49 protein-coding genes and 1 pseudogene are annotated in these 57,671 nt (G+C 72.3%); 7 read left to right on the top strand and 43 right to left on the bottom strand.

Going from position 1 to position 57,671, the window contains the following annotated elements; translation table 11 throughout:
* Nucleotides 1-447: 447 nt before the first annotated feature.
* The 9 genes from ACWDBE_RS31470 to ACWDBE_RS31510 all read right to left on the bottom strand — a co-directional run bounded on the left by ACWDBE_RS31470 (nt 448) and on the right by ACWDBE_RS31510 (nt 10,847).
* Nucleotides 448-1,971 carry a CoA-acylating methylmalonate-semialdehyde dehydrogenase gene (locus ACWDBE_RS31470; protein ID WP_449791342.1) on the bottom strand — a complete coding sequence of 508 codons (1,524 nt, stop codon included), beginning with the start codon at nt 1,969-1,971 and terminating at the stop codon, nt 448-450.
* 219 nt (nt 1,972-2,190) lie between these two features.
* Entirely contained in the window at nt 2,191-2,964 is a 774-nt protein-coding gene (locus tag ACWDBE_RS31475; protein WP_449809675.1) for a nucleotidyl transferase AbiEii/AbiGii toxin family protein, read from the bottom strand.
* A 115-nt stretch (nt 2,965-3,079) separates the two neighbouring features.
* Nucleotides 3,080-3,511 (bottom strand): hypothetical protein, encoded by a 432-nt coding sequence (locus ACWDBE_RS31480; RefSeq protein ID WP_449791340.1) that lies wholly within the window; start codon nt 3,509-3,511, stop codon nt 3,080-3,082.
* A gap of 133 nt (nt 3,512-3,644) precedes the next feature.
* Nucleotides 3,645-5,039: an NAD(P)/FAD-dependent oxidoreductase gene (locus tag ACWDBE_RS31485; protein ID WP_449809676.1), complete on the bottom strand. Its 1,395-nt coding sequence runs from the start codon at nt 5,037-5,039 to the stop codon at nt 3,645-3,647.
* A 63-nt stretch (nt 5,040-5,102) separates the two neighbouring features.
* The gene (locus tag ACWDBE_RS31490; protein WP_224280157.1) at nt 5,103-5,906 is read right to left on the bottom strand and encodes an ABC transporter permease; all 804 of its coding nucleotides are present in this window, start codon (nt 5,904-5,906) and stop codon (nt 5,103-5,105) included.
* Nucleotides 5,906-6,850 carry an ABC transporter permease gene (locus ACWDBE_RS31495; RefSeq protein WP_449791337.1) on the bottom strand — a complete coding sequence of 315 codons (945 nt, stop codon included), beginning with the start codon at nt 6,848-6,850 and terminating at the stop codon, nt 5,906-5,908. Before ACWDBE_RS31495 ends, ACWDBE_RS31490 begins: the two co-directional genes overlap by 1 nt.
* Nucleotides 6,847-7,989 carry an ABC transporter ATP-binding protein gene (locus tag ACWDBE_RS31500; protein ID WP_449791336.1) on the bottom strand — a complete coding sequence of 381 codons (1,143 nt, stop codon included), beginning with the start codon at nt 7,987-7,989 and terminating at the stop codon, nt 6,847-6,849. Before ACWDBE_RS31500 ends, ACWDBE_RS31495 begins: the two co-directional genes overlap by 4 nt.
* Nucleotides 7,990-8,030: 41 nt before the next feature.
* Nucleotides 8,031-9,281 carry a polyamine ABC transporter substrate-binding protein gene (locus ACWDBE_RS31505; RefSeq protein WP_449791335.1) on the bottom strand — a complete coding sequence of 417 codons (1,251 nt, stop codon included), beginning with the start codon at nt 9,279-9,281 and terminating at the stop codon, nt 8,031-8,033.
* A gap of 54 nt (nt 9,282-9,335) precedes the next feature.
* Nucleotides 9,336-10,847, bottom strand: a complete 1,512-nt coding sequence (locus ACWDBE_RS31510; RefSeq protein WP_449791334.1) for a gamma-aminobutyraldehyde dehydrogenase — start codon at nt 10,845-10,847, stop codon at nt 9,336-9,338.
* Between the two features lie 254 nt (nt 10,848-11,101).
* On the opposite strand from ACWDBE_RS31510, the gene ACWDBE_RS31515 reads away from it, so the two are divergent.
* Nucleotides 11,102-12,754, top strand: coding sequence for a PucR family transcriptional regulator (locus ACWDBE_RS31515; protein WP_449791333.1), 1,653 nt, complete (start codon nt 11,102-11,104; stop codon nt 12,752-12,754).
* Between the two features lie 6 nt (nt 12,755-12,760).
* Here the strand turns inward: ACWDBE_RS31515 and ACWDBE_RS31520 are convergent, their stop codons facing one another.
* From ACWDBE_RS31520 to ACWDBE_RS31530, 3 genes are all read right to left on the bottom strand, one after another.
* A complete protein-coding gene (locus ACWDBE_RS31520; RefSeq protein ID WP_449809678.1) occupies nt 12,761-13,963 on the bottom strand; it encodes a polyamine ABC transporter substrate-binding protein in 1,203 nt (400 codons plus the stop codon).
* 86 nt (nt 13,964-14,049) lie between these two features.
* Nucleotides 14,050-15,408, bottom strand: a complete 1,359-nt coding sequence (locus ACWDBE_RS31525; protein WP_449791331.1) for an aminotransferase class III-fold pyridoxal phosphate-dependent enzyme — start codon at nt 15,406-15,408, stop codon at nt 14,050-14,052.
* 145 nt (nt 15,409-15,553) lie between these two features.
* Entirely contained in the window at nt 15,554-16,999 is a 1,446-nt protein-coding gene (locus tag ACWDBE_RS31530) for a gamma-aminobutyraldehyde dehydrogenase (protein WP_449791330.1), read from the bottom strand.
* A 298-nt stretch (nt 17,000-17,297) separates the two neighbouring features.
* Between ACWDBE_RS31530 and ACWDBE_RS31535 the strand changes: the two genes are divergently transcribed.
* From ACWDBE_RS31535 to ACWDBE_RS31550, 4 genes are all read left to right on the top strand, one after another.
* Nucleotides 17,298-17,771: an Lrp/AsnC family transcriptional regulator gene (locus tag ACWDBE_RS31535; protein ID WP_030243538.1), complete on the top strand. Its 474-nt coding sequence runs from the start codon at nt 17,298-17,300 to the stop codon at nt 17,769-17,771.
* Nucleotides 17,768-19,162, top strand: coding sequence for an aspartate aminotransferase family protein (locus tag ACWDBE_RS31540; protein WP_449791329.1), 1,395 nt, complete (start codon nt 17,768-17,770; stop codon nt 19,160-19,162). The genes ACWDBE_RS31535 and ACWDBE_RS31540 overlap by 4 nt, the downstream gene beginning before the upstream one ends.
* A gap of 225 nt (nt 19,163-19,387) precedes the next feature.
* Complete coding sequence (locus ACWDBE_RS31545; RefSeq protein ID WP_449791328.1) at nt 19,388-20,143, top strand: ABC transporter ATP-binding protein; 756 nt, start codon at nt 19,388-19,390, stop codon at nt 20,141-20,143.
* A 55-nt stretch (nt 20,144-20,198) separates the two neighbouring features.
* Nucleotides 20,199-21,350, top strand: coding sequence for a hypothetical protein (locus tag ACWDBE_RS31550; protein WP_449791327.1), 1,152 nt, complete (start codon nt 20,199-20,201; stop codon nt 21,348-21,350).
* A 33-nt stretch (nt 21,351-21,383) separates the two neighbouring features.
* Here ACWDBE_RS31550 and rlmN read toward each other — a convergent pair whose 3' ends face one another.
* From rlmN to rpsB, 6 genes are all read right to left on the bottom strand, one after another.
* Nucleotides 21,384-22,484 carry a 23S rRNA (adenine(2503)-C(2))-methyltransferase RlmN gene (gene rlmN, locus ACWDBE_RS31555; protein ID WP_392883789.1) on the bottom strand — a complete coding sequence of 367 codons (1,101 nt, stop codon included), beginning with the start codon at nt 22,482-22,484 and terminating at the stop codon, nt 21,384-21,386.
* Nucleotides 22,485-22,574: 90 nt separating this feature from the next.
* On the bottom strand, nt 22,575-23,786 hold the full coding sequence (locus tag ACWDBE_RS31560; RefSeq protein ID WP_449791346.1) for a phosphatidate cytidylyltransferase: 1,212 nt from the start codon (nt 23,784-23,786) through the stop codon (nt 22,575-22,577).
* A gap of 281 nt (nt 23,787-24,067) precedes the next feature.
* Nucleotides 24,068-24,625, bottom strand: a complete 558-nt coding sequence (gene frr / locus ACWDBE_RS31565) for a ribosome recycling factor (protein WP_360348875.1) — start codon at nt 24,623-24,625, stop codon at nt 24,068-24,070.
* A gap of 97 nt (nt 24,626-24,722) precedes the next feature.
* Entirely contained in the window at nt 24,723-25,487 is a 765-nt protein-coding gene (pyrH, locus tag ACWDBE_RS31570; RefSeq protein ID WP_329929692.1) for a UMP kinase, read from the bottom strand.
* 261 nt (nt 25,488-25,748) lie between these two features.
* Nucleotides 25,749-26,588: a translation elongation factor Ts gene (gene tsf, locus ACWDBE_RS31575; RefSeq protein WP_449791326.1), complete on the bottom strand. Its 840-nt coding sequence runs from the start codon at nt 26,586-26,588 to the stop codon at nt 25,749-25,751.
* 129 nt (nt 26,589-26,717) lie between these two features.
* Nucleotides 26,718-27,575, bottom strand: coding sequence for a 30S ribosomal protein S2 (rpsB, locus tag ACWDBE_RS31580; RefSeq protein ID WP_355254733.1), 858 nt, complete (start codon nt 27,573-27,575; stop codon nt 26,718-26,720).
* A gap of 688 nt (nt 27,576-28,263) precedes the next feature.
* Between rpsB and ACWDBE_RS31585 the strand changes: the two genes are divergently transcribed.
* A complete protein-coding gene (locus ACWDBE_RS31585; RefSeq protein ID WP_449791324.1) occupies nt 28,264-28,908 on the top strand; it encodes a murein hydrolase activator EnvC family protein in 645 nt (214 codons plus the stop codon).
* Between the two features lie 137 nt (nt 28,909-29,045).
* Here the strand turns inward: ACWDBE_RS31585 and ACWDBE_RS31590 are convergent, their stop codons facing one another.
* The 18 genes and pseudogenes from ACWDBE_RS31590 to proS form a co-directional block, all read right to left on the bottom strand.
* Entirely contained in the window at nt 29,046-29,630 is a 585-nt protein-coding gene (locus ACWDBE_RS31590) for a TetR/AcrR family transcriptional regulator (RefSeq protein ID WP_449809691.1), read from the bottom strand.
* Nucleotides 29,631-29,769: 139 nt separating this feature from the next.
* Nucleotides 29,770-30,554: pseudogene (gene whiG / locus ACWDBE_RS31595) on the bottom strand (RNA polymerase sigma factor WhiG).
* 606 nt (nt 30,555-31,160) lie between these two features.
* Complete coding sequence (gene dprA, locus ACWDBE_RS31600) at nt 31,161-32,339, bottom strand: DNA-processing protein DprA (RefSeq protein WP_449791323.1); 1,179 nt, start codon at nt 32,337-32,339, stop codon at nt 31,161-31,163.
* A complete protein-coding gene (locus tag ACWDBE_RS31605; protein ID WP_449791322.1) occupies nt 32,336-34,051 on the bottom strand; it encodes a YifB family Mg chelatase-like AAA ATPase in 1,716 nt (571 codons plus the stop codon). Before ACWDBE_RS31605 ends, dprA begins: the two co-directional genes overlap by 4 nt.
* 1 nt (nt 34,052) lies before the next feature.
* Entirely contained in the window at nt 34,053-34,574 is a 522-nt protein-coding gene (locus ACWDBE_RS31610) for a YraN family protein (RefSeq protein ID WP_449791321.1), read from the bottom strand.
* Nucleotides 34,575-34,742: 168 nt separating this feature from the next.
* Entirely contained in the window at nt 34,743-35,069 is a 327-nt protein-coding gene (locus ACWDBE_RS31615; RefSeq protein WP_030056781.1) for a DUF2469 domain-containing protein, read from the bottom strand.
* Between the two features lie 55 nt (nt 35,070-35,124).
* Complete coding sequence (locus tag ACWDBE_RS31620) at nt 35,125-35,598, bottom strand: NUDIX hydrolase (protein ID WP_449791320.1); 474 nt, start codon at nt 35,596-35,598, stop codon at nt 35,125-35,127.
* A gap of 112 nt (nt 35,599-35,710) precedes the next feature.
* The gene (gene lepB / locus ACWDBE_RS31625) at nt 35,711-36,463 is read right to left on the bottom strand and encodes a signal peptidase I (protein WP_449809679.1); all 753 of its coding nucleotides are present in this window, start codon (nt 36,461-36,463) and stop codon (nt 35,711-35,713) included.
* Nucleotides 36,464-36,623: 160 nt separating this feature from the next.
* The gene (gene lepB / locus ACWDBE_RS31630; protein WP_449809680.1) at nt 36,624-37,622 is read right to left on the bottom strand and encodes a signal peptidase I; all 999 of its coding nucleotides are present in this window, start codon (nt 37,620-37,622) and stop codon (nt 36,624-36,626) included.
* Between the two features lie 243 nt (nt 37,623-37,865).
* Entirely contained in the window at nt 37,866-38,723 is an 858-nt protein-coding gene (lepB, locus tag ACWDBE_RS31635) for a signal peptidase I (RefSeq protein WP_449809681.1), read from the bottom strand.
* A 115-nt stretch (nt 38,724-38,838) separates the two neighbouring features.
* A complete protein-coding gene (lepB, locus tag ACWDBE_RS31640; protein ID WP_449809682.1) occupies nt 38,839-39,822 on the bottom strand; it encodes a signal peptidase I in 984 nt (327 codons plus the stop codon).
* Nucleotides 39,823-39,900: 78 nt separating this feature from the next.
* Entirely contained in the window at nt 39,901-40,251 is a 351-nt protein-coding gene (rplS, locus tag ACWDBE_RS31645) for a 50S ribosomal protein L19 (RefSeq protein ID WP_030306736.1), read from the bottom strand.
* Between the two features lie 154 nt (nt 40,252-40,405).
* Entirely contained in the window at nt 40,406-41,224 is an 819-nt protein-coding gene (gene trmD, locus ACWDBE_RS31650; RefSeq protein ID WP_449791344.1) for a tRNA (guanosine(37)-N1)-methyltransferase TrmD, read from the bottom strand.
* 161 nt (nt 41,225-41,385) lie between these two features.
* Nucleotides 41,386-41,985, bottom strand: a complete 600-nt coding sequence (rimM, locus tag ACWDBE_RS31655; RefSeq protein ID WP_449791315.1) for a ribosome maturation factor RimM — start codon at nt 41,983-41,985, stop codon at nt 41,386-41,388.
* Nucleotides 41,986-42,167: 182 nt separating this feature from the next.
* Complete coding sequence (locus ACWDBE_RS31660) at nt 42,168-42,407, bottom strand: RNA-binding protein (RefSeq protein WP_030056773.1); 240 nt, start codon at nt 42,405-42,407, stop codon at nt 42,168-42,170.
* A 2-nt stretch (nt 42,408-42,409) separates the two neighbouring features.
* Nucleotides 42,410-42,838: a 30S ribosomal protein S16 gene (gene rpsP, locus ACWDBE_RS31665; RefSeq protein WP_045700219.1), complete on the bottom strand. Its 429-nt coding sequence runs from the start codon at nt 42,836-42,838 to the stop codon at nt 42,410-42,412.
* A gap of 354 nt (nt 42,839-43,192) precedes the next feature.
* Nucleotides 43,193-43,771 (bottom strand): hypothetical protein, encoded by a 579-nt coding sequence (locus tag ACWDBE_RS31670; RefSeq protein ID WP_359822362.1) that lies wholly within the window; start codon nt 43,769-43,771, stop codon nt 43,193-43,195.
* A gap of 422 nt (nt 43,772-44,193) precedes the next feature.
* Nucleotides 44,194-45,606, bottom strand: a complete 1,413-nt coding sequence (gene proS, locus ACWDBE_RS31675; protein ID WP_449791313.1) for a proline--tRNA ligase — start codon at nt 45,604-45,606, stop codon at nt 44,194-44,196.
* A 189-nt stretch (nt 45,607-45,795) separates the two neighbouring features.
* Between proS and ACWDBE_RS31680 the strand changes: the two genes are divergently transcribed.
* Nucleotides 45,796-46,620 (top strand): class I SAM-dependent methyltransferase, encoded by an 825-nt coding sequence (locus ACWDBE_RS31680; RefSeq protein ID WP_449791312.1) that lies wholly within the window; start codon nt 45,796-45,798, stop codon nt 46,618-46,620.
* A 141-nt stretch (nt 46,621-46,761) separates the two neighbouring features.
* Here the strand turns inward: ACWDBE_RS31680 and ftsH are convergent, their stop codons facing one another.
* The 7 genes from ftsH to nsdA all read right to left on the bottom strand — a co-directional run bounded on the left by ftsH (nt 46,762) and on the right by nsdA (nt 57,376).
* Nucleotides 46,762-48,822, bottom strand: a complete 2,061-nt coding sequence (gene ftsH, locus ACWDBE_RS31685) for an ATP-dependent zinc metalloprotease FtsH (protein ID WP_449809683.1) — start codon at nt 48,820-48,822, stop codon at nt 46,762-46,764.
* A 92-nt stretch (nt 48,823-48,914) separates the two neighbouring features.
* A complete protein-coding gene (locus ACWDBE_RS31690; RefSeq protein ID WP_449791310.1) occupies nt 48,915-49,439 on the bottom strand; it encodes a GNAT family N-acetyltransferase in 525 nt (174 codons plus the stop codon).
* Nucleotides 49,440-49,518: 79 nt separating this feature from the next.
* The gene (ffh, locus tag ACWDBE_RS31695) at nt 49,519-51,084 is read right to left on the bottom strand and encodes a signal recognition particle protein (protein WP_449809692.1); all 1,566 of its coding nucleotides are present in this window, start codon (nt 51,082-51,084) and stop codon (nt 49,519-49,521) included.
* A gap of 188 nt (nt 51,085-51,272) precedes the next feature.
* A complete protein-coding gene (locus ACWDBE_RS31700) occupies nt 51,273-53,744 on the bottom strand; it encodes a [protein-PII] uridylyltransferase (protein WP_449809684.1) in 2,472 nt (823 codons plus the stop codon).
* Between the two features lie 157 nt (nt 53,745-53,901).
* Nucleotides 53,902-54,240 (bottom strand): P-II family nitrogen regulator, encoded by a 339-nt coding sequence (locus tag ACWDBE_RS31705; protein ID WP_449791308.1) that lies wholly within the window; start codon nt 54,238-54,240, stop codon nt 53,902-53,904.
* Nucleotides 54,237-55,625 (bottom strand): ammonium transporter, encoded by a 1,389-nt coding sequence (locus ACWDBE_RS31710; protein ID WP_449791307.1) that lies wholly within the window; start codon nt 55,623-55,625, stop codon nt 54,237-54,239. Before ACWDBE_RS31710 ends, ACWDBE_RS31705 begins: the two co-directional genes overlap by 4 nt.
* Nucleotides 55,626-55,921: 296 nt before the next feature.
* Entirely contained in the window at nt 55,922-57,376 is a 1,455-nt protein-coding gene (nsdA, locus tag ACWDBE_RS31715) for a transcriptional repressor NsdA (RefSeq protein ID WP_449791306.1), read from the bottom strand.
* Nucleotides 57,377-57,671 lie beyond the last annotated feature (295 nt).

Raw genomic sequence — 57,671 nt, forward strand, 5'->3', positions numbered from 1 at the left:
AAGGAACGGAGGCTTCCTTCGGGCCGCCTTCCAGCGGACCCTCCGGGCTTCGTTCTTTCGTGTTTCCAGCTTATCAGATGTTTTCCGCTCCGTTTCCGGAGCTTCGTCATCCAACTCGCTGGTGTCTTCCGGGGCTTGACGCCCTGTCCGACGTTTCAAACTCTAGCCGATCTCCGCTCCGAAAAGCGAATCCGGCCGCAACCCGATAAAACGAGCACACCGAATAAGCACCAAGCCGTCACGCGAAAAAGCGAAACGACCGGCACGAGCCGGAAGTGGTGTTTCAGGGGATTGGCCGCCCCGGGACCGTCCGCGCAGTGCGTGTCCGGTGCTCCCTGCCAGGCAGCTCGAAGAACTGTACGCGCTTCCGCACCCGGATGCAAACGTCGTGCAAAGACGGCCGGCCGGACCCCGGGGAGAGGGGTCCGGCCGGTGGAGCCGTGCGGATCAGCTGTTGGTGGGGAAGCCCAGGTTGATGCCGCCGTGCGACGGGTCCAGCCAGCGCTGGGTCACGGCCTTGCCCCGGGTGAAGAACTGGACGCCGTCCTGGCCGTACGCGTGGGCGTCGCCGAACAGGGAGGCCTTCCAGCCGCCGAAGGAGTAGTAGGCGACCGGGACCGGGATCGGCACGTTGATGCCGACCATGCCGACCTCCACCTCGAACTGGAAGCGCCGGGCCGCGCCGCCGTCGTTGGTGAAGAGGGCGGTGCCGTTGCCGTACGGGTTGGCGTTGATCAGCGCCAGGCCCTCCTCGTACGAGGCGACGCGCACGACCGAGAGGACCGGGCCGAAGATCTCGTCGTTGTAGACGGACATGCCGGGCTTCACGTGGTCGAACAGCGTGGGGCCGAGCCAGAAGCCGTCGGCCGTCGGGGAGCCGTTCCTGTCCTCGGCGGTGACCGGGTGCTTGCGGCCGTCCACGGCGAGCTCGGCGCCGTCGGCTACCCCGGACTCCACGTAGGAGGTGACCTTGTCCCGGTGCTGGCCGGTGACCAGCGGGCCCATCTCGGAGTCGCCGTTGCAGCCCGGGCCGACCTTCAGGGTGGCGATCCGCTGCTTGATCTTGTCGACCAGCTCGTCGCCGATCGGGTCGACCGCGACCAGCACGGACACCGCCATGCAGCGCTCGCCCGCCGCGCCGAAGCCGGCGTTGACGGCGGCGTCGGCGGCGAGGTCGAGGTCCGCGTCCGGCAGGACCAGCATGTGGTTCTTGGCGCCGCCCAGGGCCTGCACGCGCTTGCCGTAGCGGGTGCCGGTCTCGTAGACGTAGCGGGCGATCGGGGTGGAGCCGACGAAGCTGACGGACTTGACGTCCGGGTGCTCCAGCAGGCGGTCGACGGCCACCTTGTCGCCGTGCACGACGTTGAAGACGCCGTCCGGCAGGCCGGCCTCCTTCCACAGCTCGGCGAGGAAGTTGGCGGCGGACGGGTCCTTCTCCGAGGGCTTCACCACGACGGTGTTGCCGGCCGCGATGGCGATCGGGAAGAACCACATCGGCACCATGGCCGGGAAGTTGAACGGCGAGATGATCGCGACCGGGCCGAGCGGCTGGCGGATCGAGTAGACGTCGACGCCGGTCGAGGCCTGCTCGGTGAACCCGCCCTTGACCAGCTGCGGGATGCCGCAGGCGTACTCCACGACCTCCAGGCCGCGGGCGATCTCGCCCAGCGCGTCGGAGTGCACCTTGCCGTGCTCCGCCACGATGATCGAGGCCAGCTCGTCGCGGCGGGCGTTCAGCAGCTCGCGGAAGGCGAAGAGCACCGTCGTCCGCTTCGCGATCGAGGCGGTGCGCCATTCGGTGAAGGCCGCGGCGGCGGCGGCCACCGCCTGGTCGACCTCGGCGATCTCGGCGAAGTCGACCTGTCCGGCGACCTGGCCGGTGGCCGGGTCGAAGATCTCACCGCGACGGGGGGCCGCACCGGCGGTGGCGACCGGCTTGCCGCCGATCCAGTGAATGATGTGCTTGCTCAAGGTCCGTCTGCCTCCGAAGTCCCGGGCGGCGTCCTGCCACCGGTCCGGTCTGGCGCCGCCGCGGGTGGGCCGGGCGACGGAAATCACGGGGCTACCGCGCTCGTCTCCCAGTCTGGTGGGCGCTCCGGCCCGGCTCAACGAACAGGCTGACGGGGATCGTGGATTCAGCCTTACAGGTCGTCCGGTCGCTCGGCCGAACGAGTGGACGGCGGCGGGACCTCAGGACTCCCCGTCTTCCGGCTCCTCCAGGTACGGGTCGTGCAGCCCGTCCGCCGCCTCCTGGGTCTCCAGCAGGTCCAGCCGCAGGTCCTGCGCCCAGGCCAGCGCCCATCGCTTGAGCTCGTCCACCTCCCTGGCCGGGACGCCCCGGGCGCGGAACCGCCCGTCCGCCGCCTCGGCGAGCGTCTCCAGCCGTTCGGCGAGCGCCGTGGGCTGGAAGTCCGGGTCCAACTCCCCCGCCAACGCGAGCAGTTCACCCTCCCGGTAGCAGCGGGTGAGGGCGTGCACGTCGATCAGGTCGCGCGGCATGCCCCGGTCCACGAGCAGCACGGTGGTCAGCGCGGCCGCGTCCTCCAGGGCGACGACCGGCAGCACCAGCGGCGGCTCGTCCGGTCCGGGCACACCGAAGTCGAGGCGGACCGGGCGGTGGCCCAGTGGTTCCTTGCGCAGCTCCACCGAGTGCGACCGTCCGCCGAGCGCCAGCCGGACGGTGAGCTGCTCCAGCCGCGGCGTGCCCGGCCGGTCGACGGCCCCGCCGCCCGCCGCCCGGTACGCCTCACCCAGCGCGGCGGCCGCCTCCGGCAGGTCGGCGCCGCCGGTCGCCAGGGTCAGCCCGTCCTGCGGGCAGGCCGCGACACCGTGGGCGCGCAGCGCGTGCCCACCGGCCAGGGCGAGGCCGTACCGGTCGCAGACGGGTGCGACCGCCGCGGCCAGGCGCAGCTGGGCGGCGCCCGGGCGGAGGGGCGCGTCGACGGCGTGCGGGGCGGTGGTCACGCCTCCAGTCTGACGCGGCCGCCCACTCCGCGCGCCGCCACCGGCTCGCGCCCCGGGGTTCCCCCACGCGCCGCCACCGTCGAGCGCCCAGGGATGCCCCCGGACGCCCCGCGGCTCACCAGCCGCCGAGCCTCGCCGCCGCCTCGTGCAGGGCGAGCTCCAGCAGCACCGGGTCGTTGAGCCTCCCGGAGCCGTCGGGCGGGACCAGCCAGCGCACGCCCGGGCTGCTTCGCTCGGGGTGCGGGACGACGATCCAGGTGCCCTCCCCGGCGCCGCGCACGCCGGTGCCGATCCAGTGGGCCGCGGTGCCGACGGGCACCAGGAAGCTGAGGTGTTCACCCCCGAAGTCGGTGAGGACCGGGCCGCGGGTGCGCGGGTCCAGGACCTCCAGGGCCGGGCGGCCGAGCCGCCCGGGGACGGAGAGGACGTCCCAGCGCCGGCCGGCCGGCAGCAGCACCAGGCCGAGCCCGGTGCGCTCCCACTGCTCCCGGAAGGATTCCGGGTCCGGTGCCAGCTGGGCGAGCCAGTGCAGTCCGGTGGTCTCCAAGTCGTGTCCCCGCTTCTCGCCGTTCCTACTGTTCGGAGACGGCGGGAGCAACGAGACCCGCCGTCACCAGGGAGAGGCGGACGGCGGGTCCCGATTACACGACTGGGGGCACCCGACTGCGGGTGCGGGCGCTTCAGCTGTCGAAGCCCAGACCCATCCGGTCGAGGGTGCGCAGCCAGAGGTTGCGGTGGCCGCCGTTGCGGTCCGCCCGCTCCAGCGACCGGGTGGTGATCTCGATCCCGGCCCAGCGCACCGGCTCGGGCGGGAACGGCAGCGGCTTGCTGCGCACCATGTCCAGCGAGGTGCGCTCGGTGCGCTCGCCGGCGAGCAGGTCGAGCATCACCTCGGCGCCGAAGCGGGTCGCGCCGACGCCGAGTCCGGTGTAGCCGACCGCGTACGCGACCTTGCCCCGGTAGCCGGTGTCGAAGAACGCCGAGAACCGGCTGCAGGTGTCGATCGCGCCGCCCCAGGCGTTGGTGAAGCGCAGGCCCTCCAGCTGCGGGAAGCAGCGGAAGAAGTGGTTGGCCAGGGTGCGGAAGGTCTCCGGTCGCTGGTCGTACTCGTGCCGGACGTGGCCGCCGAAGTGGTAGACCGCGTCGTAGCCGCCCCAGAGGATCCGGTTGTCGGCGGAGAGCCGGAAGTAGTGGAACTTGTTGGCGCTGTCGCCGAGGCCCTGCCGCCCGCGCCAGCCGATCGAGGCGAGTTGCTCGTCGCTGAGCGGCTCGGTCATCAGCGCGTAGTCGTACACCGGGACGACGTACGGGCGGACCCGCTTGAGCAGCGACGGGAAGACGTTGGTGCCGAGCGCGACCTTGCGGGCGAAGACCCGGCCGTACGGGGTGCGGACGGCCATGCCGCTGCCGTGCTCCCGCAGGTCGGTGGCCCGGGTGTGCTCGAAGATCCGCACGCCCTGGCCGAGGCAGGCGTCCTTGAGGCCCCAGGCGAGCTTGGCGGGGTGGACCATCGCCACGCCCTCCTTGTCCCAGAGCCCGCCGAGGAAGGTCGGCGAGTTCACCTCGGCGCGCACCTGGTCGGCGTCCAGGACGGTGATGTCGAGGCCGTACCGGGCGACCGCCTCGGCGACCTCGTGGAGCTCCTCGACCTGGTGGGGCTGGGTGGCGACGTCGATCTCGCCGGTGCGCTCCCACTCGGCGTCGATGCCGTAGCGCTTGAGGGTGGCCTCGATGCCGTCGAGGTTGGCGGCACCGAGGCGTTCCAGCTGGGCCAGTTCGGACGGCCAGCGGTCCAGGCCGTTGCCGAAGCCGTGGGTGAGGCTGGCCGCGCAGAATCCGCCGTTGCGCCCGGACGCGGCCCACCCGACCTCGTTGCCCTCGACCAGCACGACGTCCAGCGAGGGGTCGCGCTCCTTGGCGATGAGGGCGGTCCACAGGCCGGAGTAGCCGCCACCGACGACCAGCAGGTCGCAGGTGGTGTCGCCGACCAGGGCGGGCAGCGCCGCCGGCCGGCCGGGATCCTCCAGCCAGAAGGGGGTGGGCCTGGCGTCACTGAGTGCGCGGGCGGAGTCCATGCATTATCAGCCACTTTCTACGGATAGGTGATGGTTGTACGTGCCACCGCTGTCGACCGTACGTCAGGCGGTGGCCTTCCGACGGTTGCCCAGCCACTGGCCGACGACGGTCAGCACGACGGCAGCGAGGAACATCGCGGTGCCGATGACGTTCACCTGCACCGGGATGCCGCGCTGCGAGGCGCCCCAGACGAACATCGGGAAGGTGACCGTGGTCGGCCCCGAGTTGAACTGGGTGATGATGAAGTCGTCGAAGGAGAGCGCGAAGCTGAGCAGCGCGCCCGCCGCGATGCCGGGCGCCGCCAGCGGCAGGGTGACCCTCAGGAAGGTCTGGGTGGGGGTCGCGTAGAGGTCCTGGGCGGCCTGTTCGAGCCTCGGGTCCATGCTCATCACGCGCGCCTTGACCGCCGTCACCACGAAGCTGAGGCAGAACATGATGTGCGCGATGAGGATGGTGGTGAAGCCGAACGGGATGCGCATGTTGAGGAAGAGCGTCCCGAGCGAGGCGGCCATGACCACCTCGGGCATGGCCATCGGCAGGAAGATCATCGCGGTGGTGGCCGAGCGGCCGCGGAAGCGGTAGCGGGCCAGCGCGAAGGCGACCATGGTGCCGAGCACGGTGGCGCCGATGGTGGCGAGCACCGCGATCTGCAGGCTGAGCGAGAGCGACTGGCACATGTCGGCGACGCCGCAGGGGTTGGTCCAGGCGTCGGTGGAGAACTCGTTCCACTCGTAGTTGAACTTGCCCACCGGCTTGTTGAACGAGAAGGCCAGCACGACCAGGTTGGGCAGCACCAGGTAGGCGAGGGCCAGCAGGCCGGCCAGCACCACCAGGTGGGCGCGGATCCACTTGAACATCCGGGACATCAGACCAGATCCTCCGTCCCGGCCTTGCGCATGTAGACCGTCACCATGCCCAGGATCAGGGCCATCAGGATGAAGCTCAGCGCGGCCGCCGTGGGGTAGTCGAGCACGTTCAGGAACTGCTTCTGGATGCCGTTGCCGACCATCTGCTCGCTCGGCGAGCCCAGCAGCTGGGCGTTGATGTAGTCGCCGGAGGCCGGGATGAAGGTCAGCAGGGTGCCCGCGACCACGCCCGGCAGCGAGATCGGGAAGGTGACCTTGCGGAAGGTGGTGAACGGCCGGGCGTAGAGGTCCCCGGCCGCCTCGTGCAGTCGCGGGTCGATCCGCTCCAGCGAGGTGTACAGCGGAAGGATCATGAACGGCAGGAAGTTGTAGGTGAGGCCGCAGACCACCGCGAGCGGCGTGGCCAGCACCCGGTCGCCGTCGGTGAGGCCGAGCAGGTTGGTGACGTCCAGGACGTGCAGCGCGTTCAGCGCGCCGACCACCGGGCCGCCGTCGGACAGGATGGTCTTCCAGGCCAGGGTGCGGATCAGGAAGCTGGTGAAGAACGGCGCGATGACCAGGATCAGGATGACGTTGCGCCAGCGCTTGCTCGCCTTGAAGGCGATCGTGTACGCGAGCGGGTAGCCGACGACCAGGCAGAGCACGGTGGCGACGGCCGCGTAGGAGAACGAGCGCAGGAAGTGCCACTTGTACTCGACCAGGGCGTCCCAGTAGGTCGAGAAGTGCCAGGTGACCTTGAAGCCCTCTTCGAGCGAGCCGGTCTGCAGCGAGGTCGAGCCCTGGTAGAGCATCGGGACGGCGAAGAAGATCAACAGCCAGGCGATGCCGGGCAGCAGCAGCCAGTACGGGGTGAGCTTGCGCCTGGGCTTCGCCCCCGGTTCCGTGCGGGGGCCGCCGTCGGGGGGTATCGCCTGGGGCGGCGCGGCCGGGGCGGTGGCGGTCATGCGGCCTCCTCCGCGGTGCCCGCGTCGATCGCCTGAGCGGCGTCCAGGGCGAAGGAGTGGGCCGGGTTCCAGTGCAGTCGGACGGCGGCGCCGGGGACGATCCGGGCGTCGCGCTCCATGTTCTGCTCGAAGACGGTGACCTCCTGGCCGCCGTCGGTGCGCACCACGTACTGGGTGGAGACGCCGATGAAGCTGGAGTCGAGCACGGTGCCGGTCAGCCGGTTGCGGCCGTCGGCGACCTGCTCCGAGGCGTGGGTGATGGTGATCTTCTCCGGGCGCACGCCCAGGTGGACGCGCTTGGCGTCGGTGGCGCAGCGCGCCTTCGGCACCGTGAGGCGGGCGCCGGCCGCGCTGAGCAGCAGGTCTCCGCCGTCTGCGCCGGTGACCTCGGCGGGCAGCAGGTTGGACTGGCCGAGGAAGTTGGCCACGAAGGTGGTGGCGGGGTTCTCGTACAGCTCGGCGGGGGCGCCCAGCTGCTCGACCCGGCCGCCGTTCATCACCGCGATGGTGTCGGCCATGGTCATGGCCTCCTCCTGGTCGTGGGTGACGTGCACGAAGGTGATGCCGACCTCGGTCTGGATCCGCTTGAGCTCCAGCTGCATCTGGCGGCGGAGCTTGAGGTCGAGCGCGCCGAGCGGCTCGTCCAGGAGCAGCACCTGGGGGTGGTTGATCAGCGCGCGGGCGACCGCGACGCGCTGCTGCTGGCCGCCGGAGAGCTGGTGCGGCTTGCGCCGGGCGTACTGGCCGAGTTCGACCAGCTCCAGCATCTCGTCGACCTGCTTCTTGACGTCCTTCCGGCCGCGCCGGCGCAGGCCGAAGGCGACGTTCTCGAAGATGTCCAGGTGCGGGAAGAGCGCGTAGCTCTGGAAGACGGTGTTCACCGGCCGCTTGTACGGGGGCAGGGCGGTGACGTCCTGGCCGCCGATCAGGACGGTGCCGGTGGTGGGCTCCTCCAGGCCGGCGATCATGCGCAGGGTGGTGGTCTTGCCGCAGCCGGAGGCGCCGAGCAGGGCGAAGAAGGAGCCCTGCGGGACGGTCAGGTCGAGCGGGTGGACGGCGGTGAAGGAGCCGTAGGTCTTGCCGATGCCGGTGAGCCGGACGTCGCCGCCGGCGGCCGCGTCGCGCTGCTGGTCTGTCATGGGGTGGTGTCTTCCTGGGTTTCTCTGCCGGGAGTCGGGGGTCAGGCGCCGATGAGCTTGGAGAACTTCTGCTCGAAGTCGCTCTCCTCGCTCTCGGAGAGCGTGCGGAACACGTGGGCCTTGACCGCCATCTCGGGGGTGGGTACGACCAGCGGGTTGGCCGCGGTCTCCGGGGCGATGCCGGCGAGCTCGTCCTTCATCCCGGTGACGGCGGAGACGAAGCCGATGCCCGCGACCAGCTGCGCCGCGATCTTCGGCTGATAGTAGAAGTCGATCAGCTTTTCCGCGTTCGTCTTGTGCCGGGCCTTGGCCGGGACCAGCATGTTGTCGGTCGAGGCGATGTAGCCCTTCTCCGGGATGACGAACTCGATGTCCGGGTTGTCGGCCCGCAGTTGGATCAGGTCGCCGCCCCAGGCGATGCAGGCCGCGATGTCGCCGGCCGACAGCTCCTGGCCGTAGTCGTTGCCGGTGAACCGGCGGATCTGCTTGCTGTCGACGGCCTTCTGCAGCCGGGCGACCGCGCCGTCGTAGTCGTCGGCGGTGAACTTCGCGCTGTCCTTGCCCTGGTCCAGCAGGACCATCCCGATGCTGTCGCGCATCTCGGAGAGGAAGGTGACCCGGCCCTTGAGGTCGGGGTCGTCCAGCAACTGGGAGACGCTGGTGACCGGCTTCCCCTTGGTCGCCTTCCGGTTGTACGCGACGACGGTCTGGATGCCGGCCCACGGGTAGGAGTAGAGCCGACCCGGGTCCCAGTCGGGGGCGCGGAAGCGCGCGTCGATGTTGGTGATCGCGGTGGTGACGTTCGCCGGGTCGAGCTTCTGCGCCCAGCCCAGCCGGATCAGCCGGGCGGCCATCCAGTCGGTGAGCACCATCAGGTCGCGGCCGGTGTCCTGGCCGGAGGCGAGCTGCGGCTTGACCTTCCCGAAGAACTCGACGTTGTCGTTGACGTCCTCGTTGTACTTGACCCTGATGCCGGTGGCCTCGGTGAAGGCGTCCAGGGTGCCGTGCTTCTCCTTGTCCTTCTCGTCCGTGTCGATGTACAGCGGCCAGTTGGAGAAGTCGACCTCCTTCTGCGTCTCGGAGAGGTCCTTGGCGGCGTTCGCGGTCGAGTCGCCGGTCGCCCGCGGGGCCGCCGGGATGCCGCAGGCGGCCAGGGTGCCCGCTCCGGCGGTCAGCGCGGCGGCGCGCAGCAGGGTGCGGCGGCCGAGCGCGGCCCGGCCGCTGGTCAGGCTGCGTTCCCAGGCCCTTCGGACCGGTTCGGGCAGACCGTCGGTGAGCTCGTTGAACGCCATGGAACGGGCCTCCTGGGGGAGATGGGGTGTGGGGGCACCCGCTTGGGCCGGGGGTTATCTGTCTCCGAAGACGGTGCGGTGCCAGTCCTTGCGGGCCACCGCGGTGGTGTCGAACATGACGTGCTTGACCTGGGTGTACTCGTCCAGCGAGTACTGGGACATGTCCTTGCCGTAGCCGGACGCCTTGTAGCCGCCGTGCGGCATCTCGCTGATGATCGGGATGTGGTCGTTGACCCAGACGCAGCCGGCCGCGATCTCCCGGGTGGCGCGCAGCGAGCGGTGCACGTTGCTCGTCCAGGCGGAGGCGGCCAGGCCGTACGGGGTGTCGTTGGCCAGCCGCAGACCCTCGTCGTCGCCGTCGAAGGGCAGCACGACCAGCACCGGGCCGAAGATCTCGCCCTGCACGACCTCGCTGTCCTGGGCCGCGCCGGTGATCAGGGTGGGCAGGTGGTACGCGCCGCGGGTGAGGTCGGTGCCGTCGTGGCCCTTCTCCGCGGGCCGACCGCCGGTGACCACGGTGGCGTACGAGCGGGCGCGCTCCACGAAGCCGGCCACCCGGTCCCGGTGGGCGTACGAGACCAGCGGGCCGAGGTCGGTGTGCGGGTTCAGCGGGTCGCCGACCCGGATCGCGGCGTACAGCTCGGCGACCCCGGCCACGAAGGCGTCGTACAGCGGGCGCTGGACGTAGGCGCGGGTGGCGGCGGTGCAGTCCTGGCCGCCGTTGATCAGCGAGGCGGCGACCGCTCCGTGCACGGCGGCGTCCAGGTCGGCGTCGTCGAAGACCACGAACGGGGCCTTGCCGCCGAGTTCCAGGTGGGTGCGCTTGACGCTCGCGGTGGCGATCTCGGCGACCCGCCTGCCGACGCCGGTGGAGCCGGTGAAGGAGACCATCGCGACGTCCGGGTGCCCGACCAGGTGCTCGCCGGCGGTGCGCCCGGCGCCGGTGACCACGTTGACCACGCCGTCCGGGATGCCCGCGGCGGTGCAGGCCCGGGCGAACATCAACGAGGTCAGCGGGGTCAGCTCGGCCGGCTTGAGCACGATGGTGTTGCCCGCGGCGATCGCCGGGAGGATCTTCCAGGCGGCCATCTGCAGCGGGTAGTTCCACGGCGAGATCGAGCCGACCACGCCGACCGCCTCGCGCCGCACGTACGAGGTGTGGTCGCCGGAGTACTCACCGGCCGCCTTGCCCTCCAGGTTGCGGGCGGCGCCGGCGAAGAAGGCGGCGTTGTCGATCGTGCCGGGCACGTCGAACTCGGTGGCCAGCTTGACCGGCTTGCCGGTCTGCGCCGTCTCCACCCGGGCCAGGTCGTCGGCCGCCCCCGCCAGGACGGCGGCCAGCCTGGTGAGCGCCTCGGACCGCGCGCCGGGGGTGGCCGAGGACCAGCCGGGCAGGGCGGCCTTCGCGGCGGCGACGGCGGTGTCCACGTCCTCGGTGGTGGCCAGCGCGACCTGCTCGACCACGCTGCCGTCGGCGGGGTTGACGACCTGGAAGGGTTCCCCGCTCCCCCGGGTCTGGCGGCCCGCAATGTACTGCGCGCCCGGGCCGAAGTCGGTCAGGTCCATCTGGTTCCTCCAAGTGCCGTGGTTCGACCGCTGCGGGGTCACGCGTCCGCGCTGGGGGTCTGCGGTCCCGCTGACCTTGCCTGCTGGGAGGTTGACGTGACAAGGGTCACTTCGACAACCTCGGCGCGAAGGGCCTTACAGGGTGCAAGGGTGCAGCCAGGGCGACAGGTCGTCTGGGGGATGGATGATTTACCTGACACCCTGATCACCCGGAGCCCCCGCTCCGGTCCCCACACGGCCTCCGGAGGCCCGCGATGCTCCCCACCGTCGCCCGAATCCTCGACCTGGACGTGATGCGGCGCGGCCTGCCCCAGGTGGTGGCCGGCGCCGACCACCTGGAACGGCCGGTCCGCTGGGTCCACGTCAGCGAGCTGCCCGACGTCGCCGGGATGCTCCGCGGTGGCGAGCTGGTGCTGACCACCGGCATCGCCCTGCCGGAGGACCGCGAGGGCCTGGCCCGCTACGTCCGCGAGCTGGACGAGGTCGGGGTGGCCGGCCTGGTCGTCGAGTTCGGGCGGCGCTACTTCGACTCGCTCCCCCGCGCCCTGGTCAACGCCGCCGAGCAGCGCGGGCTGCCGCTGGTCACGCTCCGCCGCGAACTGCGCTTCGTCGCCGTCACCGAGGCCGTGCACGCCCTGGTGGTCAACGCCCAGCTGGAGCAGCTGAGGGTCTCCGAGTCGGTCCACCAGGTCTTCAACGAGCTGGTGGTGGAGGGAGCCGAGCCGCCCGAGGTGATCCGCCAGGTGGCCCGGATGGCCGGCGCCCCGGTCGTCCTGGAGAACCTGGCCCACCAGGTGCTCGCCCACGACGCCGCCGGACGCCCCGAGGCCGAGGTGCTGGAGGACTGGGAGCGCCGCTCGCGCGGGGTGCGCCCGGCCGGGCGCACCGGCCACGACCCGCGCAGCGGCTGGCTGGTCACCACCGTCGGCGCCCGCGGCCAGGACTGGGGCCGCCTGGTGCTGGTGCAGGAGCCCGGCCCGCTGCCCGGGGGCGAGCCCCACCCCCACACCATGCTGCTGGAGCGCGGCGCCTCCGCGCTGGCGCTCAACCGGCTGGTGGTGCGCGACCGGGAGAGCCTGGAGCGGCAGACCCACCGCACCCTGCTGTCCGGCATCCTCACCCACGCGCTGACCGTCTCCGAGGCGGCCCTGCGCGCCCAGGCCCTCGGCGTCCCGCTGGAGGGCCGCCGGTTGGTCGGCGTGGTGCTGAGACAGCGGCGCGGGCCGATCCCGGCCGCGCTGGAGGCCCAGGCCCGGCTGCGCGACTTCACCGAGCTGGCCGCCGGCGCGGTCCGGGCCTGCCGGCTGACCGCGCTGGTCGGCGCGCTCGACGACGAGGCCGTGGGCCTGCTGATCGCCCTCGGCACCCAGCAGGACGAGCACGCCGCGCTGGACTCCCTCTCGGCCACGCTGCGCCGGATGTCGGCCGAGGCCGGACGGGAGGGCGGCGACCCGGCCGGCCCGGTGGTCGCGGTCGGCTCCTCGGTCGGCTCGGTGCGTGACGCCCGGCGCACCCTGCTGGAGGCCACCCAGGTCGCCGACGCCGCCCTGCACGACGCGCCCGGCGGCCGCAGCTCCTCCTACTACCGCCTGCCGGACGTCCGGCTGCGCGGCCTGCTCCACCTGCTGCGCGACGACGCCCGGCTGCAGACGTACGTGGAACGGGAGTTGGGCCCGCTGCTGGCCCACGACGCGGAGCACAACGGCCAGTTGGTGCAGATGCTGCGGATCTACCTGGAGCAGGGCCGGAACAAGTCCGCCGCGGCGGACGCCGCGCACCTGTCCCGGCCGTCCTTCTACGACCGGCTGCACAAGGTCGAGCGGATCCTCGGCGTGGACCTCGACCAGGTGGAGTCCTGCCTCTCCCTGCACGTGGCCCTGCTCGCGCTGGACGCGGTGCGCCGGTAGGACGGATCACACCCCGGTGATGCGGCCCCAGACCTTGTGCAGCTCGGGCCGCTCGGCCGAGGCGACGTCGCGCATGGTGTGCAGCCGGGCGCGCATCTCCTCGGTCGGGAAGACCAGCGGGTTCTCGGCGAGTTCGGCCTTCTCCTTGTCGCCGCTGTCCGCCAGCACCTCGCGGGCGGCCGGCACCGGGCAGATGTACTGGACGAACGCGGCGAGTTCGGCCGCCACCTCGGGCTGGTAGTAGTAGTCGATCAGCAGCTCGGCGTTGCGCTTGTGGGCGGCCCGGTTGGGGATCATCAGGCTCTCCGCCCACAGCTCGCCGCCCTCCTCCGGCACCACGAACTCGATGTCCGGGTTCTCGGCGGTGAGCTGGACGGCGTCGCCCGAGTACGCCTGGCAGGCGAGCGCCGCGCCGGAGGCGAGGTCGCTGGTGTAGTCGTTGCCGGTGAAGCGCCGGACGTGGCCGCTGTCGACCGCCTTCTGCACCAGGTCCATCGCCCTGCGCGCGTCGTCGTCGCTGAACTTCGCGATGTCCGCGCCCTGGGAGAGCATCAGCAGCCCGAGCGCCTCGTCCAGCCCGGCGAACAGCGTGACCCGGCCCTTGAGGTCGGGCGCCCACAGGTCGGCGGTGGACCTGATCTCGCGGCCGAGCGCCTTGCGGTTGTAGGCGATGCCGGTGATCCCGGACTGCCACGGCACGCTGCGCCTGCGCCCGGGGTCGAAGGCCGGGTCGGCGAGCTGCGGGTCCAGGTTGGCCGTGACGTTGGGCAGGTTGCCCCGGTCCATGGCCTGCACCCAGCCCAGCGAGACGTACCGTCCGGCCATCCAGTCGCTGATCACCATCAGGTCCCGGCCGGGGGCGGCGCCCTGGGTGAGCACCGGGCTGATCTTGCCGAAGAACTCGTCGTTGTCGTTGATGTCCTCGGTGTAGGTGACCTCGATCCCGGACTTCTCACTGAACGCGTCCAGGGTCGGGCGGCCGCCCGCGTCGTCGGTGTCGATGTACTGCGTCCAGTTGGAGAAGGCGAGCCGCTTGTCGCTCTCCGAGCGGTCGGGGGCCGAGCGGCGGTCCTCGGCCACGTACGCGGACGGGATGCCGCAGCCGGTCAGCGTGCCGGCGCCGAGCAGCGCGGCGCCGCCGAGCACGGAACGCCGGCGGACGGCACGGGAGTCGACGGGACGGCGGGTCAGGGTGGTGCGGCTGGGCATGAGCGGCCTTCCGGAGCGTGGGACGGCCCCGGGCACGCGCGTGCTCGGGGCCGTCCTGGTAGGTACGTCTGGTACGTCTGGGTACGTCAGACAGTGTGCGCGTCGGTGAGCGACAGCACCTCGTCCAGGACCGCGAGGCCGGTCTTGGCCTCCTCCTCGGTGACGGTGCACGGCGGGACGACGTGGAAGCGGTTCATGTTGACGAACGGCCAGAGCCCGCGCTGCTTGCAGGCGGCGGCCAGCTCGGCCATCGGCGCGTTGTCGGCGCCGGCCGCGTTGTAGGGCACCAGCGGCTCACGGGTCTCCCGGTCCTTCACCAGGTCGAGCGCCCAGAACACGCCGAGGCCGCGGACCTCGCCGACCGACGGGTGCCGCTCGGCCAGCTCGCGCAGGCCGGGGCCGAGGACCGTCTCGCCGATGTGCCTGGCGTTCTCGACGATGCCCTCCTCCGCCATGGTGGTGATGGTCGCCACCGCGGAGGCGCAGGCCAGCGGGTGGCCGGAGTAGGTGAGCCCGCCGGGGAAGGCCCGCTCGGCGAAGGTGGCCGCGATCTCGGCGCTGATCGCCACGCCGCCCAGCGGCACGTAGCCCGAGTTGACACCCTTGGCGAAGGTGAGCAGGTCCGGGGTGACGCCCCAGTGGTCGGCGGCGAACCACTCGCCGGTGCGGCCGAAGCCGGCCATCACCTCGTCCAGGATGAACACGATCCCGTAGCGGTCGCAGATCTCCCGCACCCCGGCCAGGTAACCCGCCGGCGGGACCAGGATGCCCGCGGTGCCGACCACCGTCTCCAGGATGACCGCCGCGACGGTGCCGGGCCCCTCGAACGCGATCACCTGCTCCAGGTGCTCCAGCGCGCGCTCGCACTCCTGCACCTCGTTCTCGGCGTGGAAGTTGGAGCGGTAGGGGTACGGCCCCCAGAAGTGCACCACCCCGGAGACGCCGCTCTCGTTGGGCCAGCGCCGCGGGTCGCCGGTCAGGGCGATCGCGTTGGCGGTGGCGCCGTGGTACGAGCGGTAGGTGGACAGCACCTTCTGCCGGCCGGTGTGCAGCCGGGCCAGCCGGATGGCGTTCTCGTTGGCCTCGGCACCGCCGTTGGTGAAGAAGATCTTGTCCAGGTCGCCGGGGGTGCGCTCGGCGATCAGCCGGGCGGCCTCGCTGCGCGACTCGACCGCGAAGCCGGGGGCGATGGTGCAGAGCTTCGCCGCCTGCTCCTGGATCGCGGCGACCACCTTGGGGTGCTGGTGGCCGATGTTGGTGTTGACCAGCTGCGAGGAGAAGTCGAGGTAGCGGTTGCCGTCGTAGTCCCAGAAGTACGAGCCCTCGGCGCCGGCCACCGCGAGGGGGTCGATCAGCGCCTGGGCGGACCACGAGTGGAAGACGTGCGCGCGGTCGGCGGCCTTGACGGCCTGGCCGGCGGCTGAGTCAGCGGTGGGGATGCTCATGCCGGTAAGGCTAGGGCGGCCCGTCCCCGAAGGGCAGTTCCATCGTGTCAGCCGGTCGCGCCAACCGTCGACAGGATGCAAAGGCGGTGGGCCCGGGTCGAGATGACCCGGGCCCACCGTCACATCAGCTGACCTTTCGGAGCGATCAGATCGCGGTCATGACGTGCTTCACGCGGGTGTAGTCCTCGAAGCCGTACGCCGACAGGTCCTTGCCGTAGCCGGACTTCTTGAAGCCACCGTGCGGCATCTCGGCGACCAGCGGGATGTGGGTGTTGATCCAGACGCAGCCGAAGTCCAGGCGGCGCGACATCCGCATGGCGCGGGCGTGGTCCTTGGTCCACACCGAGGAGGCCAGCGCGTACTCGACGCCGTTGGCGTACGCGACGGCCTGGTCCTCGTCGGTGAACTTCTGCACGGTGATGACCGGGCCGAAGACCTCGTTCTGGATGATCTCGTCGTCCTGGTTCAGACCGGAGACGACGGTCGGGGCGTAGAAGTAGCCCTGGTCACCGACCCGGTGGCCACCGGCCTCGACCTTGGCGTGGGCGGGCAGCCGCTCGATGAAGCCGGAGACCTGCTTCAGCTGGTTGGCGTTGTTCAGCGGGCCGTACAGCACGTCCTCGTCGTCCACGCCGCCGGTCTTGGTCTCGGCCGCGGCCTTGGCCAGCGCCTCGACGAAGGCGTCGTGGATCGACTCGTGCACCAGCACGCGGGTGGCGGCGGTGCAGTCCTGGCCGGCGTTGAAGTAGCCCGCCACCGAGATGCCCTCGACGGCCTCGGCGATGTCGGCGTCCTCGAAGACCACGACCGGGGCCTTGCCGCCCAGCTCCAGGTGGACGCGCTTGACGTCCTTGGAGGCGGACTCGGCGACCGAGATGCCGGCGCGCACCGAACCGGTGATGGAGGCCATCGCCGGGGTCCTGTGCTCGACCATCAGCTTGCCGGTCTCGCGGTCACCGCAGATGACGTTGAAGACGCCGGCCGGCAGCTCCAGCTCCTTGAGCACGCCGCCGATGATCTCGGCGAGCAGCACGGTGGAGGCCGGGGTGGTGTCGGAGGGCTTCAGCACGACGGTGTTGCCCGCGGCGATGGCCGGGGCGAACTTCCAGACGGCCATCATCATCGGGTAGTTCCACGGCGCGACCTGGGCACAGACGCCGACCGGCTCGCGGCGGATGATCGAGGTCATCCCGTCCATGTACTCGCCCGCGGCCTTGCCCTCCAGCATGCGGGCGGCACCGGCGAAGAACCGGATCTGGTCCACCATCGGGCCGATCTCCTCGGAGAGGGTCAGCGCGCGGGGCTTGCCGGTGTTGCGCACCTCGGTGTCGACGATCTCGTCGGCCCGGGCCTCGACCGCGTCGGCGATCTTCAGCAGCAGCTTCTGCCGGGTGCTCGGGGTGGCGTCGCGCCAGATCGGGAAGGCGGCGTCGGCGGAGGCCATGGCCGCGTCGACGTCGGCGGCACCGGACAGCGGCGACGTCGCGTACACCTCGCCGGTGGTCGGGTCGACGATGTCGAGCGTGCGGCCGTCGGCCGCGTCGACGAACTCACCGTTGATGTAGTTGCGCAGCGTGCGAAGGTCGCTCACGGATCTCTCCTCGGTCTGGGCCTGCGGCGTTGCAGATTCCGGCGCAATGGTACGTCGGCGGATCCGGCGTACGAAGGGTCCCGAGTGGCCGTGCCAGGAGCGGCGCGGTCCACTGGGTGGCGGTACGTGCGCCGGCCCTCGGGTCGCGCGCGTACCGTGCCAGCGTAGCCGCACGACTGCCGGTATCGACAGACCGAGTGCGCTTCAGCGATGAAATCCGCACACGTTTTCCAAGATCACGACGAAATCAGCAGCTTCCACGCTTGCGAACACGCGGGCGATCAGGCACAGTGGCCGCGTGGCCAACCGCGACCGGAACGCCAGCGTTCCCCTCGACGCCGCCTCCAAGGCGATCATCGAGCAGCTCCAGGAGGACGGGCGCCGCCCGTACGCCGCCATCGGCAAGGCCGTCGGCCTGTCCGAGGCTGCTGTGCGGCAGCGCGTCCAGAAGCTGCTCGACCAGGGCGTGATGCAGATCGTCGCCGTCACGGACCCGCTCACCGTCGGCTTCACCCGCCAGGCGATGGTCGGCATCCGGGTCGAGGGTGACATCGAGCCCGTCGCCGACGCGTTGGCCGCCCTCGACGAGGTCGACTACGTCGTCTGCACCGCAGGCTCGTTCGACCTCCTGGCCGAACTGGTCTGCGAGGACGACGAGCACCTGCTCGAACTGATCAACAAGCGCATCCGCGCCCTTCCCGGCGTGCGGAGCACCGAGAGCTTCGTTTACCTGAAGCTCCGGAAACAGACCTACACCTGGGGCACCCGATGACAGCCGACCCGGCGCAGAAGGACCTTTCCAAGACCGCCTACGACCACCTGTGGATGCACTTCACCCGCATGTCGTCGTACGAGAACTCCCCCGTGCCGACGATCGTCAAGGGCGAGGGCACCTACGTCTGGGACGACAAGGGACGCAAGTACCTCGACGGCCTCGCCGGCCTGTTCGTCGTCCAGGCCGGCCACGGCCGTGAGGAGCTCGCCGAGGCCGCCGCCAAGCAGGCCAAGGAGCTCGCCTTCTTCCCGGTGTGGAGCTACGCCCACCCGAAGGCCGTCGAGCTGGCCGAGCGCCTGGCCAACTACGCCCCGGGCGACCTGAACAAGGTCTTCTTCTCCACCGGTGGCGGCGAGGCCGTCGAGACCGCCTGGAAGCTCGCCAAGCAGTACTTCAAGCTGACCGGCAAGCCGACCAAGTACAAGGTCATCTCGCGCGCCGTCGCCTACCACGGCACCCCGCAGGGCGCCCTGTCCATCACCGGCCTGCCGGGCCTGAAGGCCCCGTTCGAGCCGCTGGTGCCGGGCACCCACAAGGCCCCGAACACCAACATCTACCGCGCCCCGGCCTTCCTCGAGGGCCCCGACGGCACGGTCGACCCCGAGGCCTACGGCCGCTGGTGCGCCGACGAGATCGAGGTGGCCATCCTCAACGAGGGCGCCGAGACCGTCGCCGCCGTCTTCGTCGAGCCGGTGCAGAACGCCGGTGGCTGCTTCCCGCCGCCGCCCGGGTACTTCCAGCGCCTGCGCGAGATCTGCGACCGCCACGACGTGCTGCTGGTCTCGGACGAGGTCATCTGCGCCTTCGGCCGCCTGGGCACCATGTTCGGCGCCGACAAGTTTGGCTACCAGCCCGACATGATCACCTGCGCCAAGGGCATGACCTCGGGCTACTCCCCGATCGGCGCCACGATCATCTCGGACCGCCTCGCCGAGCCGTTCTACAAGGGCGACAACACCTTCCTGCATGGCTACACCTTCGGCGGCCACCCGGTCTCCTCCGCGGTGGCGCTGGCCAACCTCGACATCTTCGAGCGCGAGGGCCTGAACCAGCACGTGCTCGACAACGAGGCCGCGTTCCTGGGCACCCTGAACAAGCTGCGCGACCTGCCGATCGTCGGCGACGTCCGCGGCAACGGGTACTTCTACGGCATCGAGCTCGTGAAGGACAAGGTCACCAAGGAGTCGTTCAACGACGAAGAGGTCGAGCGCGTCCTCTACGGCTTCCTGTCGAAGGCCCTCTTCGACAACGGCCTGTACTGCCGCGCCGACGACCGTGGCGACCCGGTCATCCAGCTGGCCCCGCCGCTGATCTCCGACCAGTCGACCTTCGACGAGATCGAGCAGATCCTGCGGACCAGCCTCACCGACGCGTGGGCGAAGATCTGATCACCTGAGCCTTCTTCCCCACCCTCCGCCGAAGGGCGGCCCCGCTCCCCGCGAGGCCGCCCTTCGGCGTCTCCCCCGCCGGTGCAACATCACAGTCGTACGACCAAACATGCCTGAATGCGGGTGATATGCCCGTGATGGACCAGTGCGCCGCAACCGCGACACGCCCCGGTCGTTCTAATCTGACGACTGTCATATCCCTGCGGCCACCCAGGATGGATCCTCATGTCAGCGGCACCGCCTGACAACGACGTGCTGTGGGCCCGAGGGATCGTCAAGTCCCATGACGGCACCCCCGCCCTGCGCGGCATCTCGATCGGCGTCCGCGAGGGCGAGGTGCTCGCCGTCACCGGCCCGCGCGGCTCCGGCAAGAGCACCCTGCTCGGCTGCCTCTCCGCCCAACTCCCGGTCGACGAGGGCGAGGTCTGGTTCAACAGCGCCCCCGTGCACACCCTCCAGCGGGCCGGCCGCGAACGGCTGCGCCGCGACCGCTTCGGCTTCGTCGGCTCCGAGCCCCACCTGGTGCCCGAACTGACCGCCCGGGAGAACGTCGCCCTGCCGCTGCTGCTCGCCGGGGCCGGCAACAAGGCCGCCTACACCGCCGCCGACGAGTGGCTGGAGCGCCTCGACGTCGGCGACTGCGCCCGGCTGCGCCCCGAGCGGCTGATCCAGAGCCGCCGCCAACGGGTCGCCGTCGCCCGCGCCCTGGCCCCGCTGCCACCCGTCGTCTTCGCCGACGACCCGACCGCCCCGCTGCACCGCGAGGCCGCCGAGCAGGTCATGCGGATACTGACCAGCGCGGCCAGGTCCCACCAGCTCACCCTCGTCCTGGCCACCCACGACCCCGAGCTCGTCCGGTTCGCGGACCGCGCCGTCGCCCTGGTCGACGGACGGCTCACCGCCCCCGTCGCCCCCGTCCCCCGCGGCTCCGCCGCCCCCGGAGCCGCCGGAGCGCCCGCCGTCACGGCCACCCGCCGCTGACGACGCCGAGCCGCTGAAACCGAGCTGCCGAAGCCGAGCCGCTGAAAGAGTCGACGTGTTCTATCTCCGTCTGGCCCGGGGCTACCGGGTGCCCGACCTCGGCCGCTGGCTGCTCACCGCCCTGGCCGCCGCCGTGGTCGCCGCCTTCCTGCTGCGCTCCCTCGGCCGGGCGATGAGCGACCCGATCGACGGCGGCGACCCGCTGGCCCGGCTGCTGTGGTGCCTGCCCCCGCTCGCCGCCGTCGCCTGGTTCGCGGCCGTCGCCGCCCGCGCGGTGCCCGCCCGACGGCCCGAGCGGATCGCCGGCCTCACCGCCGCCGGGGCCGGCTCCCGCCGGATCCGGACGCTGATCGCCGGCGAGGTCGCGCTCGCCTGCACCCTCGGCAGCGTGCTCACCCTGCTGCTCTTCCTGGTGCTGCGCAACGACATCGCCGGCCCCGGGCTCGCCCTCGACCTCGGCATGGGCGTGCCGCTGCCGGCCGCCGCGCCGGTCGTCCTGCTCGCCCTGGTCCCGCTCACCGCCGGCACCGCCGCCGCCCTCGCGGTGCCCGTCACCGAGACCCTGCCCGGCGGCCGCACCCAGGCCCCGACCGGCTTCGGCGTCTGGCGGATCGCCCTGGCGACCGGGCTGGGCGTGATCGGCGCCGCGCTCGAACTCATCGCCCTGCGGCCCGGCGCCGCCGTCGACGGCCGCCCGATCCACCTGCCCGCCGGACTCGGCACCACCAGCACCGCCGCCCTCGGCGGCTGGGCGGCCAGCGCGCTCGGCCTCGCCCTGCTCACCGGTCCGCTGCTGGCCTGGACCGGGCGGCTGCTCGCGGTCGGACGGCCCACCCCGCTGCGGCTGCTGGCCGGGCGCGGCCTCACCGCCCAGGCCCGCCGGCTCGGTGCGCCGCTGGCCGTGCTCACCCTCGCCGTGGCGCTGGTGCTCACCACCATCCGCTACTGGATCGGCACGCCGGACAGCGCCGACGCGCTGCCCGCGGTCGAGGCCTGCCTGGTGCTCGGCTGCGCGGCCGCCGCGGTGGTCACCCGGCTCGCCGAGGTCCGCGCCGACCGCCGGGAGGTCACCGACGCGCTGCTGCGCCTCGGCACCTCGCCCCGGCTGCTGTTCGGCGCGGTCGCGCTGCGCACCCTCGCGGTGGGCAGCACCCTGCTGCTGACCGGCGGGGCGACCGCCGCGCTGGCGGCCGCCGGGCTCCGGTAGGGGCCCGCGCCGGTCGTTCCCGCGGAGCGGGGCTCAGCCCGCCGCGGCGAGCTGACCGCAGGCGCCATCGATCTCCTGGCCGCGGGTGTCGCGGACGGTCGTCGGCACGCCGTGCGACTGGAGCCGACGGACGAACTCGCGCTCGTCCTCGGGCCGGGAGGCCGTCCACTTGGAGCCGGGGGTCGGGTTCAGCGGGATCAGGTTGACGTGCACCCGACGGTTCTTGATCAGCCGGCCGAGCAGGTCGGCCCGCCACGCCTGGTCGTTGATGTCCTTGATCAGCGCGTACTCGATGGAGATCCGGCGGCCGGACTTCTCCGCGTAGTTCCACGCCGCGTCCAGCACCTCGGCGACCTTCCAGCGGGTGTTCACCGGCACCAGCTCGTCGCGCAGTTCGTCGTCCGGGGCGTGCAGCGACAGCGCCAGACGGCAGCTGAGGCCCTCGTCCGCGAACCGGTGCATCGCCGGGACGAGGCCGACGGTGGAGACCGTGATGCCGCGCTGGGACAGGCCGAAGCCGTCCGGCGCCGGGTCGGTCAGCCGGCGGATCGAGGCCAGCACCCGGTTGTAGTTGGCCAGCGGCTCGCCCATGCCCATGAAGACCACGTTGGACAGCCGCGCCTCGCCGCCGGGGATCTCCCCCGACTTGAGCGCGCGCATCCCGGCCGCGATCTGCTCGACGATCTCGGCGGTGGACAGGTTGCGGGTCAGCCCCGCCTGGCCGGTGGCGCAGAACGGGCAGTTCATGCCGCAGCCGGCCTGCGAGCTGATGCACATGGTGACCCGGTCCGGGTAGCGCATCAGCACGGACTCCACGAGCGTGCCGTCGAAGAGCTTCCAGAGCGTCTTGCGGGTGGCGTCGTCGTCGCAGGAGACGTGCCGGACCACCGACATCAGCTCGGGCAGCAGGCTCCCGGTCAGCTTCTCCCGGCTGGCGGCGGGGATGTCCGTCCAGCTCGCCGGGTCGTTCGACATCCGGCCGAAGTAGTGGTTGGAGAGCTGCTTGGCGCGGAACGGCTGCTCGCCCAGCTCGGCGACGGCCTCCTTGCGCTCGGCGGGGCTCAGGTCGGCGAGGTGTCGCGGGGGCTTGGCGCCGCGCGGCGCGACAAAGGTGAGTTCTCCGGGCTTAGGCATGGTTGTTCCAGTGTCGCAGACGCGCGAGGGCCCCGGACGCCAGGCGTCCGGGGCCCTGCTCGTACGTCTCGTACGGCTCGACGGCGCGGGTCAGCTGCCGACGAAGGCCGCCAGCAGCAGCCAGACCACCGGGGCGGTCGGCAGGAGCGAGTCCAGCCGGTCCATGATGCCGCCGTGGCCGGGCAGCAGCGTGCCCATGTCCTTGATCCCGAGGTCGCGCTTGATCATCGACTCGCCCAGGTCGCCCAGGGTCGCGGTGACCGCCGCGCAGCCGCCCAGGATCAGGCCCTGCCACCAGCTGCCGCCGTCGATGATCAGTTCCATCAGCAGCGCGCCCGCCAGCATCGACAGGGCGATGCCGCCGGCCAGGCCCTCGCGGGTCTTGCCCGGGCTGATCGTCGGGGCCAGCTTGGTCTTCCCGAACTTGTAGCCCACCGCGTAGGCGCCGGTGTCGCTGCAGATCGTCACGATCAGGAAGAGCACGATCCGCTGGGGGCCGTCGTCGGCCGCCAGCATCATCGCCACGAAGGTGGCCAGGAACGGCACGTAGAAGGCCGTGAACACACCTGCCGTTATGTCCCGCAGGTAGTCCTCCGGCGGCTCGGCCATCCGCCAGACCATCACCGCCAGCCCGGTCAGCGCGAGCGAGGCGGCGGCCCACTGGATGCCGGCCCAGTAGCCGGTGGCGACCATGGCGAGGCCACCCACGACCAGCGGGACCAGCGGCGCCTTGATCTGCTTGCGCTCGGCGAGCCGGCTGGTCAGCTCCCAGACGCCGACCGCGACCGCGGCCATCACGACGACCAGGAACAGCGCCTTCACCACGAACAGCGAGGCGACGATCACCGCACCGAGGCCGACGCCCACGCCTATGGCGGCCTGGAGGTTACGGCCGCCGCGCTGCTTGCGCGGCTGCGGCTGCGGGGCGGGCTGGGCGGCCACGGGTGTCTCCTGCCCTGGGTGGGACGACGGCACGTAGTGGGGCTGCCCGGCCGCCAGGTGGTTCGCCGGCGGCGCGGGATGCACCGGTGCCCCCGGGTGCGGCGGGGTGCCGTGACCGGGGGCGGGGATGGCGTCTCCGGATATCGCGCGCAGCACGACCGTCTCGGTCACGCCGGGCGGCGCCGGCTCGGACTGCTCGTCCCGGAACAGCGGGCCGCTCAGCCGGCCGGACTCCCCGGCCTGCCCCTCGCCGGGCTCGGCCGGTCCGCCGGGGGCGGGCCGACCGTGGGCCGCGGGCCTGCCGTGGGCGGCCGCCCGACCGGGGTCGGGCGGGCCGGGCTCGGCCGGTACGGGAGGCATGACCTGAGTCTCCTCCGCGTCGCCGCCCCAGTACACCGGAGGCTGCTGCGGCTGATCCGAACGGAGGCCCGGGGCCCCGTGGGCGGCACCCGGCGCACCCGGGGGCACGGCGTGGCCGCCCGGGTGGCCGGGGTGTCCCTGGACCGGCGGCGGCTGCACGCCGTACCCCGGCACCGGGTGGGCCGGGGTACGGGCGTCCTGCGGGTGCGGCGCCGGGCGGTAGGGCTGGAACTGCTGGTCGGACGGGCCCCAGTAGCCGGGGGCGTCAGGGGCGTCGTTCATCAGACCTCGAGCAGCTCGGCTTCCTTGTGCTTCAGCAGCTCGTCGATCTGGGCCACGTACTTGGCCGTCGTGTCGTCGAGCTCCTTCTCGGAACGGCGGCCGTCGTCCTCGCCGACCTCGCCGTCCTTCACCAGCTTGTCGATGGCGTCCTTGGCCTTGCGGCGCACCGAACGGATCGAGACCTTGGCGTCCTCGCCCTTGGTACGGGCGATCTTGATGAACTCCCGGCGGCGCTCCTCGGTCAGCTCGGGCAGCACCACGCGGATGATCGAGCCGTCGTTGGACGGGTTGACGCCCAGGTCGGAGTCGCGGATCGCCTGCTCGATGGCCTTCAGCGCGGTCTTGTCGAACGGCGAGACGACCGCCATCCGCGGCTCCGGCACCGAGAACGACGCCAGCTGGTTGATCGGGGTCTTGGCGCCGTAGTACTCCGCGACGATCTTGGCGAACATCGCCGGGTGCGCACGGCCGGTGCGGATGGCCGCGAAGTCGTCCTTGGCGTGCAGGACGGCCTTCTCCATCTTCTCCTCGGCCTCGAGGAGGGTCTCTTCGATCACTGTGGTCTCCCTGTCCGGTTCATCTGCTGTTGTTCCGACCGGTGTCGGCGCGCCGACCGTCACGGTGTCGGCGCCGACCGGTACGGCTGGTTGCTGCTCAGGCCCGGACAGAATCCTGGCTGATGAGTGTGCCGATCTTCTCACTCTTCACCGCGCGCGCGATATTGCCCTCCGCCAGCAGTTCGAAGACCAGCATCGGAAGGTTGTTGTCCTTGCACAGCGTGATCGCGGTGAGGTCGGCGACCTTGAGGTCGCGCGCGATGACCTCGGAGTACTCCAGCGCGTCGAACTTGACCGCGTCCGGGTTGGTCCGCGGGTCGGAGTCGTAGACGCCGTCCACGCCGTTCTTGCCCATCAGCAGGACGTCGGCGTGGATCTCCAGGGCGCGCTGGACGGCCGTGGTGTCGGTCGAGAAGTACGGCATGCCCATACCGGCGCCGAAGATCACCACACGGCCCTTCTCCAGGTGCCGGACGGCCCGCAGCGGCAGGTACGGCTCGGCGACCTGGCCCATGGTGATGGCGGTCTGGACCCGGGTCTCGATGCCCTCCTTGACCAGGAAGTCCTGCAGCGCGAGGCAGTTCATCACGGTGCCGAGCATGCCCATGTAGTCGGAGCGCGCCCGGTCCATGCCGCGGACCTGGAGCTCGGCACCCCGGAAGAAGTTGCCGCCGCCGATGACCACCGCGACCTCGGTACCGGCGCGGACGACCGTGGCGATCTCGCGGGCGATCGCGTGCACGACGTCCGGGTCGACGCCGAGCCCGCCGCCACCGGCGAAGGCTTCACCGGACAGCTTGAGCAGCACCCGGCGGCGCGAGCCGTCCCTGGGGTCCTGCGCGGTCTCCTGCGTCTCCTGCATGGACTTCTCCTTTTTGCACCTACTGGTCACAGGCGCGGGTGTGCGGATGCCCGGCCTGCGCGTACACGCGAGGAGGCCACTGCCGCGGGAACCGGTTCGGTGTCCTGCACGGCAATGGCCTCCTCGTCGTTCATGGTGCCGACGCGAGCCCGCCCGTTGGCGGTAGGCGCGGGGTGAGCCCGTTCGGCGTTCCTCCCGCCCCGGTCAGCGGGCGGGGGCGGTTCCCAGCCTAAGGGGGCCGGGGACCAGGTGGAACGTGGCTCAGGCGCCGACGCGGAAGCGGGCGAAGCGCTTCAGGGCGACGCCGTTCTCCTCGAGGACCTTGGCGACGGACTTCTTGTTGTCCTTCGCGAAGGCCTGCTCCAGGACGGAGTTCTCCTTCACGAAGCCGGTGACGCGACCCTCGACGATCTTCGGCAGGGCGGCCTCGGGCTTGCCCTCCTCGCGGGCGGTGGCCTCGGCGACGCGACGCTCGTTCTCGAGCGCCTCGGCCGGGATCTCCTCGCGGGACAGGTACTTCGGGGCGAAGGCGGCGATGTGCTGCGCGACGTCCTTGGCGACCTCGGCGTTCTCCTTGTCCAGCTCGACCAGGACGCCGACGGCCGGCGGCAGGTCGGGGCTGGTCTTGTGCAGGTAGACCGCGACGAAGCCGTCACCGTCGAACTGGGCGAAGCGACGGAAGACGATCTTCTCGCCCAGGGTCGCGTTGGCCTCGTCCACGAACTGCTGGACGGTCTTGCCGGCCTCGATCTCGGAAGCCAGGGCGGCGTCCAGGTCGGCCGGGGCGGTCTTGGCGACGTGGGCGGCGATCGCGTCGGCGACCTCGACGAACTTGTCACCCTTGGCGACGAAGTCGGTCTCGCAGTTCAGCTCGACCAGAACGCCGGACTTCTTGTCCTCGGCGATCAGCGCGGCGACGGCGCCGTTGGAGGCGTCACGGCCCTCGCGCTTGGCAACGCCCTTCTGGCCCTTGATGCGCAGAAGCTCGACGGCCTTCTCGACGTTGCCCTCGGCCTCGTCCAGGGCCTTCTTGCAGTCCATCATGCCGGCGCCGGTGAGCTCACGGAGCTTCTTGACGTCCGCGGCGGTGAAGTTCGCCATGGTGTGAATCTCTTCTCGCGTCTCGCGTGTCTGCGTGGAGTGGCGCCGGGACCGGTGGTTCGGCCCCGGCGCGGGAGAGAGGGGCACCTGCCGGCTTCGTACCGGCGGGTGCCCCTCACCCTTGGTACGTCAGGCCTGCTCGGCCGGAGCCTCGGCGGCCGGAGCCTCGGCGGCGGGGGCCTCGGCGGCGGCGGGGGCCTCCTCGGCCTTCTTCTCGCCCTCGAGGAGGTCCTTCTCCCAGGCGGCCAGCGGCTGGTCGGCACCCGGCTCGGCCTTGGCGTCGCCCTTGGCGACACCGGCGCGGGACTTCAGGCCCTCGGCCACGGCGTCGGCGATCACGCGGGTCAGCAGGGTGACGGAGCGGATCGCGTCGTCGTTGCCCGGGATCTTGTAGTCGACCTCGTCCGGGTCACAGTTGGTGTCGAGGATGGCGACGACCGGGATGTTGAGCTTCCGGGCCTCGCCGACCGCGATGTGCTCCTTCTTGGTGTCCACGATCCAGACGGCGCTGGGAACGCGCTGCATGTCGCGGATACCGCCGAGGGTCTTCTCCAGCTTGTCGTGCTCGCGCTGGAGGACCAGGAGCTCCTTCTTGGTGAGGCCGGAGCCGGCCACGTCCGAGAAGTCCAGCTCGCCGAGCTCCTTCAGGCGCTGGAGGCGCTTGTAGACGGTCGAGAAGTTGGTCAGCATGCCGCCGAGCCAGCGCTGGTTCACGTAGGGCATGCCCACGCGGGTGGCCTGCTCGGCGATGGCCTCCTGGGCCTGCTTCTTCGTGCCGACGAAGAGGACGCTGCCGCCGTGGGCAACGGTCTCCTTGATGAACTCGAAGGCGCGGTCGATGTAGTTCAGCGACTGCAGGAGGTCGATGATGTAGATGCCGTTGCGCTCGGTGATGATGAAGCGCTTCATCTTCGGGTTCCAGCGGCGGGTCTGGTGACCGAAGTGGACGCCGCTCTCCAGCAGCTCCCGCATCGTGACGACGGCCATTGCCGTACTCCTTGGTGTTACGGCCCGGCGGCGGCACTGCCTCGCAGCGATCGCCCACAGCCGGGTCAGGCTCGGTTTGTCCGTGGCGGCCAGGTGACAGCCACGCCTGACGCCCCGAACGTGCCGAGCCGCTCCACCCTGGCGGCCCGGGGGCCGGTCGGGCTCGGCGGACCGAGCGGCACTCGCACCTGGCGGGGCTGCGGACGAACCGCGTCCGACCGCCGGTGGCGGGGCGTGCGAAGTCGACCCGGCGGACCGGGTCGCGTGTGAAGTGTACGGGAAGCGCCGAGGCGCGAGCGACTCCACGCGTGGCCGGGGGCCCGCCGAGGACCTGGGAGGAGCCCGGGGAACGGCCGAGAAGGGCGGGTACCGACGGGGCTGCGGTCGCGTTCCCGTGGGGCTGCGACGGGGTCAGGGTGGGCCGTGTGACGGACTCGGGAGCGGACGCTCGGGCGGACGTCGGGGCGCGGGCGCGGGAGCGGACGCGGAGGTGGGTGGGGGGGCGGACGCGGGGGTGGTGCCGGCCGGTCGGCCGCCTGCCCCGGTCCGTCGCCGGTATGCCGTTTGTACACCGGATGGCGGAGTCCGTACACCCGTCGCAGTGATGGCGTGCGGGCCCGAGGGGGGTTTGTCCACAGGAATCCGGATGTGGGTGGCGCGGGAACAGCACGACGGCGAGCCTGCGGACATGACTGGTCGCGGGTGGTTCGGCGGGGTGGTGGTGGCGGTGGTGCTCGTGCTCGTGCTCGCGCTGCCGGGGGTGTCAGGGGCTGCGGGGGCTACCGGGGTCGCGGGGGCGGTGCGGGCCACAGGGGTTTCGAGGGGGCCCGAGGCCGTCGGTGTCCCGCGCTCGGGCGTCCCGCGCTCGGGCGCGGACGGGGGTGGGGGCGGGCGGAGTGGTGCGCGCGCCTGGCCGGTGGGCGGGCCTGGCGCGGTGCTGGGCCGGTTCGAGCCGCCGGCGAAGGTCTGGGCCGCCGGACACCGGGGAGTGGACCTCGCCGCGACACCGGGGGCGGAGGTCCGGGCGGCGGCTCCCGGAGTGGTCGCCTTCTCCGGGCTGGTGGCGGGACGGCCGGTGATGACCGTCTCCCATCCCGGCTCGGGCTCTCCCGCGCTCCGGACCACCTACCTGCCCGTCACCGGCACGGTCCCGGTCGGCACCACGGTGGCCGCCGGACAGACGATCGGACTGCTCGCTCCGGACGGAAGGCACTGCGCCGAGCACGACTGCCTGCACTGGGGGCTGCTGCGCGGAGACCGCTACCTCGACCCGCTGGCCCTGTTCGGCGCGGGCACGGCGCGGCTGCTGCCGCTGAAGGGCGGAGACGGGTAGGGCGTCTCGCCGCACGCCCGTCGGCGAAGGACGCGGGTGCGGGGCGACGGCGAGGGTGAGGGCAAGGACGATGGCGGAGCCCGGGGACTGCGGGCGGAGCCGGAAGTCGGGCCGCGGGCGGAGCCGACCGGGTCGGCTCAGGGCCGGGCGAGCCCGTGCAGCACCATCGCGACCGCGGCATCGGCGATCTCCTCGGGGCTCTCGACGGCACAGCCGGTGCGGCCCCCTGCCTCGGCCTGCTCGGCCCTGCGGGTCGCCGCCTCCACCACGCCCTGCACCAGGGCCGCGGCGAGCCGGGGCTGCTCGTGGCCGAGGTCCTCCAGGGTCCGGCCGACCAGACCGGCCAGCCTGCCGTGCGCCGACCTGATCCGCTCCCGCGCGGCCTCGTCGAGCTCCAGCGCCGAGATCGCCACCACCGCCCGGTGCCGGGGATCGGCGGCGAGCGCCAGCTGGCCCCGGACGTAGGCCTCGATCCGCTCGACGGCGGTGTCGCAGCTCTCCATCCCGGCCTCGATCTCGGCCGCCCAGAGCGGGAGGTCCACCTCGCAGAGCGCCTCGACCACGGCGGCGCGGGACCGGAAGTACTCGTAGACCGAGGAGCGCGCCAGCCCGGTGCGCGCCGCGAGCGCGGGGAAGGTCAGGGCCTCCATGCCACCCTCGGCAAGCAGGACGCGGGCAGCATCGAGGAGGGCTGCCCGCTGGAGCTGGCGATGCTCGGCCACCGTGGCCGCTCGGATCTTCGGCACGCTCCCACTCTACGGAGCCCTACCTCCGACCGATACGGCGCCGCGCATCAGGAGGACGCGCGGGCCCGGCGACCGGCCACCCGTGACCGACGGCGGACGCCCGACTGCCGACGCCCTATCGGATGTCCGACAGCTTGGCGCGCAGCTGGAGGACGGACTTGGTGTGGATCTGGCTCACCCGACTCTCCGTCACCCCCAGCACCTGTCCGATCTCGGCGAGGGTGAGGCCCTCGTAGTAGTAGAGCGTCACCACCGTCTTCTCCCGTTCGGGGAGGGTGTTGACCGCCTGGGCCAGCAGCCGGCGCAGTTCGCGGTCCTCGGCCACCTCGACCGGGTTGTCGGCGCCGTGGTCCTCCAGGGTGTCCATCAGGCTCAGCCGGTCGCCGCCCTCCCCCACCGGGTGGAGCAGCTCGTCCAGCGCCACCACGTTGGCCAGCGACAGCTGGCTGAAGATGGCGTGGAGGTCCTCGATCGCGATGCCCATCTCGGCCGCGACCTCGGGATCGTGCGGCGTCCGGCGCAGCCGGGCCTCCAGCGTCGCGTACGTCCGCTCGACCGCCTTCGCCTTCTGCCGCACCGAACGCGGGATCCAGTCCAGGGCCCGCAGCTCGTCGATGATCGCCCCGCGGATGCGGCTGATCGCGTAGGTCTCGAACTTGATGGCGCGATCGATGTCGAACTTCTCGATCGCGTCGATCAGCCCGAAGACCCCGGAGGAGACGAAGTCCGCCTGTTCGACGTTGGAGGGCAGCCCGACCCCGACCCGGCCGGCCACGTACTTGACGAGCGGTGAGTAGTGCAGGATCAGCTGCTCGCGCAGCCGCTGGTCACCGGTCTCCTTGTAGGAGCGCCAGAGCTCTTCGAGCGCGGTGCGGCCCTGGGCCGCGGCCTCCCTGGCATCCGGCCCCTGACCGCCGCCCTCCACCCGCTCCCGGCGGAGCGGGGACACCGGAGAGGCGAACACCTGAACGGCAGCGGACCGAACCGGCGCGCTGTCGGGCGGCCTGGGCGCACCGGCCACGGCCGCGCCGGGGGGTGCGCCGGCGGGCGCCCCGACGGGCGCGCCGGCGGGACCGGTCGCGTCGGCGCCTTGGACCGGCTCTGCACCCCGGACCGCATCCGCAGGCTGGGGCGCCACCGTCGGCCGGCCGACCTGGCGCGACAGGCCTCCCATCGTCCCCGCCGACTTGGACGGGAAGTCGGGCACGGGGCGCCGCTCGGTCCGCGGCCCCCCCGAGGACCGAGCGCCACCGGTCACTCTGTGTCCGGGAATGTGTGTGGGCATGCGTTGGTCTGCGCCGTTCTGCCGAGTCATGTGCTGATAGGGAAGGCATGTGGAGCGTAGCGTGACCGACTCACTGCGAAGCGCTACCGCCACTCGGTCGTCCCCCGATCCGGTGGCCGTCGCACACCGGATCGAGACTGCGAACAGAGGAACCGGAGTGCCGGGCAGCCGGGCGGCCGACGTGCGTTCCCTCGGCGCGGGTGTGTTCTCCGTTCCGACGCTCACCTCCTCCGCACCACGCGCCAGTGCGCGCCGTGCCGCTCCACGTAGCCGAGCGAGCCCAACTCGTAGAGCCGTTGGAGGACTTCGTCCGGCGGGAGGCCGGACTGCCGGGCCAGCCGCTCGACCGGCGCCCCGTCCGCCGTCGCGGGTACGGCTTCCAGCACCCGGGCCACCGCCGGTTCCAGCAGGTCGCGCGGGAGCACCGGGCCGCTGCGCTGCGGCGCCAGGTCCTCCCCGATCGCCCCGATCAGCTCCGTGATCTCGGCCGCGTCGGTGACCAGGGTGGCGGCGCCGCTGCGGATCAGGGCGTGCACCCCGGCGGAGAGCTCCGAAGTCACCGGGCCCGCGACGCCCATGGTGTGGCGGTTGAGGTCCCGCGCCCGTCTGGCCGTGCTCAGGGCGCCGCTGCGCACCGCCGCTTCGACCACCACCGTCCCCCGGGTGAGCGCCGCGATGACCCTGTTGCGGAGGACGAAGCGGAAGCGGTTCGGATGCTCCCCGGGCGGCAGTTCGCTGACCAGCAGACCCTGGACGCCGATCCGCCGGATCAGTTCGGCATTGCCCTTGGGATAGGCGACGTCGACACCGCAGGCGAGCACGGCGGCGGTCATCCCGCCGACCGCGAGTGCCCCTCGATGCGCGGCGGCGTCGATCCCGTAGGCGGCTCCGGAGACCACCACCCAGCCTCGTTCGGCCAGTTGGGCCGACAGCTCCCCCGCGACGTGGGCGCCGTAGGCGGTGCAGGCGCGGGAGCCCACCAGCGCGACGGACCGGAGTGCGAGCAGCCGCAGCGAGCCGGTGCCCGTCACCCAGAGTCCGATCGGACGTCCGTCACCCAGGTCGTCGAGCTGGCTGGGCCACTCCGTGTCCCCCGGAATGATGAACCGTCCGCCGACGTCGCGTACCCGTTTCAGGTCCATCTGCGGATCCAGGCCGGGGAGCCGCGCCTGGTACCCGGCCAGCCGGGTCGCGTCCAGCGCGGGGTGGTCGGGCACCGCCCCGTCCCGGATCGCCTTCACCACGTCGACGGCGGGGAGTTGGCCGAGCCACCGGCCGACCACCGCGTCGCCCGGTTCGCTGAGCCGGCCCAGCAGCACCCGGGCGAGGCGCTCGGGCTCCGGCTCGACGTTGGCCGCGGCCGCGCCGGGAATTCGCGGTTGCCTGAGCAACTGGTTCATGCCTCACCCTCCTGGTTCCACGGATGTCCGTCGGGCGCCCCCGGCTTCGTGGGCCGGCCCTCTTCCGGGCTGCCGCGCCGCGCCGGTTTTCCGCCGAGCCGGCCGAAGACCCGCTCGGTCAGCGGCAGTCCGTGCTCCACCCCGGTGCGCAGGACGAGGGCGGTACGCACGTCCCGCTGGTCCGGCCGGTCGCGTCCGGCGAGGTCGGCGACCGTCCAGGCGACCCGGAGCACCCGGTCCAGGCCCCGGGCGGTCAGCAGCCCCCGCTCCAACTGCCGCGCGGCGTCGTTGAGCGCGCCGCCCGCGAGCTGCCAGCGGGTGCGCAGCTCGTGGCCCGGCACCTCCGCGTTCGTCCGCCACGGGGTGTTCGCCAGCCGGGCCGCCGCCCGCTCCCGCGCGGCCAGCACCCGGGCCGCGACGGTCTCGGTGGTCTCCGCCGTGGCGTCCCGCTCCATCAGCTCGACCCGCGTCACCGGGGCCACCTGGACCTGGAGGTCGACCCGGTCCAGCAGCGGCCCGGACAGCCGCCCCTGGTAGCGGCTGACCATGGCAGGGGTGCACTCGCAGCCCTCGCCCCGCCGTGAGTACCGACCGCACGGACAGGGGTTGGCCGCCAGGCAGAGCAGGAAGCGCGCCGGGAGCCGCAGCGATCCGGCCGAGCGGGCGATCAGCACCTCGCCCGACTCCAGCGGCTGGCGCAGCGCGTCGAGCACTCGGACCGGGAACTCCGGCGCCTCGTCCAGGAAGAGCACGCCCCGGTGGGCCAGCGAGACCGCGCCGGGTCTCGGCAGACCGCTCCCGCCGCCGACGATGGCCGGCATCGTCGTGGAGTGGTGCGGGGCGCAGTAGGGCGCGGTGTCGATCAGCGGGCGCCCGACCGGGAGCAGCCCCGCCACCGAGTGGACGGCGGTGACCTCCAACGCCTCCTTCTGGGTCAGCGGCGGGAGCAGCGCGGGCAACCGCTCCGCCAGCATCGTCTTGCCCGCGCCCGGGGGGCCCTTCAAGTAGAGGTGGTGTCCTCCGGCGGCGGCGATCTCCAGGGCCCGCCGGGCCTCGTACTGGCCGGCCACGTCGGCCATGTCGAGCCGGGCCGCCCGGTCGTCGGGCAGGCCCCGCACCGCCGCGCAGGGCAGCATCAGGCCGGCCATCAGCGGATCCGGCCTGCCTCCGATCGGATCGGGCGGCTCCTCCGGTGCCGCCACGCCGGTCAGGTTGGCGATGAGCTGGCGCAGACTGCGGACGCCGATCACCGTCACCCCGGGGACGAGCGAGGCCTCGGGCGCGGTCTGCTCGGCGACCACGACCCGCTCGTACCCGGCGTCGGCGGCGGCCAGCACCGAGGGCAGCACCCCTCTGACCGGCCGCACCCGGCCGTCCAGCCCCAGCTCGCCGATGATCAGCAGGTCGGCGATGACGGAGGGGTCGAGTCGTTCGGCGGCGGCCAGCACGGCGCAGGCCACCGCGAGGTCGAAGCCGCTGCCGCTCTTGGGCACCGAGGCGGGGCTGAGTCCGACGGTCAGTTTGCGCTGCGGCCAGGCCTCGCCGCTGTTCACGACCGCGGCTCGGACCCGGTCGCGGGCTTCGGTGAGCGCCTTGTCGGGCAGGCCGACCAGGGTGAACGCGGCCACCCCGGGCTCCAGATCGGCCTGGACCTCGACGATCACTCCGTCGACGCCGACCAGCGCGACGGAACAGGTGCGCGCGAAGGCCATCTCAGACCACCCCCCGCAGGTGGTCGACCAGGGCCGCACCCCGCGCCCGGTTGACCACTGCGACCAGGTCGATCCGCACCCCGCCCGGTGGGGCGGGCGGCCACTGCGGATCGGTGGGCCCCGGGTCGTAGCCGGGCCCGGCCAGCTCGGCGAAGTGACCGGGCCAGCGCTCGGCCATCCAGCGCTCGGCCAGGCGTTGCAGCCGGGCGGCCTTGGTCCGGTCGATGGCCTCGGTGGGCTGCTGGAAACCCCGCTCGGAGCGGGTCTTCACCTCGCAGACCGCCACGGTGTCGCCGTCGAGCGCGACGATGTCCAGCTCGCCCTCGACGCAGCGCCAGTTGAGGTCCAGGATGCGGAGTCCGGCCTCCGCGAGCCGGCGGGCGGCGACCCGCTCCCCGTAGCGGCCGAGCCCGTTCTTGGTGGTGCGGTCCGGGACCGCCCGCGCGGCCTTCCCGGCTTCGGCCGTGTCCGGTACGGCCTGCTCCTGCTGGTCCTGCTGGTCCTGCACGACGGTGTGCTGCATGGTGACCACCTCCGCCGAGGAGGCTGCACCAACACGCACGACGAGGCCCGGGAATTCCCGTTCCCTGTGGATAACTCGGGCCTGTGGACAACTTTTGTCACCCGCAGGGGTGAGAAGCCCCGTTCCCGCGAAATTCGGCTGGACAACACGGGACGGAGTCGTTCAACGTCAGTTCCCGAAGCCGGACTCGTCCGAGGGCAGCTCCAGATCGCTCTTCGCGAGTTCCTCGATGTTCACGTCCTTGAAGGTCAGCACCCGGACCTTGCGGACGAACCGGGCCGGCCGGTACATGTCCCAGACCCACGCATCCGCCATCGACACCTCGAAGAACACCTCGCCCTGGACCGAGTGCACCTGCAACTCGTAGTCGTTGGTGAGGTAGAACCGTCGCTCGGTCTCGATCACGTACTTGAACAGGCCGACGACGTCCCGGTACTCCCGGTAGAGCTTGAGCTCCATCTCGGTCTCGTACTTCTCGAGATCTTCGGCACTCATCCAGGCGTCCCCTCAACTTGTCGCGTCCACCCATTGTGGACCACCGCACCCACGGTCAGAGCCGTACCGGTTCCACCGGCGGGCCCTCGGCCAGCAGCCGCTCCAGGAAGTCCGCCAGACCGACCGGATAGACCGTCTCGGCGGTTCCCCTCAGTTCCTCGACCGTCCACCAGCGGGCCGCGAGCAGCTGGGCGTGCTCGTCCGCGCCCGTGCCCGAGTGGTCCAGCCCCGTCTCCGCGGTCCGGGCCAGGTGGAACCACTGTTCCTGCTCGTAACGCTGTCCCCGGAAGGAGAACGACACCGTGCCGTACGCCACCAAGGGCCCCAGGTCCACCCCCCGCAGGCCGGTCTCCTCGGCGAGCTCCCGCTCGGCGGCCTCGCGCACGCCCTCGCCCGCCTCCAAGCCGCCCCCGGGCGTGAACCACCACGTCTCCTCCGGGGCGGCCGGGTCGGCCCCCAGGAAGAGGAGGATGCGGTCCTGCCCGTCGAGCAGCAGGATCCGCGCCGCCCTGCGACGCCGTGCTGTCATGGCGGCGCTCCACGCTCCTTCCGTTCGCATCGGTGGCGCTACCGATCCTGCCACCCGACGCGGCCGTCCGGGGCGATGTTCGGCAGAGCGGCCCACCGGGCGACGCCCCCGCTCAGGAGCTGCGCCCCCGGAACCGGCGGGCCAGGCCGGCCACCCCGCCCACCGCCGAGGTCACGAGGATCAGCGCCGCGCCCGCGAGGGTCGCGTAGACGAGGGGTTCCAGCGGGCCGGGCCGCGCGGCCTTCGGGCCCGTGAAGCCGTCGAAGTCGGTGACCCTGCCGAGCAGACCCATCCGGCCGAACGGCAGCGCGGTGGCCTCGACCCTGGCTTCGACGGCGTCGGCCGGGACGGTCCCGCCGTCGACCTCCAGGTGGGTACGGGAGTCGAGGGAGCCCACCCGGTTGTCGCCGAGCAGGAACAGCCGGCCCTGGGGCACCGTCACGCTGAACGTGGCGCCCTGGTGGCCCTGGGTCGCGAGGTAGGGCTCGTCCACCGGCTGCCCGTTGACCGTCAGCCGGTAGTCGGCTCCGGTGGTGGCGACGGTGTCCCCGCCGACCGCGACCACCCGCTTGACCATGAGCTCGCCGCCCCAGGCCTGGTCCCTGAACACCACCACGTCGCCCCGCCCGATGTCGCCGCCGCCGACCTTGCGGGCGAGCACGGTGTCACCGGCGCGCAGCGTCGGGTGCATCGAGGCGGTGGGGATGCTGTACGGCCGGTAGTCGATCGCGATCAGGGCGAAACCGCCGACCATCAGCACCAGTCCGAGCGCCAGCGCGACGCCCTGCAGCACCGCGGCGGGCCGGCGGCGCACGTGGGCGGGCGCGGTCGGGTGGTCGGCCGTCTGCTCCACGACACTGCTCATCGACACCGTCCACCTCTGGCCGACCGGAGAACACCACTGGCACGCCGGAGGCACGGGCGGAAAAGCCGACGGGCCGTGGCACGTCCGAGCAGATTACTCGTCGGTACCACGGCCCGCGCAAGAGCCGGGGCCAACCCGGTGGGTCGGGATCCGGTGGAGCTCAGGACTCCTGGCGGCGCTCCGCCCGGCCCCGCACCCGGCGCACCAACGGGAGCAGGGCGACGGCCCCCACCGCACCGGCCACGGGCGGCGCCATCGGCGCGGCCGCCGCCAGGCCCGTCTGGTCGAAGGTGTTCGGCACCGGCAGCGTCGACCAGTGGCTGATCGGCCAGGCCACCACGAAGGCACGCCCGATCACGTTGTCCACCGGGACGGTGCCGCCGCCCGGCTGGTCCATGTGGAAGCGGGAGTCCAGCGAGTTGGCGCGGTGGTCGCCCATCACCCAGATCCGGTCCTTGGGCACCTGGACCGGGCCGAAGGGGTGGTCACCGCACGGGGTGTTGCCCGGGTAGACGTACGGCTCGTTGAGCGGGACGCCGTTGACCGTCACCGGCCCGTCGGCCTCGCACTCGACGGTGTCACCGCCGACCGCGATGACCCGCTTGATCAGGTCCTTCTCGTTGGCGGAGGGCATCAGGCCGACGAAACTGAGCACGTCCTGGACGCCGCGGACGAAGGAGTTGCTGCTCTGCTGGGTCGGCTCGTCGTTCAGCCAGCCGCCCGGGTCGTGGAACACCACGACCTCGCCGCGCTCGGGTTCGGCCCCGAACCACGGGGTCAGCTTGTCCACCAGGACACGGTCGCCGACCTGCAGCGTGTTCTGCATCGATTCCGACGGAATGGAGAACGCCTGGACGAAGAAGGTCTTGATCACCAGCGCGAGGATCAGCGCGATGCCGATCAGGATCGGCAGTTCCTTCCAGAACGAGCGCTGCTTGTGCGGCTTGGCCGGAGCCTCCGACTCCGACCCGTCCGCGGGCTCGACACCCGCGTGCGGGGAGTCCGGGGCGTCCTCCGGCCCGGAGCCGCCCTGACCGTCGGCGGTCTGCGCCGCCGCGGCCTCGGCCGAGGCCGCGGACTCGGCGGACCGGTCCGCCCGACGGCCCGAGCCCTCGGGCTCTCCGGCGCCTGATCGGGCGCCGATCACCAAATCCCCCACAACGTCTCCTCCCTGCTGTGCGGACGCCTGTGCGCCCGCGCTCAGAGTGCCGCACAGCGGGCACCACGCTCACCACGACCATGAACGCCTCAGGGCTTGCCCAAGGCGGACGCCCCTGACACCAGCACAGCCTCGGCCGACGGCCCGGACCACTCCCGGCCGCACCTGCACTTCTCTATCACTCCACGGCATCCGGCTCGCGGTCCCACACTCGAGGCCCGTCCGGTCGGCGGCCGACGCGGCTCACTCCGGAGTGCGCCCGGACCGACGAACGACGAGCGGAAGGATGCCCAACACCCCCATAACGAGCGGGGGTTCCACAGGAACCGGCCCAACGCCCACCGATTCCGCGGCAGTTCCGACGGCCTGCGGCATCCGGGCAAGAGAGGAGAGTGAATTCGGCGCATCGAGTTGATGGAAACGGTCCAGCGGCCAGGCGACCACGAACGCGCGACCGACCACGCCGCTCAGCGGGATCGTCCCCTGTCCCGGATTGCCCATGTGGAAACGGGAGTCGGCGGAGACGTCCCGGTGGTCGCCCATGACCCACAACCGCCCCTCCGGCACCTGGATCCTGAAGGTCTGCCGGGACGGCGGGTTGCCAGGCGCGAGGTAGGGCTCCTCCACCGGACGGCCGTTGACGGTGAGGCGTCCCTGGGCGTCGCAGCACTCGACGGTGTCGCCGCCGACGCCGATCACCCGCTTGATCAGATCCTGCTCGTCGTCGGAGGGCAGCAGCCCGACGAAGGTCAGAACCCGCTTGCCCGCGCCCAGCACCGGGCCGTCCTCGGACGGCTTGCGGTCGTGCTCCAGCCAGCCGCCCGGGTCCTTGAACACCACGATGTCGCCGCGTTGCGGCTCACTGCCGAACCAGGGGGTCAGCTTGTCCACCAGTACCCGGTCCCCGATCAGGATGGTCTGTTCCATCGAGCCGGAGGGGATCACGAACACCTGGACCAGGAAGGTCTTCATCACCAGCGCCACCAGCAGGGCGACCAGGACGATCAGCGGCGCCTCGCGCACCAGCGAGCGCCTGCGCCGGCGGGCCGCCTTGCGGGCACTGCGCCGGCGCTCGGCCCGACCACGCGCCGGCGCCGCCACGATCGGCCCACGGTCCGCCGCTGCGTCCTTCCCCGGTCCCCCGGCCGTCGCCCCGCCGGCCGTCGACCCCCCGTCCCCCGGTCCCCCGGCTGTGGGGCGATCGGCGAGCCGCCCCCTACCCCTGGTCCCCATGACCGCCCGTTCCCGCAGTCACGGCGAAGGCCGCGGGCCGGTCCAGGCCGGTCCAGCGCGAGAACGGGTAGACCACCCAGTCCGCACGCCCGATCACCTTCCTCTCGGGCACGAAGCCGCCACCGGGCTCGCCGAGGTGGTCGCGCGAGTCCCGGGAGGCGCTGCGGTGGTCACCCATCACCCAGAGCTTGCCGGCCGGCACGATGACGTCGAAGGCCACGCTCGACGGGGCGTCGCCCGGGGAGAGGTAGGAGGTCTCGTCGATCGGCACGCCGTTGACGGTGATCGGCGCGCCCGGGCCGGTGCTGGTCACCCGGTCCCCGCCGACCCCGATCACGCGCTTGACGTAGACGGTGTCCCCGGCCGGGGCCAGTCCGAGGTCCTGGGCGAGGGAGTGCAGGCCGTCCCAGAAGCCGGACGGCTCGGCCGACCCATACAGGAAGGAGCCCGTCCCGTCGAAGACCACGACGTCGCCCCGCTGGGGGTGGCCGCCGAAGGCGTAGGCGAGCTGGTTCGCGACCAGCCGGTCGCCCGGGCGCAGGGTCTCCTCCATCGACCCGGAGGGCACCGAGAACGGGCGCGCGACGAAGGCGTTCACCAGCAGCAGGGCCGCCAGGCAGATCCCGACCAACAGCAGCAGGTCCCGCGAGCGCGAGTGCCGCGGCTCCTGCGCCTGCTCCGAGTCGTCGTCACCGGAGCCACCACCGCCATCACCCCCGTCGCCACCATCACTGCCATCGGCGTCATCGGCACTGCCGGCACCATCGGCGCCCTCGCCGCCGGGGTCACTGTCGCCGGAGCCCTCGGCCCGCTCCTGGCCCTCGGCCTGTTCCGACACCCCGGCCTGTTCCGACACCTCGACGTGCTCCGGCCCGCCCCCGGAAACGACCGCGGACCGCGACAGCGAGTCCGCACTGGTGGGTGCGGGACTGCCGTCGCGGTCCGCGGATGGTTCGTGCGTGCTCATCGGGGGGTGAGCTTACCTTGCGGCCGTTCGGCCCCCTCGGAGCGTTCCGATCCCCCGGCGAGGCCGGGGGCCGGTGGATCAGCGGTCGCGCTTCTCCTTGATCTTCGCGGCCTTGCCGCGGAGGTCACGCAGGTAGTACAGCTTGGCGCGGCGAACCGCACCGCGGGTCACGACCTCGATCTTCTCGACGACCGGGGTGTGCACCGGGAAGGTGCGCTCCACGCCGACGTTGAAGCTGACCTTGCGAACGGTGAAGGTCTCACCGATACCGGCGCCGTGGCGGCGGATGACGACGCCCTGGAAGACCTGGACACGGGAGCGGTTGCCCTCGATGACCCGGACGTGAACCTTCAGGGTGTCACCGGCGCGGAAGGCCGGAATGTCGCTACGCAGCGAGGCCGCGTCGACAGCAGCGAGCTTGTTGCTCATGTTGCTCTCCATCGCAGGCGCCACGGGCCGCCCACGGAAAATCGTCACAATGGGGTCTGCTGCGGGCCGCATCGGCTGACGACGATCCCCCCGTGGCGGGGGCGCCGGTCCACGTGCCCCCTACGGAAGGGAACCAGCGACAGACAGCAGCGGCCTATTCTTCCACATCACCGGCCACGGACCGAAATCGGCCGAGCCGCTCGTCCCAGACCAGGCCGAGGGTGCTCAGCGCCTCCCGCTCCTTCTTGTCGAAGGCGCCGTACTGCCAGCGCTCGACCAGGTCGGGGCGGTTCGCCAGGGTCCGGGCGAAGGCCTGCTCGCGGCGCCAGCGGGCGATCTTGCCGTGGTTGCCGCTGAGCAGCACGTCCGGGACCGTCCGACCGCGCCACTCGGCGGGCTTGGTGTAGACCGGGCCCTCCAGCAGATCGGCCATCGCGCCCGGCGCGAAGGAGTCGTCGCGGTGGGACTCGGCGTTGCCGAGAACGCCGGGCAGCAGCCGGGCGATCGCCTCGACCATCACCAGCACGGCGACCTCGCCGCCGGCCAGCACGTAGTCGCCGATCGAGGCCTCGACCACCGGCATCCGGGTGGCCGCCTCCTCGATCACCCGGCGGTCGATGCCCTCGTACCGGGCGGGGGTGAAGGCCAGCCAGGGGCGGCCTGCCAGCTCCTGGGCGAGCTCCTGGGTGAACGGGCGCCCGCTCGGGGTCGGCACGACCAGCGTGGGCACCTGCCCCTCGGGGCCGGCGGCGACCACCGCGTCCAGCGCCTCGCCCCACGGCTCGGGCTTCATCACCATGCCGGGGCCGCCGCCGTACGGACTGTCGTCGACCGTGCGGTGCACGTCGTGGGTCCACCCGCGCAGGTCGTGGACGTGCACGTCCAGCTGGCCGCGGGCGCGGGCCTTGCCGACCAGCGAGATGTCCAGCGGCTCCAGGTACTCGGGGAAGATCGTGACGACGTCGATCCTCATACCGCTCTGCACCGCACCGGAGACGGCAGCGTCGGACACGGCAGCACCGGACACGGCAGCGTCGGACACGGCAGCGTCGGACACGGCAGCACCGGACACGGCAGCGTCGGACACGGCACTGTCGACCGCCTCGGCCCCCGACCCGGCACGCTCCTCGACGGTCACTCCGACTCCTCCGCGTCCTCGGAACCCTCGGTGCGCTCGGAGCCCTCGGTGCGCTCGGCCGAGGAGGTCCCCGCGACCTCGGCCTGCTCCGGGTCGATCAGCCCGGCCGGCGGAGTGATCACGGCACGCTGGTTCTCCAGGTCGATGGTCGGCACGATCTGGCTGACGAAGGGCACCAGCACCTCCGTCCCGTCGGCCTTCTTCACCGTGAGCAGGTCCTGGTAGGGCAGGTGGACGATCTCGGTCAGTTCACCGACCAGGGTGCCGTCGAGCAGCACCACGTCCAGGCCGATCAGCTGGTGGTCGTAGTACTCCTCCGGGTCCTCGGGGCTCTCCTCCGGGTCGACCTCGGAGATGAGCAGGGTGCCGCGGAGGGCCTCGGCCGCGTTGCGGTCCTTGACTCCGACGAAGCGCAGCAGCAGCCGGCCGCTGTGCACCCGCCCGGACTCGACGGTCAGCGGTCCGACCGACGCGGGGTCGGTGAGCACGACGGCACCGGGGCCGAGCCGGAGTTCCGGCTCGTCGGTGCGGACCTCGACACTGACGTCCCCCCTGATGCCGTGGGCACGGCCGATCCTGCCGACGACGAGCTGCACGGTGATCGTTCTCCTGGAGTTCCTGAGCCGAAACGAAAGCGACGGACTGCGAAGCGGTGCCGCGAAGCGATCGTGCGAAGCGGCGATGCGACGGAAAAGCGGATGGAAATGCGAAAGGCCGACCGGGACGACATGCGTCCCGGTCGGCCTGACAAGCCCTGACGGCTGAACGAACAGCAGCGTCAGCGAATGTTGTCCACGTCGACCAGGTCGACCCGGACGTTGCGACCGCCGAGGGCGCCGACCACGGTGCGCAGCGCGCGCGCCGTACGGCCGCCCCGGCCGATCACCTTGCCGAGGTCATCGGGGTGCACCCGCACCTCGATGGTGTTACCCCGACGCAGGTTGCGCGAGCGCACCTGCACCTCGTCGGGGTGTTCGACGATGCCCTTCACCAGGTGGTCGAGGGCGTCCTCGATCACGATCAGGCCTCGGCGGCGGCGTCGGCCTCGGCCTCGGCCTTGTCCGACTTCTTGGCCTTCGGGGTGATGGCGACGCCGGTGGTGGCGTCCTCGAAGCCGGCGACGGCCTTGGCGAACAGGTGCGAGAAGTCCTCGACCTTCGGCTCGGCGACCTTCAGCGGCGCCGGAGCCGGCAGGCCCTTGAACTTCTGCCAGTCGCCGGTCAGCTTCAGGATGGCGAGCACCGGCTCGGTCGGCTGGGCGCCGACGGACAGCCAGTACTGGGCGCGGTCGCTGTCGACCTCGATCTTCGAGGGGTTGTAGGTCGGCTGGTAGATGCCGATCTCCTCGATCGCGCGGCCGTCACGCTTGGTGCGGGCGTCGGCGACGACGATGCGGTAGTGCGGGGAGCGAATCTTGCCGAGACGCTTCAGCTTGATCTTGACTGCCACGGGAGTGGATTCTCCTGGTGTTGACGTGGGTGAGCGGGCTCGCCAGCGCGTGGGGTTGCGCGGCGGACCGTTCAAGGGACACGCCAGCCGTAGGAGAGAGGGGTCCTGCCCGGCTGCCGAGTACTCAGCTGTCCATTCTGCCACATCGGCGAGAACCGCCTGTACGCGGGCCGGGCGCCCGGTCAGGGCTCGACCGGGAGCCCCCGCTCCCGGTCCGGCCCGAAGACATCACCACTGTCCTGCTGCACCGCTCACTTCCGCAGTGCTCACTTCACCGCAGTGCGGCTCGCCGCCGCACTCCGGCATTCCGGCCGGACCGCTGCCCGCACAGCAGTCCGCCGGGGCGTCGACCGCTCAGGCGATCTTGAACGGCTGCTGGCACGCACCGCAGACGATGGACGCCTGCGCGAGCACCGACGGAACGACCCGGACGTTGCGCCCGCAGCCGCAGACCGCCTTGACCCGCACGCCGCCCCCGGAGGAGCCGTGCCGGGCCGCGGGGCCGCGGAAGGCGCGCGTCGCGCCGTCGCCGGCCACCGCCTCCTGGTGCGCCCCGAGGGCACGGTCCAGGCGCTCGATGGTGTCGGCGTACCGCTCCTGGGTCTCCTTGAGCATGGTCACCTGGGAGAAGCCGCTGCTCGCGTGCGGCTCGACCGGGTGCGCCAGGCCCAGCTCGGAAGCGAGCATCAGGAAGCGCCGGTTGTGGTAGCGGCCGGCCCGCGAGGTGTCCCGGATGTCCCGGGCCGCGGCCAGACCGTGGGCAGCCTCGTGGAGGAGGCGCTCGAAACCGAGCCGCGTCCCACAGGCCGAGGAGGACTCCCCGATCAGCGCCTCGGGCGAGGCGAGGTCGGGAAGGTCCTGGTGGTAGGCCTGGATGTCGCTCCAGGCGGCGGCCAGTTCGGCCGCGAGAACGAGGGGCTGTGTCGTGCTCACGCTAGACCAACGATGGAGTGCGAGCCGATGTTCCGCATGTTCCCGTTCCCGGGGAATTCACAGGGAACTCCCAGGAATGCGAGGCCGCGCGCGAATTGCGCGTTCCGGATCTGACGCAAGACCAACCCCCTGCCGGTTTCGGCCCGTCGCAACGCCGACGGGCCTGGTCAATTCCGTCCGGGGGGCGGGCTGTCGCCACCCAGGACGTACGGCCCGTGGGCCTGCCGGATTGACAGGGCCACGGGCCGTACACCGTACCGCTATTCCGTTAATACCGGGAGTTGACCGGCCAGTAGGGATGTCCACCGCGCGGACACGCCGGAACAGTTACCGGATTCTTACCCATCCGCATTCCGGGCAAATGTCGCCGCTGCCGGTCAATACCCGCGGAGGGCGGACGTCCGGCGGACACCGAACGGATGTCAGTACGCCCGGGCGACGAGCGCGACGTTGCCTTCCTGGTCGTCCGTCTGCGGCACCGAGCCGTCGGCGGCGACGATGCAGCGGACCGTGACGCCCTGCTCGGCCAGCTTGGCCTCGCCCTCCGCGCCGAGGTCGGCCCAGGAGATCCGGCCCCAGCCGGTCGCGGCGGCCTCGATGGCCTCGTCGATGGTCTTGACGTCAACCGTGCGGGACTCGCGGCGCTCGCGGGACTGGCGCAGCAGCAGCGCCTGGTCCTCCTCCAGCACGCCCGGGAGCAGCGTGGCCAGGGCGTCGATGGAGACCGGCTCCTTGCCGCCCGGGATGCGGCGGGCCAGCATCGCGGTGCCGTTCTCCAGGTCGCGCGGGCCGACCTCGATGCGCAGCGGGACGCCCTTGAGCTCCCAGTCGACGGCGCGGCGGCCGAACGGGGTGTCGGTGCGGTCGTCGACCACGACCCGGATGCCGGCGGCCTCCAGCTGGGCGCCGATCTCGCGGACCTTGGCGATGACCGCGTCGTCGCCCTTGATCGCGAGCACGACGGCCTGGACGGCGGCCAGGCGCGGGGGCACCCGCAGGCCGTTGTCGTCGCCGTGGGACATGATCAGGCCGCCGACCATGCGGGTCGAGACGCCCCAGGAGGTCTGCCAGACGTGCTCGCGCTCGGCGCCCTGCAGCTGGTAGGTGGTGTTGAACGCCTTCGCGAAGTTCTGGCCCAGCTCGTGGCTGGTGCCCATCTGGAGGGCCTTGCCGTCGCCCATCATGCCCTCGAGGGTGAGGGTGTTGATGGCGCCGGCGAAGCGCTCCTTGGCGGTCTTGCGGCCGAGCACGACGTCGATGCCGAGCACGTTGGTCATGAAGTCGCCGTAGACCTGGGTGTGGATCATCGACGCGTAGTCACGGGCGTCCTCGTAGGTGGCGTGGGCGGTGTGGCCCTCCTGCCAGAGGAACTCGGTGGTGCGCAGGAAGACACGCGGACGCAGCTCCCAGCGGACCACGTTGGCCCACTGGTTGATCAGCAGCGGCAGGTCGCGGTGGCTCTGCACCCACTTCGAGAAGTACTCGTTGATGATCGTCTCGGAGGTCGGCCGGACGACGACCGGCTCCTCCAGCTGCTTGCCGCCGCCATGGGTGACCACCGCGAGCTCGGGGGCGAAGCCCTCGACGTGCTCGGCCTCCTTGGTCAGGTAGGACTGCGGGATGAACATCGGGAAGTAGGCGTTCTGCGCGCCGGCCTTCTTGATCCGCGCGTCCATCTCCTGCTGCATCCGCTCCCACAGGCCGTAGCCGTACGGTCGGATGACCATGGTGCCGCGCACCGGACCGTTGTCGGCCAGCTCGGCCTTGTTGATGAGGTCCTGGTACCAGCGCGGGAAGTCTTCCGCCTGAGGGGTGAGAACGGGTGCCTTAGCCATGGGGCGAATGGTACGGGGCCCGGGGCCCCGGTTTCGAATCGGTATCACCGGATGGGGGCGCACCACCGTGACACGCGCGCACCACCCTGCACCCCTCTGGACGCCGGGCCCGACCCGCTGTTCGCTGGTGTGGGGCGGGACTTTGGGGGAGCCGTAGCAGCACACCGAAGGACCGGATGGGAGGCCGCCATGGCTTCAGCGCGGACGACCGGCACGACCGCACGACCGACGGGCGCACGCCCGCACCACCCGCGGACCGGGGCGGCGCGCCCCACGCGGGCGCGCGACTGGGCGGAGATCCAGGAGCGCATGCTGGTGCCGCTCTACGAAGCGGTCTACGACCGGTTGGAGGTCGGCCCGGCGAGCAGCGTGCTGGGCCTGGGCTGCCGGTCCGGGCTGGCCCTGCTGCTCGCGGCCGGCCGGGGCGCCCAGGTCGCCGGACAGGAGCCGCGCGACGAGCTGCGCGAGCTGGCCCGCGCCCGTCGGCTGCGGGTGTGCGCGGGGGCCCGGACACCATCCGCCGTCCCCCACCCGGCCCATTCGCTGGTGACTGTTTTCGAGCAGCTGCCCGGCGCCGCCGAGCCCGGCCCGGTGGTGGCCGAGGCCGCCCGGCTCGCCCTCCCGGGCGGGCACGTGGTGCTGGCCGCCTGGGGGCCGCCGGAGCGCTGCGAGAGCGCCCCGGTGCTGGACGTGGCCCGGCGGATGGCGGGCCGGACCAGCGCGCGCGACCCGTTCGAGCTGAGCGCGCCCGGCGCCTTGGAGGACCTGCTCGCCCCGGCCGGGCTGCGTCCGGCCGGCAGCGGCCGGGTGAGCTGCCCGTTCGCCTACGCCGACCTCGACAGCGCGGTGCGCGGACTGCTCTCCACCGGCCTGTTCGAGCCAGCCGAGGAGTTCTCCGGCGCCTCGCTGGTGGCCAAGGAGCTGGAGGAGGTGCTCCAGCCGTACCTGCGCGCGGACGGCTCCGTGCGGATGGAGAACGTGTTCCGCTACCTGGTCGCCGAGCGGCCGCGCTAGCCAGAGCGGGGATCGCCGGGCAGAGCGGGGACTGCGACGGCGAGAGGCGGGGCAGGAGACGGGGCAGGAGGCGGGGAAAGGACGGGGGAACACGAAATCGGGAGCGCCCGCCACCATGGCGCACGCCCCCGATTCCCGGCTTCACGCCCGGCCGATCGACTTCCCATCGGACCCATTGGACCCATCGGAGCCATCGGAGCCATCGGCCCCCTCGGAGCCACGGGCCCCGTCAGACCCACCGGCCCCGTCAGACCCACCGGAGCCACCGGGCCCCTCGGCCCCTCCGGAGCCCTCCGCCGACGCCCCCCGCGGCACCCCCGCCGCCCGGTACGCCTCCGCCTCGTCCAGCGTCTCCGCCTCCAGCAGCGCCGCCGCCAGCGCGTCCAGCCGGTGCCGCTGCTCGGTCAGGATCCGCAGCGCGTCGTCGTAGCACTCGGAGACGATCCGCCGGGCCTCCTCGTCCACCGCGTCCAGGGTGGTCGGCGCGGCGGAGAGCCCGTACGCGCCCTGCGGGTCGGAGGGCACCGCGGTGAGCCGGCCGACCCGCTCGCTCATCCCCCAGCGCCCGGCCATCCCGCGGGCGATGTTGGTGACCTGCTCCAGGTCGCTCTCCGCGCCGGTGGTGATCACCCCGTAGACCACCTGCTCGGCCGCCATGCCGCCGAGCGCGCCGATGATCCGGCCGCGCAGGTAGGGCTCGGTGTACGAGTAGCGGTCGTCCTCCGGGGTGGAGAGGGTGACGCCGAGCGCCCTGCCGCGCGGCACGATGGTGATCTTGCGGACCGGGTCCGCACCGGGCTGGAGCATGCCCAGCAGCGCGTGCCCGCTCTCGTGGTACGCCGTCCGCTCGCGCTCCTCCTGCGGCATCACCAGCGGCCGCACCGCACCGAGCTGGACCTTCTCCAGGGCGTCCGAGAGGTCCCGCTCGTTGACCGCGTCCTGCTTGCGCTTGACGGCCAGCAGCGCGGCCTCGTTGACCAGGTTGGCGAGCTCGGCGCCGGTCATCCCCGGCGTGACCTTGGCCAGCTGGTTGAGGTCGGTGCCGCCGGCCAGCGGGACGCTGCGGCTGTGGATGCGCAGGATCGCCGCCCGGCCCTCCCGGTCGGGCGGGCTGACGGTGATCCGCCGGTCGAAGCGACCGGGGCGCAGCAGCGCCGGGTCGAGCACGTCCGCCCGGTTGGTCGCGGCGATCACGATGACGCCCTCGGAGCCGGTGAAGCCGTCCATCTCGGTGAGGATCTGGTTGAGCGTCTGCTCGCGCTCGTCGTGCCCGCCCATGCCGCCGCCGGCACCGCGCTGGCGGCCGATGGTGTCGATCTCGTCGATGAAGATGATCGCCGGGGCGACCTTGCGGGCCTCGGCGAACAGCTCGCGGACCCGGCTGGCGCCGACGCCGACGATCATCTCGATGAACTCGGAGGCGGAGGCGGAGAAGAACGGCACGTTCGCCTCGCCGGCCACCGCCCGGGCCAGCAGGGTCTTGCCGGTTCCGGGCGGGCCGCTCAGCAGCACGCCGCGCGGCATCTTGGCGCCGAGCCTGCGGTACCGCTCGGGGTTCTTCAAGTAGTCGACGACCTCCGTGAGTTCGGCCTCGACCTCGTCGATGCCGGCCACGTCGGCGAAGGTGGTGCGCTTGCCCTGCTCGGCGGTGACCGGCTTGGGCGGGGCCTTGCGGCCGAGCGGTCCGCCGCCGAGTCCGCCGGCCATCCGGCGGGCGAGCATCACCCAGATGAAGATCAGCAGCAGCATCGGGGCGAGCGAGAGCAGCAGGTTGGTGAGGAAGCTGCGCTGCTGGATCGGCGAGGTGGCGGTGACCTCGACGCCCTGCTGCTGCAGGGTGGCCCAGAGGTTGTCGCCCGCGAAGGAGGGCCGTTGGGTGTCGAACTCGGTGTAGTCGCCCTTGCCGCCGTCGGGCTTGGGCTGGGCGGTCTTGAGGGTGCCCTCGATCGCGTCGCCCTTGGCGTAGATCTTGGTGATGTTGCCCTTGTTCAGCTGGTTGTTGAACTCGGTGTACGAGATCGTGGTGGAACCGGCGGGGCCGAAGAAGGACAACAGCAGGTCGGAGATCAGGAACACCACGAGGGCGGTGAGGGCGAGCCCCACCCAGCCGCCGGGCATCCGGCGCTTGGGCGGCGGGGGCGGGGCACCCTCCGAGCGCCAGGGCTGGTCGGGAGTCTGACGTGGTGGCACGGGTTCGGTCACCCATCGGACAATACGGACAGGTGCTCGGGCGAGCCAATCGCAACGCCGCGCCCGAGCCGCCGTACGGCCGCGCCGGCCGCTCCCACCAGCGGTTATGCCGTCGCGCCCGGCCACTCCTCGGCGGTCAGCGCGAACCGCTCGTGGTCGCGCCAGTCCCCCTGGAGGAACAGCATCCGCGGGGAGAAGCCCTCGTGCCGGAAGCCCAGCCGCTTGGCCATCGCGATCGAGCGCTCGTTGTCCGGCTGGACGTTGATCTCCAGCCGGTGCAGGCCCAGTCCGTCGGACGACCGCGGGGCGAAGCAGCGGTCCAGGACCAGCCGCATGCCCTCGGTCATCCGCCCGGTGCCGTTGAACGGCAGGTACGAGTCGTAGCCCAGCGTGGCGTTGCAGAACCGGCTCATCACGATGTTGGCGACGTTCACCTTGCCGACCAGTCCGCCGGTCTCCCGGTCGAGGATCAGGAAGGTCCGCAGCCCGGAGCCCTGGCGCTTCAGCAGGTCGGGCAGTCCGTCCGGCTCGACCGGGTTCCACCGGCCGATGTGTTCCGCGGACCGCCGGACCGCGTCGGCGTAAACGGCCGTGTCCTCGGCCCTCGGGGCCCTGATCATCACTCGCATGCCCCCATCATCGGACACGCGATCGGCCCGCCGCCCGGAAAAACCGGACGACGGGCCGACGACCAGCCCCGATCAAGGACTACAGCATGTCCTTGAACTCCTTGGGCAGCTCGAAGTCGGCCGGGCCCTTGCCCGCGCCGAGGCCGAACGCGCCGCCGTCCGCCGGACCCTGGCTGGCGCCCGGGCCGAGCGCGCGGCGCTCGGCGGCCGCGGCCTCCTCCTGCGCGCGCTTCAGCGGGTTGCCGCTCTTGCGCTTGCCCTTGGCCTGCGGGGCCTTCTTGCCGGACTTCTTCGCGCCGCCGCCCATGCCGGGGATGCCCGGCATGCCCGGCATCCCCTTGCCGGAGGCCATCGCGGACATCATCTTGCGGGCCTCGAAGAACCGCTCGACCAGGTTCTTCACCTCGCCGACCTGGACGCCGGAGCCCTTGGCGATGCGGGCCCGGCGGGAGCCGTTGATCAGCTCCGGCTCGGCGCGCTCGGCCGGGGTCATCGACTTGATGATCGCGCCGACCCGGTTGACGTCCTTGTCGTCGATGTTGTTGATCTGGTCCCGGATCTGGCCCATGCCCGGCAGCATGCCGAGCAGCTTGGAGATGGAGCCCATCTTCTGGACCTGCTCCAGCTGGGACAGGAAGTCGTCCAGGGTGAACTGCTTCGGGCCGCCGCGCAGCTTGGCGGCGATCTTCTCCGCCTCGGCCTGCGAGAAGGTCTGCTCGGCCTTCTCGATCAGCGAGAGGACGTCACCCATGCCGAGGATGCGCGAGGCCATCCGGTCCGGGTGGAAGGCGTCGAAGTCGTCGACCTTCTCGCCGTTGGAGGCGAACATGATCTGCCGGCCGGTGACGTGCGCGACCGACAGGGCGGCACCGCCGCGGGCGTCGCCGTCGAGCTTGGAGAGCACCACGCCGGTGAAGTCGACGCCGTCGAGGAAGGCCTGCGCGGTGGTGACGGCGTCCTGGCCGATCATCGCGTCGACGACGAACAGGACCTCGTCCGGGTTCACCGCGGCGCGGATGTCGGCGGCCTGCTGCATCAGCTCGGCGTCGATGCCCAGGCGGCCGGCGGTGTCGACGATGACGACGTCGTACTGCTTCTGCTTGGCGTACTCGATCGAGTCCGTGGCCACCTGCACCGGGTCGCCGACGCCGTTGCCCGGCTGCGGGCCGTAAAAGGCCACGCCGGCGCGCTCGGCGACCACCTGGAGCTGGTTGACCGCGTTCGGGCGCTGGAGGTCGCAGGCGACCAGCAGCGGGGTGTGCTTCTGCTTCTTCAGCCAGTGGCCGAGCTTGCCCGCGAGGGTGGTCTTACCGGCACCCTGGAGACCGGCGAGCATGATCACCGTCGGGCCGCTCTTGGCGAACCGCACCCGGCGGGTCTCGCCGCCGAGGATCGCGATGAGCTCCTCGTTGACGATCTTGATGATCTGCTGCGCGGGGTTCAGCGCGCCGGAGACCTCGGCACCGAGCGCCCGCTCCTTGACCTGCTTGATGAAGGCCCGGACGACCGGCAGCGCGACGTCCGCCTCCAGCAGCGCGATGCGGATCTCGCGGGCGGTGGCGTCGATGTCCGCCTCGCTCAGGCGGCCCTTGCCCCGGAGGTTCTTGAACGTCGCTGCGAGGCGATCGGAAAGGGTGTCGAACACGTCGTCGCGGGTCCTCTGCGGCATCGGTATCGGTACGGTCGTCGCCCCCCAGGGTATCCGGCCGCCCCGGGTACGGTCTCCACCCCCGGTCGGAACGCCCGCGCGCACCCCGCCCGCACCCCGGCCGACCCGCCGTCCGGCCTCCCTCCCGGCCCTCCCCGCGGGGCCCGCCACGCCACGCCGAGCGCTCAGCCCAGCGCGGCCCGGACCGCCGCCGCCACCTCGCCGGCCCGCCGGGCGGTCAGCGGCCGGCCGGCCCCGTCGGTCAGGTAGAACGAGTCGACGGCCTCCGCGCCCAGCGTGGAGACGTGCGCGGTGCGCACCCGCACGCCCGCTCCGTCCAGTGCCCGGCCGATCCGGTGCAGCAGCCCGGGGGCGTCGTGCGCGCGGACCTCCAGCACGGTCGCGGTCGCCGAGGCCACCAAGGGCGCCACCGCGACCAGCGGCGGCGGGGTGGGGACGCCCCGGCGGCGCGGGGCCGCGGCGTCCCGCTCGGCGAGCCGGCGGGCGACGTCCAGCGAGCCGTCCAGTGCCCGGCGCAGGTCGGCCCGCAGCCGGGCCGCCTCGGGCAGCTCGCCGTACTGGGCCGCCACCCGCCAGGACAGCAGCAGCACCGGCCCGGCGCCCACCGGGTCCAGCTCGCGCAGCCCGGCCGAGCGGACGGCCAGCCGGTGCAGCGCGAGCACCCCGGCGGCGGTGCCGAGCAGCCCGGGACGGTCCGGGACCGCCAGGTCCAGCTCGACGCCCATCGGCTCGGCGCCCGGCGCCGTCCCCTCGGACCGGGCCCGCAGCGACAGGGCGGGCTGCCCCGTCCTGGCGGCCTCCACCACGAGCCGCTCCTGCTCGGCGGTCGGCGCCGGCACCACCGGCGGGGCGCCCGCCCCGGCCAGCCGGTCCGCCACCCGGGCCACCAGGCCGTCCACCAGTGAGGCCCGCCAGGCGCTCCACGCGGCGGGACCGGTGGCCAGCGCGTCCGCCTCGGTGAGCGCGCGCAGCAACTCCAGCTCGGCCCGGGTGGTGACCACCTTGGTGATCGCCTCGACGGTCGCCGGGTCGTCCGGGTCGCGCCGGGTCGCGGTGTCCACCAGGGTCAGGTGGTGGCGGACCAGCACCGCCAGCGTCTCGGTGTCCTCGGGGCCGAAGCCCATCCGGGGGCCGAGGTCGCGGACGATCACCTCGCCGGCCTCGCTGTGGTCCCCCGGCCAGCCCTTGCCGATGTCGTGCAGCAGCGCGGCGACCAGCAGCAGGTCCGGCCTGGCCACCCGGCGGGTCATCGCGGCGGCCCGCACCGCCGTCTCCACCAGGTGCCGGTCCACCGTCCAGCGGTGCACGGCGTTGCGCTGCGGACGGCAGCGCACCCGCTCCCAGTCCGGCAGCAGCCGCCGGACCAGCCCCTCCGCCTCCAGCGCCTCCCACACCGGGACGGCCGCCTCCCCCGCGCCCAGCAGGGTGACCAGCTGCTCGCGCGCCTCGTCCGGCCAGGGCACCGGCAGCGGGCGGCACTCGGCGGCCAGCCGGCGCACCGTGGCGTACGAGACGGTCAGCCCGTTCTGCGCGGCGGCCGCCGCGGCGCGCAGCGGCAGCACCGGGTCGGCGGCCGGCCGGGCGCCCCGGGCGAGCACCGCCTCGCCGTCCTGCTCGACCACGCCCTCGGCGAGCGGCCGCCGCTCGACCGCGCCCCGGGCCCGCCCTCCGGCGCCGTGGACCTGCCCTCCGGCGCCGCGGCCGGGGCCGACGAACGGGATGCCCGGACGGCGCACCCGCCGACCGCGGTCGGCGCGGGCCGCCAGCACCCGGTCCACCGCCCGCCAGGTGACGTCGCCCGCGTACGCGATGGTGCGGGCCGCCTCGTAGACCCGGCGCAGCAGGGTGTCGGCGTCCAGCACCCCGAGCCGCTCGGCGACCTGGTCCTGGTCCTGGAGGCCCAGCCGGTCGGTGGCCCGGCCGGTGGCCAGGTGCAGGGCGTCGCGCACGTCGGCCAGCCGCCGCGCGGCGGCGTCCAGGCCGTCCCGGGGCGCGTCGGCGAGCCAGGTGGCGGCGATCGCGTCCAGCACCACGACGTCGCGCAGGCCGCCGCGGGCCTCCTTGAGGTCGGGTTCCAGCAGGAAGGCCAGCTCACCCTGCCGTTCGGCCCGCGCGCGGGCCAGCTCGCGCAGCTCGGGCAGGCGTGCGGGGGCGCTCGCGCGCCAGTCGGTGAGCACCGCGGAGCGCAGCGCATCGGTGAGCGCCCGGTCCCCGGCGAGGTGGCGGGCGTCCAGCAGGCCGAGCTGGGCCTTGAGGTCGGCGGCGGCGACCGAACGGGCCTCGGCCACCGTGCGCACCGCGTGGTCGAGCCGGGCGCCCGCGTCCCAGACCGGGTACCAGATCCGCTCGGGCAGCTCCCGGGCGATCGGGCCGGAGTGCAGCAGCAGGACGTCCAGGTCGCTGCGCGGGGAGAGCTCGCCGCGCCCGTACCCGCCGACCGCGACCAGCGCGACGCCGGGCGGGGCGCCGGCGGCGGCGAGCAGCCCGGCCAGCCAGTCGTCGGTGAGCCGGGCGAGCGCCCGCCGGCGGGGGCGGCCGCCCGGACCGGGGCCGGCGAGCAGCGCGGCCCGGGCGGCGGCGTGCCCCGCCGGGTCACAGGGGTCGACGGGGTCGGAGGGGCTGGTCTCGGTGGTCATGCGCGGAGTCCCGTCCGTCGTGCTGGTGGACCATCGCACCGGTGAGCCCCGTACCGCCGTTCCGGCCCGAGGACGAGCCGTTCGGCCGGCCGGGGGACGCCGGTGCGCCGTCGGGGGGACCCTCCCCTGGCGAAGGGCCCGCCGGTGCGCGGTCGGGCTACAGGGCGTCCGGCCCGCGCTCGCCGGTGCGGACCCGTACGGCGGTGTCGACCGGGACGCTCCACACCTTGCCGTCGCCGATCTTCCCGGTCCTGGCGGCGTTCACCAGGACCTCGATCAGGTCCTCGGCGTCCTCGTCCTCGGTCAGGACCTCGATCCTGACCTTCGGTACCAGGTCCACGGTGTACTCGGCCCCCCGGTACACCTCGGTGTGGCCGCGCTGGCGGCCGTAGCCGCTGGCCTCGGTGACGGTCAGGCCCTGCACCCCGAAGGCCTGCAGGGCGGCCTTCACCTCGTCCAGTCGGTACGGCTTGATCACGGCGGTGATGAGCTTCATCGGGCGTCGACCTCGGTCTTCTTCTCGGCGGGCTTCGCCGCGGGCTCCGGGTCCGGCTCCGCGGCGGCGGACCGTTCGGCGACGGGCTTCGCGGCAGCGACGGCCAGGCCCGGCAGGGCCCGGGCCAGGCCCGCCCCCACGGCGCTGAAATCGTAGGCGGACTCGGCGTGTTCGGCCCGGTCGATGCCGGCCACCTCGACGTCCGCGGCGACCCGGAAGCCGATCAGCCGGTCCACCGCCTTGGCCAGCAGCCAGGACAGCACGAAGGAGTACGCCGCGACCACCGCCACGCCCATCGCCTGCTTGCCGAGTTGCCCGATCCCGCCCCCGTAGAACAGGCCCTTGACGCCCTGGCCGACTCCGCCGGTGGCGAACAGCCCGACCAGCAGCGAGCCGACCGCGCCGCCGACCGCGTGCACGCCCACCACGTCGAGCGAGTCGTCGAAGCCCCAGCGGTACTTCAGCGAGACGGCGGCGCAGCAGACCGCGCCCGCGACCAGCCCGATCGCCACCGCCCCGAGCGGGCTGACCGAGCCGCAGGCCGGGGTGATCGCGACCAGCCCGGCCACCGCTCCGGAGGCGGCACCCAACGTGGTGAACGCGCCGTGCCTGAACCTCTCGCAGACCAGCCAGCCGATCAGCGCCGCGCCGGTGGCGACCTGGGTGTTGACCATCGCCATCGCGGCGACGCCGTTGGCGGCCAGCGCCGAGCCCGCGTTGAAGCCGAACCAGCCGAACCAGAGCAGTCCGGAGCCGAGCATCACCAGCGGCAGGCTGTGCGGGCGCATCGGGTCCTTCCGGAAGCCGATCCGCTTGCCCAGCACCAGGCAGAGGGCGAGCCCGGCGACGCCCGCGTTGATGTGCACGGCGGTCCCGCCGGCGAAGTCGATCACGCCGTTGCGGTCTCCCAGCCAGCCGCCGTGGCCGCCGTCGAAGAAGAACACCCAGTGCGCGACCGGGAAGTAGACGACGGTCACCCAGAGCGCGATGAACAGCCCCCAGGCGGCGAATCTCGCCCGGTCCGCCACGGCGCCGCTGATCAGCGCCGGGGTGATGACCGCGAACATCAGCTGGAAGAGCGCGAAGGCGGTGACCGGGATGGAGCCGGCCAGCTGGTCGAGGCCGAGGCCGCGCATCCCGAGGTGGTCCAGGTTTCCGATCAGACCGGCGAAGGAGTCGGGCCCGAAGCTGAGCGAGTAACCGTAGAGGACCCACAGCACGCTGACGATGCCGAGCGAGAGGAAGCTCATCGCCAGCATGTTCAGCGTGCTCTTGGCCCTGACCATCCCCCCGTAGAAGAAGGCCAGCCCCGGGGTCATCAGCATGACCAGGGCGGCACTGATGAGTACGAAGGCGGTGTCGCCCGCACTGAAGCCGTCCGGCATCGGCGTCTCCTCTGCGTCCAGGCCGATCCGTACCCGGGGATCCGTCCCGTGGTGCCACCCGGGGCGTCGGCGTTGGGACGAGCGTGTCGAAGGCGGGTTTCGGCCGGTGTGGCCGGTTGTTTCACCGCCGTGACACGTGCGACGCGCGGGTTACGGCTGCGTGAATCGCGGCCCCGCCCGGCCCGAACCGCCGCGCTGCCGGCCGCACCGCCGGACTCCGGACATGCCACCGACCGTGACGGCGGCGGCCGCCACGGTCGGTGGAGCTTCCCTCGGAAGGCCCTCGGTGGGACCGGTCAGACCACCGAGACGAACTCCGGGATGTCCTGGACCACCCGCTCCTTGAGCCGGCTCACCGCGTCCACGCCCTTGAACCGGGCCGCCGCGGCCTCCGTGGTCTTGCGCACCCGGGAGTTCAGCCGCTCCGAGCGCACCTTGGTGGCGATGTCCACCGCCTGCTCGGCCATCACCGCCGCCTGCTCGGCCTCCTTCTGCAGCAGGTGGACGCTGGCCATGCCGATCAGGTTGAAGGCGTACGAGCGCACGTGGTCGGCGTCCTGGCGGAACAGGTCGACCGCGGTCTCCATCACCGGCGCGGACATCGAGGCGTAGAGCTCGGCGTTGTCCGAGTGGTACGCGAGGTCGCGGAAGGAGTGCGCGTTCTCGGCGTTCAGCTCGGCCGGCGAGAAGAACTTCAGCCAGTCCGGCTCCTGGTCCCCCTCCCGGATGTCGGTGAAGGTGTCCTCGGCCAGCCGGACCGCCCGGGCGCAGCGGTTGACCTCGCCGATGGTGGCGTAGGCGCGCGCCTCCATCGCGTACAGCAGTGACTGCTGGCGCGCGGTGGCGGTGTCGCGGCTGCCGTACTGGGCCAGGTGGATGAGCTCCAGGGCGTCCTCGCCCCGGTTGAGGTGGATCATCTGGCGGCTCATGTCGGTGAGGATCAGCGCGCCGAACGGGCGGTCGCCCGCCTCCTTGGCCGCGTGCAGGGCGAGCACGTAGTACTTCTGCGCGCTCGGGTGCATCCCGACGTCGTACGACATCCACCCGGCCAGGTGGGCGAGTTCGGCGGTGAGCCGGAACAGCCGCTTGGTGGTGTCCTCGCTGTACGTCTCCTGGAGCAGGTCGGTGACCTCGTGCAGCTGGCCGACGACGGCCTTGCGGCGCAGCCCGCCGCCGTTCTGCGCGTCCCACTGCCGGAACATGACCGTGGTCTGCTCGAGCAGTTCGAGCTCGGGTTCGGAGAGCCGGCCGGTGAACGCCTCGCCGCCGTTGGCCGCGGTGAGGATCGGGGTCGGGACGCCGGTCGGGCCGGGGGTGAGCCAGCGCTGCATCGGCTCGATCAGCGCGGCGCCCGCGGTCAGCGCCAGCGAGGTGCCGAGGAAGCCCCGGCGGTTGAGCATGAGGTCGCTGCGGGAGTAGTCGCTGATCAGCTGGACGGTCTGCGGACCGCTCCACGGCAGGTCGACGCCGCCGCCCACGGTCGAGACCGGGATCGCGGCGCGCAGGCCGAGGTCCTCGATCGAGACCACCGAGCCGAACCGCTCGGAGAAGAGTTCCGACATGATCTTGGGGATCGGCTCGCGGGGCTGCTCTCCGTCGAGCCAGCGGCGCACCCGCGAGGTGTCGGTGGACACGTGGTGGGCGCCGATCTGCCGGGCCCGGCGGTTGACCTGTCGGGCCAACTCGCCCTTGGACCAGCCACTGCGGGCGAACCACGTGGTCAACTTCTCATTCGGCTGCTTCTCTGCCATGGGTAACGTCCCCATCCCGCCCGGCCCCTAGCGGGGCCCCCGATCGTGACCGCCCGACGGTTGCGGGCTCTTGCCAGACGTGCCGTGCCTGAGGTGCTGCCGTGCCACGGCACCGCCGTACCGCGACGCCCTCGCACTGGTGTGCCAGCGTTGCGGACGATCCGTCAGATCCCCGACTCCCGCGCCTCGGCGGCCCGGAACGGACTCCTCGACGACATCCGCACGCTGAACGTAATGCCCCACGACGAGCCCGCGGGAGCGGCCCTGGCGAAACGCCACCTTTCGCCACCCCCAG

Source organism: Kitasatospora sp. NPDC001132, from assembly GCF_053598415.1.

Bases quoted from the DNA above. Each gene is read 5' to 3' on its own strand.
- lepB (WP_449809679.1), bottom strand. From the start codon at position 36,463: ATGAGCAGTGTCGTGGAGCAGACGGCCGACCACCCGACCGCGCCCGCC.
- ACWDBE_RS31500 (WP_449791336.1), bottom strand. From the start codon at position 7,989: ATGACAGACCAGCAGCGCGACGCGGCCGCCGGCGGCGACGTCCGGCTC.
- ACWDBE_RS31525 (WP_449791331.1), bottom strand. From the start codon at position 15,408: ATGAGCATCCCCACCGCTGACTCAGCCGCCGGCCAGGCCGTCAAGGCC.
- ACWDBE_RS31505 (WP_449791335.1), bottom strand. From the start codon at position 9,281: ATGGCGTTCAACGAGCTCACCGACGGTCTGCCCGAACCGGTCCGAAGG.
- proS (WP_449791313.1), bottom strand. From the start codon at position 45,606: ATGGCTAAGGCACCCGTTCTCACCCCTCAGGCGGAAGACTTCCCGCGC.
- ACWDBE_RS31620 (WP_449791320.1), bottom strand. From the start codon at position 35,598: ATGACAGCACGGCGTCGCAGGGCGGCGCGGATCCTGCTGCTCGACGGG.
- ACWDBE_RS31690 (WP_449791310.1), bottom strand. From the start codon at position 49,439: ATGCGAGTGATGATCAGGGCCCCGAGGGCCGAGGACACGGCCGTTTAC.
- ACWDBE_RS31540 (WP_449791329.1), top strand. From the start codon at position 17,768: ATGACAGCCGACCCGGCGCAGAAGGACCTTTCCAAGACCGCCTACGAC.
- rplS (WP_030306736.1), bottom strand. From the start codon at position 40,251: ATGAGCAACAAGCTCGCTGCTGTCGACGCGGCCTCGCTGCGTAGCGAC.
- ACWDBE_RS31515 (WP_449791333.1), top strand. From the start codon at position 11,102: ATGCTCCCCACCGTCGCCCGAATCCTCGACCTGGACGTGATGCGGCGC.
- ACWDBE_RS31610 (WP_449791321.1), bottom strand. From the start codon at position 34,574: ATGCAGCACACCGTCGTGCAGGACCAGCAGGACCAGCAGGAGCAGGCC.
- ACWDBE_RS31510 (WP_449791334.1), bottom strand. From the start codon at position 10,847: ATGGACCTGACCGACTTCGGCCCGGGCGCGCAGTACATTGCGGGCCGC.
- rpsB (WP_355254733.1), bottom strand. From the start codon at position 27,575: ATGGCCGTCGTCACGATGCGGGAGCTGCTGGAGAGCGGCGTCCACTTC.
- ACWDBE_RS31545 (WP_449791328.1), top strand. From the start codon at position 19,388: ATGTCAGCGGCACCGCCTGACAACGACGTGCTGTGGGCCCGAGGGATC.
- ACWDBE_RS31615 (WP_030056781.1), bottom strand. From the start codon at position 35,069: ATGAGTGCCGAAGATCTCGAGAAGTACGAGACCGAGATGGAGCTCAAG.
- ACWDBE_RS31490 (WP_224280157.1), bottom strand. From the start codon at position 5,906: ATGTCCCGGATGTTCAAGTGGATCCGCGCCCACCTGGTGGTGCTGGCC.
- rlmN (WP_392883789.1), bottom strand. From the start codon at position 22,484: ATGCCTAAGCCCGGAGAACTCACCTTTGTCGCGCCGCGCGGCGCCAAG.
- ACWDBE_RS31680 (WP_449791312.1), top strand. From the start codon at position 45,796: ATGGCTTCAGCGCGGACGACCGGCACGACCGCACGACCGACGGGCGCA.
- ACWDBE_RS31560 (WP_449791346.1), bottom strand. From the start codon at position 23,786: ATGCCTCCCGTACCGGCCGAGCCCGGCCCGCCCGACCCCGGTCGGGCG.
- ACWDBE_RS31710 (WP_449791307.1), bottom strand. From the start codon at position 55,625: ATGCCGGACGGCTTCAGTGCGGGCGACACCGCCTTCGTACTCATCAGT.
- ACWDBE_RS31495 (WP_449791337.1), bottom strand. From the start codon at position 6,850: ATGACCGCCACCGCCCCGGCCGCGCCGCCCCAGGCGATACCCCCCGAC.
- nsdA (WP_449791306.1), bottom strand. From the start codon at position 57,376: ATGGCAGAGAAGCAGCCGAATGAGAAGTTGACCACGTGGTTCGCCCGC.
- ACWDBE_RS31700 (WP_449809684.1), bottom strand. From the start codon at position 53,744: ATGACCACCGAGACCAGCCCCTCCGACCCCGTCGACCCCTGTGACCCG.
- ACWDBE_RS31705 (WP_449791308.1), bottom strand. From the start codon at position 54,240: ATGAAGCTCATCACCGCCGTGATCAAGCCGTACCGACTGGACGAGGTG.
- ACWDBE_RS31585 (WP_449791324.1), top strand. From the start codon at position 28,264: ATGACTGGTCGCGGGTGGTTCGGCGGGGTGGTGGTGGCGGTGGTGCTC.
- ACWDBE_RS31520 (WP_449809678.1), bottom strand. From the start codon at position 13,963: ATGCCCAGCCGCACCACCCTGACCCGCCGTCCCGTCGACTCCCGTGCC.
- ACWDBE_RS31485 (WP_449809676.1), bottom strand. From the start codon at position 5,039: ATGGACTCCGCCCGCGCACTCAGTGACGCCAGGCCCACCCCCTTCTGG.
- trmD (WP_449791344.1), bottom strand. From the start codon at position 41,224: ATGAGGATCGACGTCGTCACGATCTTCCCCGAGTACCTGGAGCCGCTG.
- ACWDBE_RS31605 (WP_449791322.1), bottom strand. From the start codon at position 34,051: ATGGCCTTCGCGCGCACCTGTTCCGTCGCGCTGGTCGGCGTCGACGGA.
- pyrH (WP_329929692.1), bottom strand. From the start codon at position 25,487: ATGCAGGAGACGCAGGAGACCGCGCAGGACCCCAGGGACGGCTCGCGC.
- tsf (WP_449791326.1), bottom strand. From the start codon at position 26,588: ATGGCGAACTTCACCGCCGCGGACGTCAAGAAGCTCCGTGAGCTCACC.
- dprA (WP_449791323.1), bottom strand. From the start codon at position 32,339: ATGAACCAGTTGCTCAGGCAACCGCGAATTCCCGGCGCGGCCGCGGCC.
- lepB (WP_449809682.1), bottom strand. From the start codon at position 39,822: ATGAGCACGCACGAACCATCCGCGGACCGCGACGGCAGTCCCGCACCC.